This window comes from Streptomyces sp. NPDC002386 (assembly GCF_053593175.1).
This window is the reverse complement of sequence record NZ_JBSFBX010000001.1, coordinates 338,961-395,904: the sequence shown is the minus strand read 5'-3', so window position 1 is coordinate 395,904 and position 56,944 is coordinate 338,961. Positions and strand designations below refer to the sequence as shown.

Here is a 56,944-nt window from a genome sequence, read left to right as displayed (position 1 = left end):
GTCCGGGCCCGCCTGCGGCTCACCAGACTCCTCCACCAGGTCGCCGCAGAAGACGACCTCCGGGACGCCCGGCACCAGCACCGCCAGATCGTGGGCGGTGTGGCCCGGGCCCACGTTGGCCAGCAGCACCTGACGACCGTCGCCGAGGTCCAGCGTCCACTCGCCCGAGACCAGGCGCCGGGGCGGCGCCAGGGCGTCCACCGCCTCGTCGGCGTCCGGTATCGGCAGTCCGTTCCTGACCGCGTCCAGGCGCAGTTCCTCGCGCTCGTGCGCCAGCACCGCGTCCATGCCGACCGCCGCGTACACCTCGGCCCCCGCCAGGGCGGACGCCCCGAAGACGTGGTCGAAGTGGGGATGGGTGAGCGCGAGATGGGTCACACGGTGCCCGGTGAGCCGCTCCGCCCGCTTCCGCAGCCGCGCGCCCTCGGCGAGGCTCGATCCGGCGTCCACCATCAGCGCCGTGCCCGCCCCGAGCACCAGGCCCGCGGTGCAGTCCCAGCCGGGCAGCCGGCACCGCCCGACCCCGTCGGCCAACCGCTCCCATCCCAGCTCTTCCCAAGTCACGGTCATGACGCGACGCTAACGGTAGGACGGGGTACGGCGGGACCGACCTTGCCCAGTGAGTACCCCACGGCCGTACACTGGCCGGGTACCGCTGGCACTCGGACACGCAGAGTGCCAGGCGGACGACCGAGGGCCGAGCGGAAGACGTGCTGGAGGTGCGCGCGGATGCTGAGTGAACGCAGACTTCAGGTGCTGCGCGCCATCGTCCAGGACTACGTGGGCACCGAGGAGCCGGTCGGTTCCAAGGCGCTCACCGAGCGGCACAGTCTCGGCGTGTCCCCGGCGACCGTGCGCAACGACATGGCCGCCCTGGAGGACGAGGGATACATCGCCCAGCCGCACACCAGCGCCGGGCGCATCCCCACCGACAAGGGCTACCGGCTGTTCGTGGACAAGCTCGCGGGCGTCAAGCCGATGACGGGGCCCGAGCGCCGGGCGATCCAGAACTTCCTCGAGGGCGCCGTCGACCTCGACGACGTCGTCGCGCGCACGGTGCGGCTGCTCGCGCAGCTGACCCGGCAGGTCGCCGTCGTGCAGTACCCGTCCCTGACCCGGTCCACCGTGCGGCACGTGGAGCTGCTCTCGCTCGCCCCCGCGCGCGTGATGCTCGTGCTGATCACGGACACCGGCCGGGTCGAGCAGCGGATGGTGGACTGCCCGGCGCCGTTCGGGGAGACGGCCCTCGCCGACCTCAGGGCGAGGCTCAACAGCCGGGTCGCGGGCCGCCGGTTCACCGACGTGCCGCGCCTGGTCGAGGACCTCCCCGAGGCGTTCGACCACGAGGATCGCGGTACGGTCTCCACAGTGCTCTCCACTCTGCTGGAGACACTGGTCGAGGAGAACGAGGAGCGGCTGATGATCGGCGGCACGGCCAATCTCACCCGCTTCGGACATGACTTTCCCCTCACGATCCGCCCCGTCCTGGAGGCCCTCGAGGAGCAGGTCGTGCTCCTCAAGCTCCTCGGCGAGGCGAAGGACCCGGGCGTGATGGTGCGCATCGGGCACGAGAACGCACACGAGGGACTCAACTCCACGTCCGTCGTGTCGGTCGGCTACGGTTCGGGCGGCGAGGCGGTTGCCAAGCTCGGCGTGGTCGGACCGACCCGCATGGACTACCCGGGAACGATGGGAGCGGTACGCGCAGTGGCACGGTACGTCGGACAGATCCTGGCGGAGTCGTAAGTGGCCACGGACTACTACGCCGTTCTCGGCGTGCGCCGCGACGCGTCGCAGGATGAGATCAAGAAGGCGTTCCGTCGGCTCGCGCGCGAGCTGCACCCGGACGTCAACCCCGATCCGAAGACCCAGGAGCGGTTCAAGGAGATCAACGCCGCTTACGAGGTGCTGTCGGACCCGCAGAAGAAGCAGGTCTACGACCTCGGCGGCGACCCGCTCTCCCAGTCGGGCGGCGCGGGCGCGGGCGGCTTCGGGGCCGGTGGCTTCGGCAACTTCTCCGACATCATGGACGCGTTCTTCGGCACGGCGTCGCAGCGCGGGCCCCGCTCGCGCACGCGGCGCGGCCAGGACGCGATGATCCGGATCGACGTCGAGCTGGACGAGGCGGCCTTCGGCACGACCAAGGACATCCAGGTCGACACCGCGGTCGTCTGCAACACCTGCAGCGGCGAGGGCGCGGCTCCGGGCACGACCGCCCAGACGTGTGACATGTGCCGCGGCCGCGGTGAGGTGTCGCAGGTCACCCGGTCCTTCCTGGGCCAGGTCATGACCTCCCGCCCCTGCCCCCAGTGCCAGGGCTTCGGCACGGTCGTGCCGACCCCGTGCCCGGAGTGCGCGGGCGACGGCCGGGTGCGCTCCCGCCGCACCCTCACCGTGAAGATCCCGGCCGGTGTCGACAACGGCACCCGCATCCAGCTCGCCGGCGAGGGCGAGGTCGGCCCCGGCGGCGGTCCGGCCGGCGACCTCTACGTCGAGATCCACGAGCTGCCGCACTCGACGTTCCAGCGGCGCGGCGACGACCTGCACTGCACGGTCACCATCCCGATGACCGCGGCGGCTCTCGGCACCAAGGTCCCGCTGGAGACGCTGGACGGCCTGGAGGAGGTCGACATCCGGCCGGGCACGCAGTCCGGCCAGTCGATCCCGCTGCACACCCGGGGCGTCACGCATCTGCGCGGCGGCGGCCGGGGCGACCTGATCGTCCACGTCGAGGTCACCACCCCGACCAAGCTGGACCCCGAGCAGGAGCGGCTGCTGCGCGAGCTGTCGAAGCTGCGGGGCGAGGAGCGTCCGCAGGGGCAGTTCCAGCCGGGGCAGCAGGGGCTGTTCTCGCGGCTGAAGGACGCGTTCAACGGGCGCTGAGGGAGACGGGCCGAGCCCCTCGGCCCAGCCAGGGGGCCCGGCCCCCTGGCCCCCGGACCGGGCCCGCCCGCCGGCCCGGCCCACCGGGCCGGAAAATGGCATGTGCCAGGCGGGAACACCCGATTCGGCGCACCCCCCGGGACGTGACAACATGCGGTCATGTCCTCCGCACTGACCGATCTCTTCCCCCGGCCGATCGTGCAGGCTCCCATGGCGGGCGGCGTCTCCGTGCCGCAGCTCGCCGCGGCCGTGTCCGAGGCCGGCGGGCTCGGGTTCCTCGCCGCCGGGTACAAGACCGCCGACGGCATGTACCAGGAGATCAAGCAGCTGCGGGGACTCACGGGCCGGCCCTTCGGCGTGAACCTCTTCATGCCGCAGCCCGAACACCCCGGTGCGGGCACCGGCTCCACCGGAGCGGCCGGGGCCGCGCCCTTCGACGCCGGCGCCGTGGAGGTCTACACCCACCAGCTCGCGGGCGAGGCCGCCTGGTACGAGACCGAGCTGGGCGACCCGGACAGCGGCCGGGACGACGGCTACGACGCCAAGCTCGCCGTGCTGCTCGACGACCCGGTGCCGGTGGTCTCCTTCCACTTCGGGGTCCCGGCCCGTGAGGTCATCGACTCCCTGCACCGCGCCGGGACGTTCACCCTGGCCGCCGCCACCACCCCCGAGGAGGCGCGCGCGGTCGAGCGGGCCGGGGCCGACGCGGTGATCGCGCAGGGCACCGAGGCCGGCGGCCACCAGGGCACCCACCGGGACGTCCCCGAGAACGACGGCTCCGGCATCGGGCTGCTGTCGCTGCTCACGCAGGTCCGCGAGGCCGTGCGCATCCCGGTCGTCGCCGCCGGCGGCATCATGCGCGGCGCCCAGATCGCCGCCGTCCTCGCGGCGGGCGCGAGCGCCGCCCAGCTCGGCACGGCCTTCCTCGCCACCCCGGAGTCCGGGGCCCACGCCCTGCACAAACAGGCACTGACCAATCCGCTGTTCGCGCGCACCGAACTGACCCGCGCCTTCTCCGGCCGCCCGGCGCGCGGCCTGGTCAACCGCTTCCTGCGCGAGCACGGCCCCTACGCCCCCGCCGCCTACCCGGAGGTCCACCACGTGACGGCGCCGCTGCGCAAGGCCGCCGCCAAGGCCGGTGACGCGCAGGGCATGGCGCTGTGGGCGGGCCAGGGGCACCGGCTGGCCCGGGAACTGCCGGCCGCGCAGTTGGTGGAGGTGCTGACGGCCGAGCTCGCCGCGGCCCGGACGGAGCTGTCGGCCGGGGGTGACGCGCGATGACCGCGCCGGTGTTCGTCGTCGACTCGCTCGAGGGTGTGGGCCCGGGCTCGGTCATCGACGTGGAGGGACCCGAGGGCCGGCACGCCGTCTCGGTGCGGCGGCTGCAGCCCGGTGAGGAAGTCGTGATCACCGACGGCCGGGGCCGGGGAGCCTCCGGGGTCGTCGTCAGCACCTCGGGCAAGGACCACATGTCCGTCGAGGCCCGCGCGTTCCCGGCGGAGCCCGAACACAGCCCTCGCATCACCGTCGTCCAGGCCCTCCCGAAGGGCGACCGCGGTGAACTGGCCGTGGAGATGATGACCGAGACGGGCGTCGACGCGATCGTGCCCTGGCAGGCCGCGCGCTGCATCACCCAGTGGAAGGGCGACCGCGGGCAGAAGGCCCTCGCGAAGTGGCGCGCCACCGCCCGCGAGGCCGGCAAGCAGTCCCGCCGCCTCCGCTTCCCCGAGGTCGCGGACGCCGCGACGACCCGACAGGTCGCCGCCCTGCTCGCCGCGGCCGACTTCGCCGCCGTGCTCCACTCGGACTTCGAGCACGACAGCACCCCCCTCGCCACCGCCGAACTCCCCGGGCAGGGCGAGATCGTGCTGGTCGTGGGACCCGAAGGAGGCGTGGCCCGCGACGAGTTGGCGCTCTTCGAGGAGGCGGGCGCCAAGCCGTGCGTGCTGGGCCCCACGGTGTTGCGCACCTCCACCGCCGGCACCGCCGCGGCGGCCCTCCTGCTGGGCCGCACCGGCCGCTGGTCCTGAGCGCCGGGGGACAGTCATGGAACTCGCCCAAGTCCGGCTCCTCGTGAGCGACTTCGCGGCCTGCTACCGCTTCTACGCCGACGTCCTCGGCCTCAGGCCGCAGTCCGGGACCGGCGAGGGACCGTACGAGAAGTTCAGCCCGCACGCCGGCTCGGCCGGGATCGCGCTGCAGGACCGCGCGATGATGGCCGGGGTCCTGGCGGAGCTGGGCGGGACGGCCACCGGGCACCGCTCCCTGGTCGTGCTGCGCGTGGACGACCTCGACGCGTACTGCGCGCAGATCACCGACCGGGGCGCGACCGTGCTGCACGGGCCGGCCCCGATGACCGACCGCATGCGCGTGGCCCACCTCAAGGACCCGGAGGGCAACGTGGTGGAACTCCAGGAATGGCTCCTCCTGCGCGGTTGACGGCCGGGGCGCGCGGCGGCCGCCGCTGCCCGAACGGGTGAGTGGCCGTATGCGGCCTTCCGTCCGTGGAGCGGCGGTGGCACGCTGCCCTGCATGGGGGCATCGAGGCGGATTCGGCGCCGGCCGCGGATCGTGCGCGGTGCGGCCGTGGCGGGGCTCGTGGTGCTGGGCGCGGGCGCGGTGGTGGCGTGTCAGCCGGGGGACCTGAGTTCGGCCTCGGCCGCGTACACCACCGACAGCACCGCGACCGCCGAGCTGAAGCGGCGGCACGTGGACGTGAGCTGGCTCACCTGCACCGGCGACTACGGCGGCAAGGGCGGTGCCACGGCCCGCAGTTCGCCCTCGCCGACGCAGAGCACCGTCGTGTCCGTCGACTGCCAGGGGCAGACCAGGGACGGGCGGCGGATCACGGTCGAGGGGAAGGTGACCCGGGCCGTGGACGGGGCCTGTGTGCGCGGTGATCTGACGGCCAGGGTCGGCGGCAGGCAGGTGTTCCGGGTCAGCGGGCTCGGCGACTGCGACGCCACGCCCGGTCCGACGTACCGGCCGCCCACCCAGCGGGGCGGGCAGCCGACCGTCACCGTGACCGTGACGCGGACCATCTGGTGCACGAACGACCCGGGTTGCCGGCCCGTGGAGGGCAAGTGATCGGAACCGGGAGCGGGGGACACCGGTCGCTGCGTACAGTGACGGGGTGACTCAGGCGGCTTCGACGGCATCCTCCGGCTACCTCCGATTCCCGCACCCGCACGGCGACTTGGTGACCTTCGTCGCCGAGGACGACGTCTGGCTGGCCCCCCTCGACGGCGGGCGTGCCTGGCGGGTCAGCGCCGACAACGTGCCGGTGAACCACCCCCGCGTCTCACCCGACGGCACCGCCGTCGCCTGGACCTCCACCCGCGACGGCGCCCCCGAGGTGCACCTAGCCCCGGTGGCGGGCGGCCCCGCCAGGCGGCTGACGCACTGGGGAAGCGCGCGGACCCAGGTGCGCGGCTGGACGCCGGACGGCCGGGTGCTCGCGCTCAGCACCGAGGGCCAGGCGAGCCTGCGCCGGAGCTGGGCCCGGGCGGTCCCGCTCGACGGCGGACCGGCCACCACCCTGCCGTACGGTCCGGTCGGCGATGTCGCCCACGGCCCGCACACGGTGCTGCTGTCCGCGCCGATGGGGCGCGAGGCCGCCTGGTGGAAGCGGTACCGGGGCGGCACGGCGGGCAAGCTGTGGATCGACCGTGAGGGCGACGGCGAGTTCGTCCGGCTGCACGAGGAGCTGGACGGCAACATCGAGTACCCGCTGTGGGCCGGCGACCGGATCGCGTTCCTCTCCGACCACGAGGGCACCGGCGCGCTCTACTCCTCCCTCGCCGACGGCTCCGACCTGCGCCGGCACACCCCGCTGGAGGGCTTCTACGCCCGGCACGCCGCCACCGACGGCACCCGGGTCGTCTACTCCCGCGCCGGTGAACTCTGGCTGCTGGACGACCTGGACGGCGCCGAACCGCGCCCGCTGGACATCCGGCTCGGCGGACCGCGCGTGGACCTCCAGCCGTTCCCGGTGAACGCCTCCCACTGGTTCGGCACCGCCGCCCCCGACCACACCGCGCGCGGCAGCGCGGTCGCCGTGCGCGGCGCCGTCCACTGGGTCACCCACCGCTCCGGCCCCGCCCGGGCGCTCGCCGCCCAGCCGGGCGTGCGGACCCGGCTGCCGCGCACCTTCCGCTCGGAGGGCGAGGAGTGGGTGGTGTGGGTGACGGACGCCGAGGGCGAGGACGCCCTGGAGTTCGCGCCCGCCACCGGCGCCGCACTCGGTACGCCCCCGCGCCGGCTCGCGGCCGGACAGCTCGGCCGCGTCCTGGAACTGGCCATGGCACCCGACGGCAGCCGGGCCGCCGTCGCCGCGCACGACGGGCGGCTGCTGCTGGTCGAGCGGGAGACCGGTGAGGTGCGCGAGGTGACCCGCAGCGAGCACGGCGACGTCCACGGCCTCGCCTTCTCACCCGACTCCGGCTGGCTCGCCTGGGCCCACCCCGGGCCCCTGCCCCTCTCCCAGCTCCGCCTCGCCAACACCACCGACCTGTCGGTCACCGAGGCGACCCCGCTGCGGTTCCAGGACTACGCGCCCGCCTTCACCCTGGACGGCAAGCACCTCGCCTTCCTCTCCAGCCGCTCCTTCGACCCGGTCTACGACGAGCACGTCTTCGACCTGGCCTTCGTGGAGGGCGTCCGGCCGCACCTGATCACCCTGGCCGCGACCACCCCGTCGCCGTTCGGGCCGCAGCGGCACGGCCGGCCCTTCGGCACCCCCGACAAGGACGAGACGCCGGACAGCGAGGGCACCCCGGCGACCCGGATCGACCTCGACGGCCTCGCCGACCGCATCGTGCCCTTCCCGGTCGAGGCCGCCCGCTACTCCAACCTGCGCGCGGCCAGGGACGGGGTGCTCTGGCTGCGCCACCCGGTGCGCGGCGTCCTCGGCGCGGGCCGCGCCACGCCCGACGCCCCCGACCCCAAGACCCGCCTGGAGCGCTACGACCTCGCCCAGCAGCGCCTGGAACACCTCGCCGCCGACGCCGACCACTTCGAGGTCAGCGGCGACGGCAGGCGGGTGCTGCTGTGGAGCGACGGCCGGCTCAGGGTCGTACCCGCCGACCGGCACGCCTCCGACGACGAGGGCGGCGACTCGAACATCGTCGTCGACCTCACCCGGATCCGGCAGACCGTCGACCCGGTCGCCGAATGGCGGCAGATGTACGACGAGACGGGCCGCATCATGCGGGACAACTTCTGGCGGGCCGACATGGGCGGCGTCGACTGGGACGGCGTCCTCGACCGGTACCGGCCCGTCCTCGACCGCCTCGCCACCCACGACGACCTGGTGGACCTGCTCTGGGAGGTGCAGGGCGAGCTCGGCACCTCGCACGCCTACGTCACCCCGCGCGGCGGCTTCGGCGACGGCGCCCGGCAGGGGCTGCTCGGCGCCGACATCTCCCGCCATGAGGACGGCGGCTGGCGCGTCGACCGCATCCTGCCCTCGGAGACCTCCGACCCCGACGCCCGTTCCCCGCTGGCCGCGCCCGGCGTCGCCGTGCGCCCCGGGGACGCGATCGTCGCGGTCGCCGGGCAGCCGGTCGACCCGGTCACCGGCCCCGGCCCGCTGCTCACCGGCACGGCCGGCAAACCCGTCGAGCTGACCGTCTCCCCGGCCGGCGGCGGCGATCTGCGGCACGTGGTCGTGGTCCCGCTCGCGGACGAGGAGCCCCTGCGCTACCACGCCTGGGTCGCCGGACGCCGCGCCCACGTCCACGAGCGGTCCGGCGGCCGGCTCGGCTATCTGCACGTGCCCGACATGCAGGCGCCCGGCTGGGCCCAGATCCACCGCGACCTGCGCATCGAGGTGGCCCGCGAGGGGCTGGTCGTCGACGTCCGGGAGAACCGCGGCGGCCACACCTCCCAGCTCGTCGTGGAGAAGCTGGCCCGGCGCATCGTCGGCTGGGACCTGCCGCGCGGGATGCGGCCCGAGAGCTACCCGAGGGACGCCCCGCGCGGGCCCGTCGTCGCCGTCGCCAACGAGTTCTCCGGTTCCGACGGGGACATCGTCAACGCGGCGATCCGCGCCCTCGGCATCGGTCCGGTCGTCGGCACCCGCACCTGGGGCGGGGTCATCGGCATCGACAGCCGCTACCGCCTGGTCGACGGCACCCTGATCACCCAGCCGAAGTACGCGTTCTGGCTGGAGGGCCCCGGATGGGGCGTGGAGAACCACGGCGTCGACCCCGACGTCGAGGTCCTGCAGCGCCCGCAGGACCACGCGGCGGGCCGGGACGTCCAGCTGGACGAGGCGGTCCGGCTGGCCCTGGAGGCGCTGGAGGCGACTCCCGCCAAGACGCCGCCCGAACTGCCGTGACCGGATCGCGCGGCACCCCCGATACGATGCCCCGGTACTGATCACCGGCGTCAGGAGGCACACCCATGGCAGGGGAACCGCAGGACGACTGCCTGTTCTGCAAGATCGTCGCGGGCGCCATCCCGGCGACGGTCGTCCGTGAGACCGAGACCACCGTGGCCTTCCGGGACATAAACCCGCAGGCCCCCACCCACGTCCTGGTGATCCCCAAGGCCCACTACAAGAACGCGGCCGAACTCGCCGCCGGCGCCCCGCGGCTCGCGGCCGACGTGCTCGCCGAGACCCAGGCCGTCGCCGACGAGGAGAAGCTGGACAGCTACCGCGTCGTCTTCAACACCGGAAGCGGCGCCGGCCAGACCGTCTGGCACGCCCACGCGCACGTCCTCGGCGGCCGTGGCCTGGAATGGCCCCCGGGATAAGCGGTCATGTCCGTCCGTGAGTTCGTCGTCCTCGGCACCGCCAGCCAGGTCCCCACCCGGCACCGCAACCACAACGGCTACCTCCTGCGCTGGGACGGCGAGGGCATCCTGTTCGACCCCGGCGAGGGCACCCAGCGGCAGATGCTGCGTGCCGGGGTCGCCGCCCACGACCTGAACCGGATCTGCGTCACGCACTTCCACGGCGACCACTCCCTCGGGCTGGCCGGAGTGATCCAGCGGATCAACCTCGACCAGGTCCCGCACGAGGTGACCGCGCACTACCCGCGCTCCGGTCAGCGCTTCTTCGACCGGCTGCGGTACGCGACCGCCTACCGGGAGACGGTCCGCCTGACCGAGGCACCCGTCGCCGCCGACGGCGTCCTCGCCGCGACCCCGTCGTACACGCTCGAGGCCCGGAAGCTGTCCCACCCCGTCGAGTCCTACGGCTACCGGCTGACCGAGCCCGACGGGCGCCGGATGCTGCCGGGCCGGCTCGCCGCGCACGGCATCGGGGGCCCGGACGTCGGCCGCCTCCAGCGCGAGGGCAGGCTCGGGGACGTGACGCTGGAGGACGTCAGCGAGGTGCGGCGCGGGCAGCGGTTCGCGTTCGTCATGGACACCCGGCTGTGCGACGGGGTGCACGCGCTCGCCGAGGGCTGCGACCTGCTCGTCATCGAGTCCACGTTCCTCGACGAGGACGCCGGACTGGCGGCGGACCACGGCCATCTGACGGCGGGACAGGCGGCGGCCGTGGCGCGTGACGCCGGGGTGCGGCACCTCGTCCTCACCCACTTCAGCCAGCGCTACCCGGAGCCGGAGGAGTTCGAGCGGCAGGCGCGGGCCGCCGGGTTCGAGGGCGAGCTGACCGTGGCCTACGACCTGCTGCGGGTGCCGGTTCCGAAACGGAGATAAAACCCTCGTACGATGCTTTGATGCCCCTCCCCAAAGCAGAACTGCACCTGCACATCGAAGGCACCCTGGAGCCCGAGCTGGCGTTCGAGCTGGCCGCCCGCAATGGGGTCGCGCTGCCCTACGCCGACACCGAACAGCTCCGCGAGGCCTACCGGTTCGAGGACCTGCAGTCCTTCCTGAACCTGTACTACGAGCTGATGGCCGTCCTGCGTACCGAGCAGGACTTCGCGGACCTGGCCGACGCCTACCTCGCCCGCGCCGCCGCGCAGGGCGTCCGGCACGCGGAGATCTTCTTCGACCCGCAGGCCCACCTCGCCCGGGGACTGGACATGGGCACCGTCGTGGAGGGGCTGTGGCGGGCGCTCGGCCGCAGCGAGGAGAACCACGGCGTCTCCACCAGGCTGATCCTGTGCTTCCTGCGCGACGAGTCGGCCGAGTCGGCGCTGGAGACCCTCCAGGCGGCCCGGCCGTACCTGGACCGGATCACCGGTGTCGGCCTCGACTCCGCCGAGGTCGGCCACCCGCCGGCGAAGTTCCGGGAGGTGTACGAGGCCGCCGCCGCGCTCGGGCTGCGCCGCGTGGCGCACGCCGGTGAGGAGGGGCCGCCGGAGTACATCACCGAGGCCCTGGACGTCCTCGGCGTGGAGCGCGTCGACCACGGCCTGCGCTGCATGGAGGACCCGGCGCTGGTCGAGCGGCTGGTCCGGGACCGTGTCCCGCTGACCCTGTGCCCGCTGTCCAACGTCCGGCTGCGCACGGTGGACGTGCTCGCCGAGCACCCGCTGCCCGCGATGCTGGACGCCGGGCTGCGGTGCACGGTCAACTCCGACGACCCCGCCTACTTCGGCGGGTACGCCGGCGACAACTTCGACGCGGTGCGCTCGGAGCTGGGCCTCGGCGAGGAACGGCTCCGGGAACTGGCCCGCAACTCCTTCCTCGCCTCCTTCCTGGAGGACGACGAGGAGCGCCGGGCCCGCTACCTCGCCGAGGTGGAGGCGTACGAGTTCGGATAGGCGGCGGCGGTGTCGTACGCCCCCTGCGCGGCCGGGACCGGGGCCTCCACCTGGATCTCCACCACGGGCAGCGGCAGCCGGCCCGCGCGCAGGGCCACCAGCGTCATCGGCACCGCGATCGCCAGCAGGCCGGCGGCCAGGACCTGGCCCATGACCGGGAAGCCCGCCCCCGCCGCCAGCACGCTTCCGGTCAGCGGGCCCGCCGCCGTGCCCAGCGACGCCGCCGAACCGACCAGCACCGCCCAGCGGCCCCGCGGGTCCAGGGACGCGGCCAGGCCGATGACGTACGACAGCACGACCGGGTAGAGCAGGTTCCAGGAGATCTCGCCCGCCGCGAAGGCCGGCAGCCCGTCAGCCGAGGCGCTGAGCACGATGCAGCCCGCGATGAGCGCCGTACCCGCGCCGATCGGCACCGCCTGGCCGAGACGCGGTCCGAGCGCACCGGCGCCCACCACGCCGACCAGTCCGGCGCCGAGCGCGACGGCGAACACCGCGCCGACGGTGACCTCGGTCAGATGGGCCTGGCCGAGGCCGATGCGTCCGCTGACGCCCCACAGCGCGTTCTGCGCCAGTGACCAGCAGGGCATGGCCGCGGCGAGCAGCAGTCCGGCCCGCCGGTGCGGCAGTCTGGCGCCGGGACCGGCCGGACGGCGGGCCGGGGCCGTGGCGCCGGACAGCCGGCCGGTGAACGGCCACACCCCGAGCGCGGTCAGGGCGATCGCGGCGAGCGGCAGGCCGTGGCCGGGGCCGAGGTGGGGGATCGTCAGATAGAGCGCACCGGCGAGCGCGGAGACGCCGAGCAGGCCGAACGTGGTGGCCCGGTGCGGGTCCCTCCCCCAGTCCCTCGACTCCGCTCGAGCTGGGGGCGCCCCCAGAGCGGCGATGCCACTGGCGGCGACCGCCGTGACCGTGCCGGAGCCGAAACCGCCGAGGAGCGCGCCCACGACGACGGCCGGTACGGCATGGCTGAGCGCGGCCCCTCCGTAGCCGAGGAAGGCGAGCGCGAGGCCCAGACGGGCCAGGGTGCGGGCGCCGGCCCGCTCGACCCGGGAGGCCAGCAGGAAGCCGGCGGCCGCCGAACTCAGCAGCAGGGCACTGCCGATGGCACCGGCCTGGGTGGTGGTGAGCGGAAGCCCGGTGTCCAGCCGGCCGACGGTGGTCGGCAGCAGATACGGGGCGAGGTACCCGGCCGTGAAAAGGGCGACGAGGGGCCAGGGCATGGAGCGGGGGGCGGACACGGGCGTTCCCAGGGCAGGCGAAGGAGCGGCTCGAGAGCCGGGGGAGAGGGGAGGGCGACGGCCGTCGACGGACGGGAACGCGCGAGCAAGTTGTATCAAGCACGCGGTTCCAGAAGAAGTTCGGGTGGAGTGATCTGGATCACTCTTGCGTTTGACCCCGATGATCACGGGTAAAAGCACGCGCTCCCTCGACCCCTGCCCGCCGTTCGGGTGTCCGGCTGACGCGGCGCCATTGACGGCTCCCTGTTCGTGTATCTAGCCTCAGTTCTCATACATAGACGGCATTCACAACGGGAGATGGTCTGGTGGGCGGCGACCGAAGTCCGCGGGGCGTGGCGCGGCGACTCGCGGAGGGTATGGCGCGCGGTGTGCTGTCCTTCCCCCTGACCGCCTTCCACGACGACGGCACCCTCGACCCCGACGGCTCCCGCGCGCATGTCGCCGCCCGGCTCGCCGCCGGACCCGGAGCCGTCTTCCCGGCCTGCGGCACCGGGGAGTTCTTCTCCCTGGACGAGGAGGAGTACCGGCAGGTCGTCACCATCGCCGTCGAGGAGGCGGCGGGCCGGGTGCCCGTGGTCGCCGGGACCGGGTACGGCTGGGCGCAGGCCGCCCGGTTCGCGCGGATCGCCGAGGAGGCGGGCGCCGACGCCCTGCTGGTGCTGCCGCACTACCTCGTCGCCGCGCCGCAGGAGGGCCTCGTAGCCCAGCTCGAGCGGCTCGCCGACCGCACCCGGCTGCCGATCGTCGCCTACCAGCGCGGCCAGGTCGCCTACACCGTGGCGTCGTTGCGGCGCATCGCGCGCATCCCGAACGTCATCGGCCTCAAGGACGGCCACAGTGACCTCGACCGCCTCCAGCGCCTCACCCTCGCCGCCCCCGGGGACTTCCTGTTCTTCAACGGCGCCGCCACCGCCGAGATCCAGGCCCGCGCCTACGCCACCGTCGGCGTCCCCGCCTACTCCTCCGCCGTGCACGCCTTCGCCCCCGAGATCGCCGGCGCCTTCTTCACCGCGCTGCGGGACGGCGACCACGCCACGACCGGGAGACTGCTGCGCGACTTCTACGTCCCCCTCGTCGAACTCCGCGACCGCGTACCCGGATACGCGGTGTCCCTGGTGAAGGCGGCGGCCCGGCTGCGCGGGGAGCGCGTCGGCCCGGTCCGGGCCCCGCTCACCGACCCCTCGCCCGCCGACCTCGCCGACCTCAGGGCCCTGCTCGCCGCCGGACTCGACCTCGTAGGAGCCTGTCTGTGACCCGTGACCTGACCATCGCCGAGGTGCGCCTGACGCCGATCCTGGTCGCCGACCCGCCGCTGCTCAACACCCAGGGCGTGCACCAGCCGTACACCCCCCGGCTGATCGTGGAGGTCGTCACGGCCGACGGGATCACCGGCCTCGGCGAGACCTACGGCGACACCAAGTACCTGGAGCTGGCCCGCCCGCTGGCCGAGCGGCTGACCGGACACTCGGTCATGGATGTGAACAGCCTCTTCGCGCTGGACCTCGCCGTGGACGAGCGCCGGGTCCGGGGAGCCGTGGACGCCGGCGGACTCAGGGGCGTGCAGAGCGCCGACAAACTCCGGCTGTCCGTGCTGTCCGCCTTCGAGGTGGCCTGCCTCGACGCCCAGGGCAGGGCGCTCGGACTCCCCGTGCACGCCCTCCTCGGCGGCAGGCTGCGGGACACCGTCGAGTACAGCGCCTACCTCTTCTACAAGTGGGCCGGGCACCCCGAGGGCGTGCCCGGCGAGCCGGACGACTGGGGCGCCGCCCTCGACCCGGCCGGAGTCGTCGCCCAGGCACGCCTGTTCAAGGAGCGGTACGGATTCACCTCCTTCAAGCTCAAGGGTGGCGTCTTCCCGCCCGAGCAGGAGATCGCCGCCGTACGCGCCCTCGCCGAGGCCTTCCCCGGCCACCCGCTGCGCCTCGACCCCAACGGCGCCTGGTCGGTGGAGACCTCGCTGAAGGTCGCGGAGGAACTCGGCGACGTCCTGGAGTACCTGGAGGACCCCACCCTGGGCACCCACGCGATGGCCGAGGTGTCCGCCGCGCTGAGAGAGGCGGCGCGGAGCGCCCCGGACGAGGACGGTGGCGGGCGCCGGACGGCCGTGCCCCTCGCCACCAACATGTGCGTGACCACCGTCGGCGAGATCCGGGAGGCGTTCACCAGGGACGCCGTCCAGGTCGTGCTCTCCGACCACCACTACTGGGGAGGGCTGCGCAACACCCGGCAGCTCGCCGCGATCTGCGCCGCCTTCGGGGTCGGGGTGTCCATGCACTCCAACACCCACCTCGGCATCAGCCTCGCCGCCATGACCCACGTGGCGTCGACCGTGCCCGACCTCCACCACGCCTGCGACTCCCACTACCCCTGGCAGTCCGAGGACGTCCTCACCGAGCGGCCCGCCTTCACCGGCGGCCGGGTCGCGGTGTCCGACGCGCCCGGCCTCGGCGTCGAGCTGGACCGGGACGAACTGGCCCGGCTGCACCGGCGGTGGAAACGGGACGACGGCGCGCTGCGCGAGCGCGACGACGCGGCGGCGATGCGGCGGGCCGAGCCCGGGTGGCGGACCCCGGTGATGCCCCGCTGGTGACATCCCGGCGGTGACACCGCGACGGCGACGGCGCCGGTGCGAGCGGCCGTACCCCTGGCGGGAAGTGGTGCACACTGGCCAGATCCGCACCAGCTCAGGGAGCGCACCGTGACCCCGTCCCGCTCGATCGCCGGAGAGGAACCCGAACACCTCACGCAGGCGGCGCGCCGCCAGGCCCAGGTCGACCCGCTCGCCGCCCTCCGGGCACCCGGCGACCCGCCCTGGGACGTGTACCTCACGGGCACGGTCTTCCTCGACATCGTCTTCACCGGCCTGGACTCGGCACCCGTGCGCGGCACCGAGTCCTGGGCCCGGGGGATGGGCTCCAGCCCCGGCGGGGTCGCCAACATGGCCACCGCGCTCGCCAGGCTCGGCCTGCGGACCTCCCTCGCGGCGGCGTTCGGCGACGACCACTACGGCGAGTACTGCTGGGACGCCCTCGCCCGGGGCGAGGGCATCGACCTCGCGCCCTCCCGGACCGTGCCCGGCTGGCACTCGCCGGTCACCGTCTCCATGGCGTACGAGGGGGAGCGGACGATGGTCTCCCACGGCCACGAACCGCCCCCGGAGGAACCGGCGCCGGACTTCCCGCCCCGCGCGCGGGCCGCCGTCGCCTCCCTGGCTCCCGGCAAGCGCGCCCCCTGGATCGCGGAGGCGGCCCGCGCGGGCACCCGGATCTTCGCCGACGTCGGCTGGGACGAGACCGGGGCCTGGGACCTGGCCGGGCTTCCCGACCTCGGGCACTGCGAGGCGTTCCTGCCCAACGCGGCGGAGGCGATGCGGTACACCGGGGCCGACTGCCCGCGCGCGGCCGCGCACGCGCTGACCGAACACGTCCCGGTGGCCGTCGTCACCCTCGGCGCGGACGGGGCGTACGCCGTGGACCGGCGCACCGGGGAGACCGCGGAGGTCCCGGCGATCGCCGTGGAGGCGCTGGATCCCACCGGGGCCGGGGACGTCTTCGTGGCCGGTTTCGTCACGGCGACCCTGGCGGGCCGGCCGCTCGCCGACCGGCTCGCGCTCGCGGGCCTCACCGCGGCCCTCTCCGTGCAGGAGTTCGGCGGCTCGCTGTCGGCGCCGGGGTGGTCCGAGATCGGGGCGTGGTGGCGCCGCGTGCAGTCGGTACCGGGCCAGAGCCCCGAGGCGCTGCGCCGGTACGGCTTCCTCGACGGCCTCGTGCCCGAGCGGCTGGACCGCCCGTGGCCGCTGCGGCGGGCGGTGCCGACGCTCGGGTTCGGGCGTTCGGCCTGACGGGGCGGCAAGCCCCCGGCCGGGGTCCGCCTCCGGCGGAAAAACCCTACGGCGTTGTCGGTGGCCCGTCGTACTCTTGACAGTGCGAGGCCGCCCTCAGCTACGCGGCCGTGACGAGGAGGAATCGCAGGCCTTAAGCGCCGGCCCATGACTCAGACACCCCAAGCTCACATCCCCGCGCGGGAGCAGGCGCGAGCACAGCTCACCGTCCCCGCCCAGCACCCCATGGTGACCGTGCTGGGTTCCGGCGACTCCCTCCTGCGCGTGATCGAGAAGGCCTTCCCGGCAGCCGACATACATGTCCGGGGCAATGAGATCAGCGCGGTCGGCGAACCCGCGGACGTCGCTCTGATCTCGCGCGTGTTCGACGAGATGATGCTGGTGCTCCGCACCGGGCAGCCGATGACGGAGGACGCAGTGGAACGCTCGATCGCCATGCTCAAGGCGAGCGAGAACGGGACGAGCGACGGCCCGGAGACCCCGGCCGAGGTGCTGACGCAGAACATCCTGTCCTCGCGCGGCCGGACGATCCGGCCGAAGACGCTCAACCAGAAGCGGTACGTCGACGCGATCGACAAGCACACGATCGTCTTCGGCATCGGCCCCGCCGGTACCGGCAAGACCTACCTGGCCATGGCCAAGGCGGTCCAGGCCCTGCAGTCCAAGCAGGTCAACCGGATCATCCTGACCCGCCCGGCGGTGGAGGCGGGAGAGCGGCTCGGCTTCCTGCCCGGCACGCTCTACGAGAAGATCGACCCCTACCTGCGCCCGCTGTACGACGCGCTGCACGACATGCTCGACCCGGACTCGATCCCGCGCCTGATGGCCGCCGGGACCATCGAGGTCGCGCCGCTGGCGTACATGCGCGGCCGTACGCTCAACGACGCCTTCATCATCCTGGACGAGGCCCAGAACACCTCGCCCGAGCAGATGAAGATGTTCCTCACCCGGCTCGGCTTCGACTCGAAGATCGTGATCACCGGTGACGTCACCCAGGTCGACCTGCCGAACGGGACCAGGAGCGGTCTGCGGCAGGTGCAGGAGATCCTGGAGGGCGTCGAGGACGTCCACTTCTCCCGGCTGTCGTCGCAGGATGTCGTACGGCACAAGCTGGTGGGCCGTATCGTCGACGCGTACGAGATGTACGACAGCAAGCACGGCACCGAGAACGGCACCCACCAGGGCGGCCGTGGCAGAACCGGCGCCAAGGGTCCCAAGGGGAAGTAGACCAGCACGCCCATGTCGATCGACGTCAACAACGAGTCCGGCACCGAGGTCGACGAGCAGGCGATCCTCGACATCGCCCGCTACGCGCTCGCGCGGATGCGCATCCACCCGCTCTCCGAGCTCTCGGTGATCGTCGTGGACGCCGACGCCATGGAGCAGCTCCACATCCAGTGGATGGACCTGCCCGGGCCCACCGATGTCATGTCGTTCCCGATGGACGAGCTGCGGCCGCCGTCGAAGGACGACGACGAGCCGCCGCAGGGACTGCTCGGCGACATCGTGCTGTGCCCGGAGGTCGCCAAGAAGCAGGGCGACGAGGCGCCGACGCAGCACTCCATGGACGAGGAGCTCCAACTGCTCACCGTCCACGGAGTGCTGCACCTGCTCGGGTACGACCACGAGGAACCCGACGAGAAGGCCGAGATGTTCGGGCTCCAGGCCGCCATCGTCGACGGGTGGCGGTCCGAGCGCGGACTGACCGGGCCGTCCCCGGCGCCGACCGTCTCGTAGGCGGGTCGGTCCACGCATGAATCCGCAGATCGTGATGGGCGCGATCGCGCTCGTCGTCGTCGCCTGGCTGGCCGCCTGCGCCGAGGCGGGCATCGCGCGCGTCTCCAGCTTCCGGGCCGAGGAGGCCGTGAAGTCCGGCCGGCGCGGCAGCGCCCGGCTGGCCCAGGTCGCCGCCGACCCCACCCGCTACCTGAACGTCGCCCTGCTGGTCCGCGTCGCCTGCGAGATGGCGGCCGCGGCCCTGGTGACGTACGCCTGCCTGCAGGAGTTCGCCGCCACCTGGCAGGCCCTGCTGGTCGCCATCGGCGTCATGGTGCTGGTGTCGTACGTCGCCGTCGGCGTCTCGCCGCGCACCATCGGCCGCCAGCACCCGATCAACACGGCTACGGCGGCCGCGTACGTGCTGCTGCCGCTGGCCCGGATCATGGGCCCGATCCCGTCGCTGCTGATCCTCATCGGCAACGCGCTCACCCCCGGCAAGGGCTTCCGCCGCGGCCCCTTCGCCTCCGAGGCCGAGCTGCGCGCGATGGTGGACCTCGCCGAGAAGGAGTCGCTGATCGAGGACGAGGAGCGCCGTATGGTGCACTCGGTCTTCGAACTCGGCGACACCCTGGTGCGCGAGGTCATGGTGCCGCGCACCGACCTGGTGGTCATCGAGCGGTACAAGACCATCCGGCAGGCGCTCACCCTCGCCCTGCGCTCCGGTTTCTCCCGCATCCCGGTCACCGGGGAGAGCGAGGACGACATCGTCGGGATCGTGTACCTCAAGGACCTGGTCCGCAAGACGCACATCAGCCGCGACGCCGAGAACGACCTGGTGTCGACCGCCATGCGCCCGGCCGTCTTCGTCCCCGACACCAAGAACGCCGGCGACCTGCTGCGCGAGATGCAGAAGGAGCGCAACCACGTCGCCGTCGTCATCGACGAGTACGGCGGCACCGCCGGCATCGTCACCATCGAGGACATCCTCGAGGAGATCGTCGGCGAGATCACCGACGAGTACGACCGGGAACTCCCGCCCGTGGAGGATCTCGGCGACGACCGCCACCGGGTCACCGCGCGCCTGGACATCACCGACCTCGGCGAGCTGTACGGCCTGGAGGAGTACGACGACGAGGACGTGGAGACCGTCGGCGGGCTGCTCGCCAAGGCGCTCGGCCGGGTCCCCATCGCCGGCGCCTCCGCCGAGGTCGAACTGCCCGACGAACGCAGGCTGCGGCTGACCGCCGAGGCGGCGGCCGGACGCCGGAACAAGATCGTGACGGTGCTGGTGGAGCCGGCCGGCAAGGCCGCCGAGGAGGCGACCCCCGAGTGACCCCCAAGGAGCTGCGCGCCTTCTGCCTGTCCTTCAACGCGGTCGTGGAGGACTTCCCGTTCAACCCGGAGACCTCCGTGTTCAAGGTCCTCGGCAAGATGTTCGCCCTGACGAACCTGGGCGCGCGGCCCCTGACGGTGAACCTCAAGTGCGACCCGGAGGACGCGGTCCGGCTGCGCGCGGAGCACGAAGGGCTGATCGTGCCCGGCTGGCACATGAGCAAGCGCCACTGGAACACGGTGACCGTCGACGGCGGTCTGCCGGACCGCCAGGTCCGGGAACTGATCGAGGACTCCTACGACCTGGTCGTCGCGGGACTGCCGAGGGCGGAGCGGCTGCGCCTGGACCGGCCGTAATTCACTTGCCGCGGCCCGTCGACGGCATGCCAGAATCGTGCATGACTGTTCGATATCCGCGCCCCCTGCGCCCCGGTGACCGTATCGGCGTGACCTCTCCGTCCAGCGGAGTGGCGAAGGAGCACCGGGGCCGGCTCGACGTCGCGATCCGGGACCTCGAAGCGCGCGGTTACGAGGTCGTCGTCGGCCGGTGCATGGACGGCTCGACCCACATCAGCGCCCCGGCCGCCGAACGCGCCGCCGAACTGACCGGGATGCTGACCGACCCCGCCATCCGGGCCGTGGTGCCGCCGTGGGGCGGGGAGACCGCCATCGACCTGCTGCCGCTGCTCGACTTCGAGGCGATCGCGCGGGCCGAGCCGACCTGGGTCGTGGGCTGGTCGGACATCTCGACGATCATCACCCCGCTGACCCTGCTCACGGGGGTCGCCACCGTGCACGGCAACAACCTCATGGACACGCCCTACCGGACGCCCGAGGGCCTGCTGTCCTGGCTGGACGTCGTCACCGCCCCGCAGGGCCGGCCGCTCGCCCAGACCCCGCCCGGCCGCCACCGCGCCACCGGCTGGGACGACTACGGCGTCCACCCGGAGATCCGCGACCTCACCCTGGACACGGCCGGCACCTGGACCCGGCTCGACGGCACCGGTGACGTGGACGTCGAGGGCCGGCTGATCGGCGGCTGCATCGAGACCCTGGTCAACCTGGCGGGCACCCGGCTGCTGGACACGCGGTCCTTCGCGGCCGGCGACGACCTGCTCGTCTACGTCGAGGCCTGCGAGGACAACGCCTACAGCATCTGCCGCAATCTGCACGGCATGCGGCTCGCCGGGTTCTTCGACCGCGCCGCGGCCGTCCTCGTGGGCCGCACCAAGGCCCCGGACGGCCGCACCCTCACCCAGCACGAGGCGGTCCTCGACGCCCTCGGCCCGCTCGGGGTGCCGATCATCGCGGACGTCGAGTGCGGGCACGTCCCGCCCTATCTGGCGCTGGTGAACGGCGCGCGCGGCCGTGTGGTGCACACGGCCGCGCGGAGCGAGATCGTTCAGACCCTGGCCTGAGCCCGGCGCAGGCCCAGTCCCACGAGGACCGCGGCGGTCAGCACGATCGCCGCGTCCAGCGCCAGCACCGTGTGGACGCCGGACAGCAGGTCGTGCGAGGTGGTGGCCAGCACACCCAGCAGGGGGATGCCGACCGTGATGCCCACCTGCTGGGTGGAGGTCACCAGGCCGGTGGCCAGCCCCTGCTCCCCGTCCGGGACGCCGCAGGTGACGGTGAGGCCGTACGAGATGATCGCGCCCAGGTGGCACATGCTCGCCAGGGCGACCGCGGCCGCGGCCGGCCACACCGACCAGGCGTGGGCGTTCAGCGGCAGCAGCGCGGCGATCAGCACACCCTGCCCGGTCAGCGAGCCGACCAGCGTACGGCGGGCACCGAAGCGGCCGATGACCCGCGGTGCCAGCGTGCCGGCGACGGCCGACAGCACGCCCTGGAAGCCGAAGACCAGACCCGTCTCGAAGGCCGACAGACGCAGGGTCTCCTGGAAGTACAGGGTCAGGACGAAGATCACCGTCGACATCATCGAGAAGGTGACCAGGCCGCCCACGTTGCCCCACGCCACCGTGCGGCGGCGCAGCATGGGCAGGGAGACCAGCGGAGAGGCCGAGCGGGACTCCACGGCCGTGAACAGGGCCAGCAGGAGCAGGCCGGCGATCAGCGCGGCGACGACCTCGGCGCGGCCGAAGCCGTGGCCGGCGGCCGTGGACAGGGCGTAGATCAGCGACAGCAGGCCGGCGGTGACGGTGACCGCGCCGGGCACGTCGAGCCGCGGGCGGTCGGGGGTGCGGGACTCCGGCAGCAGACCCGGCGCCGGCGGCAGCACGATCAGCGCGAACACGGTGAGCAGGGCCATGGTGGAGCGCCAGCCGAGGGCGTCGGTCAGGACGCCGCCCGCCACCATGCCGATCGTGAAGCCCAGCGACAGCAGGGTGCCGGAGATACCGAGGGCGCGGTCGCGCGCCGGGCCCTCCGGGAAGGTGGTGGTGAGCAGGGACATGCCGGTCGGCACGATCGCGGCCGCGCCGAGGCCCTGCAGCGCGCGCCCGGTGAGGAAGGACACCGGGCCCCAGGCCAGGGTCGCCAGCAGTGAGGCCGCGCCGAACAGGGCGAGGCCGGCGAGGAACAGCTTCCGGCGGCCGTACAGGTCGCCGACCCGGCCGAACAGCAGCAGGAAGCCGCCGGAGGGGAGCGCGAACGCGGTGACCGCCCACTGCAGGGCGGAGCGGCTCATGCCGAGGTCGGTGCCCAGCTCGGGCAGGGCCACGTTCAGGACGGAGAAGTCCAGCGCGACCATGAACTGGGCCGCGCACAGGACGAAGAGGACCAGCTTGTCCCGCGTCGACAGCCGGGGGGTGCCGAGCGGTCCGCCCGCGGGGGCGGGAGCCTGGGTGGTGGTCTGAGAGGTGGTGTCGAACGCCATGGACCGAGCTTCGGGCGAACGGAACAGGCGTGGGGAGTCGGAACTTATGGTGGTGGTGGCACCACCAGACACGACGGGGGAGGAGCGGGACGTGGCCGCTGCGGAGGCGACGCGCAGTCAACGGCGGGACGAGCTGCGGGAGTTCCTGATGAGCCGGCGGGCCCGGGTCAGCCCGGAGGAGGCCGGACTGCCGGCCGGCGGGGGCCGGCGCCGGACACCGGGCCTGCGCCGGGAGGAGGTCGCCGTGCTGGCCGGGGTGGGCGCGTCCTGGTACCAGTGGCTCGAGCAGGGGCGGGACATCTCCGTCTCGCCGCAGGTCCTCGACGCCGTCGCCCGGGTGCTCCGGCTCAGCGACGCCGAACGCCGGCATCTGTACCTGCTGGCCGGGATGAACCCGCCGGCCCCCCAAGTGGCGCCGGAGAAGCGGGACATGTGCGAGGGGCTGCGGCGGCTGATCGACACCTGGATGCCCTACCCGGCGCACATCATGGACACGTACTACAACTGCGTGATGTACAACGACGCGGCGGCGCTGGTCCTCGGCATGCGGCCGGACATCACCCAGAACTGCCTCGTCGACTTCTTCGTGGATCCGCTGTACCGGTCGCGCAGCAACAGCTGGGAGCGGAACGCGCGGACGGTCGTGGCCCAGTTCCGGGCCGCGTGCGCGGCCCGGCCGGACGACGAGGGGTTCCGGGCGGTGCTCGCCGAGGCGTCGGCGCGCAGCCCGGAGTTCGTGGCGCTGTGGGCCGAACGGGACATCGAGGACCAGGGACAGGTGCGCAAGGAGCTGGTCCACCCGCTGGTCGGGCCGCTGGTCGTGGAGTCCACGGTGATGAAGGTGCCGGCCCGGCCCGATCTGATGATCGTGCTGCACGCTCCGCTGGACGAGGAGAACACCGCTGCCAAGCTGGAGTGGCTGGCGTCTCCCGAGGGGCGGCGGGACGCCATGCACCCCGTGGCGGGGTGAGCCCGCGATGGCTTCGTATGCTCTGGGCATGACCGACAGCAACGCGCTTGACCCCGAGGACCGCAAGATCGTCACGCTGGCCCGCTCCGTGCGCGCCCGCAACGGTGTGCCCGAGGGGGCGGCCGTACGGGACGAGACCGGACGCACCTACGCCGCCGGGTCGGTGGGGCTCCCCTCGCTGCGGCTGAGCGCCCTGCGGACCGCCGTCGCCATGGCGGTGGCCTCCGGCGCGCGGTCGCTGGAGGCGGCGGCCGTGGTGAGCGAGGCCGAGGAGGTCACGCGGGAGGACCTGGCCGCCGTGGCGGACCTCGGCGGGGCCGGGACGCCGGTGCTGCTGGCCGGACCCGACGGAGAGGTACGGCTGACCGCCCCGGCGGCCACCGCCTAGTCGCCCGCGGCGCTGCCCGTCAGAGGGCGTCGGGGCCGCGCTCGCCGGTCCGCACGCGCACGACGGTCTCCACGGGCAGCGCCCAGACCTTGCCGTCACCGATCTTGCCCGTCTGCGCGGCCCCGACGATCGCGTCGATCACCTCGTCGGCGACCGCGTCCTCCACCACGACCTCGATGCGCACCTTCGGCACCAGGTCGACCCGGTACTCGGCGCCCCGGTAGACCTCGGTGTGTCCGCGCTGCCGGCCGTACCCGCTCGCCTCGCTGACGGTCAGGCCGTGTACGCCCCGTTCCTGCAGGGCGGTCTTGACCTCGTCCAGCCGGTAGGGCTTGACGATCGCGGTGATGAGCTTCATGCCTGGCTCTCGACCTTCCGGGTGGGGGCCTGCGGGGCGGCGACGAGGGAGTGGGTGACCGGGGCGCCGTGGCCCAGGACCCCGTGATCGTAAGCCGTCTCGGCGTGCACCGTAAGGTCCAGACCGGTGTGCTCCTGCTCCTCGCTCGCCCGGAAGCCCAGCGCCCGGTCGATCAGCTTGCCGAGGCCGTACGTCACCCCGAAGGCGTACGCCCCGACGGCCGCAACGGCCAGCAGCTGCCTGCCCAGCGGGAGCAGCCCGCCGCCGTAGAACAGGCCCTCGGCGCCGCCGGTCATCGCCTTCTCGGCGAACAGGCCGATCAGCAGGGTGCCGATGACGCCGCCGACGAGGTGGACGCCGACCACGTCCAGCGAGTCGTCGTAGTTCAGCCGGAACTTCCAGCTCACCGCGTAGGAGCAGACGACACCGGCGGCCAGGCCCACCACCAGCGCGCCCAGCAGCGAGACCGTGCCGCAGGACGGGGTGATGGCGACCAGGCCGGCCACCGCGCCGGAGGCCGCGCCCAGGGTGGTCGGGTGGCCGTCGCGCCGCTGCTCGACGAAGAGCCAGCCGAGCAGTCCGGTGCAGCCCGCCGCGAGCGTGTTGAGGAAGGCCGCCGCGGCGAGGCCGTTCGCGCCGAGCGCGGAGCCCGCGTTGAAGCCGAACCAGCCGAACCAGAGCAGACCGGCGCCGAGGACCACCATGGGCAGGTTGTGCGGACGCATGGCGTCCTTCTTGAACCCGAGCCGGGGCCCGAGCACCAGGCACAGGGCGAGCCCGGAGGCACCGGAGGTGATCTCCACGGGCATGCCGCCGGCGAAGTCGAGCGCCCCGAGCCGGTCCACGATCCAGCCGCCGGGACCCCACACCCAGTGGGTCACCGGAACGTATACGGCGAGCGCCCAGACCGGGACGAACACCAGCCAGGCGGAGAACTTCGTGCGGTCCGCGACCGCGCCGCTGACCAGCGCCGCGGTGATGATCGCGAAGGTGAGCTGGAAGGTGGCGAAGAGCAGGGTGGGGACGGTGCCGTGCACGCTGCCCGGGCCTATCCCGCTCATCCCTGAGTGCCCCAGGCCGCCGATCAGCCCGCCGAAGACGTCGTCCCCGAAGGCGAGCGAGTAGCCGGCCGCCAGCCAGACCACCGTCACCAGGGCGATCGACACGAAGCTCATCATCAGCATGTTCAGCACGCTCTTCGTGCGCACCATGCCGCCGTAGAAGAGGGCCAGACCCGGGGTCATCAGCAGGACGAGGGCGGTGGCGGCGAGGAGCCAGGCGGTGTCGCCGGTGTCGACGTGGGCTGCGGCGAGGGTCACGGGCGTCTCCAACGGTGTGGGGGCTCGTCAGAGGGTCACCGGTCGGCATTTCCGGTTGCGTACAGGTGTGTTTCGGTGACGTTTCGTTGCGTGGGGGTTTCGTCGAGCTCACATCAAGAGACGGAGACGGCCGGTGGTACGGCGCGGTCCCGTGGATCAGGGACAATGAACGCCATGAGCGTTCGTACCCAGTCATCCGAGCCGTCGGGCGAGACCGCCCACCGCGCCGGCTTCGCCTGCTTCGTGGGCCGCCCCAACGCGGGCAAGTCCACCCTCACGAACGCTCTGGTCGGGCAGAAGGTGGCGATCACCGCCGACCAGCCGCAGACCACGCGGCACACGGTCCGCGGCATCGTGCACCGCCCCGACGCACAGCTGATCCTGGTGGACACCCCGGGGCTGCACAAGCCGCGCACCCTGCTCGGCGAGCGGCTCAACGACGTCGTGCGGACGACGTGGGCCGAGGTCGACGTGATCGGCTTCTGCCTGCCGGCCAACGAGAAGATCGGTCCCGGCGACCGCTTCATCGCCAAGGAGCTGGCCGGGATCCGCAAGACCCCGAAGGTCGCCATCGTCACCAAGACCGACCTGGTCGACTCCAAGACCCTGGCCGAGCAGCTCATCGCGATCGACCAGCTCGGCAAGGACCTCGGCATCGAGTGGGCGGAGATCGTCCCGGTGTCGGCGGTCGGCGCCAAGCAGGTGGACCTCCTGGCCGATCTGCTGATCCCGCTGCTGCCCGAGGGCCCGGCCCTCTACCCCGAGGGCGACCTGACGGACGAGCCCGAGCAGGTCATGATCGCCGAGCTGATCCGCGAGGCCGCCCTAGAGGGCGTGCGCGACGAGCTGCCGCACTCCATCGCGGTGGTCGTCGAGGAGATGCTCCCGCGCGAGGACCGCCCCGCCGACCGGCCGCTGCTGGACATCCACGCCAACCTCTACATCGAGCGCCCGAGCCAGAAGGGCATCGTCATCGGCCCCAAGGGCAAGCGGCTGAAGGACGTCGGCATCAAGTCCCGCAGGCAGATCGAGGCGCTGCTGGGCACGCCGGTCTTCCTGGACCTGCACGTCAAGGTGGCGAAGGACTGGCAGCGGGACCCCAAGCAGCTGCGCCGGCTGGGCTTCTGAGCGACTCCCCGGACGGGCTCACGGGCTCGACGGGGCCATGTCCTGCAGCCCCACCACCTGGAGCAGCCGCAGCCTCTCGTACGACTCCGTGCCGGGGCGGGCCGTGTGGATGATGAGCTGCTGACGGCCCTCGTGGCTCAGCAGGACCTCGCAGTCCAGTTCCAGCAGGCCCACCACCGGGTGCACGAAGCGCTTCGAGGACGGGCGGCGCAGGGACACCTCGTGCGCCTCCCACAGCCGGGCGAACTCCGTACTGGCGGCACGCAGTTCGGCCGCCAGGGCGGCCGGTTCCGGGTCGTCGGGGCGGGCCGCGGCCACCGCGCGGAGGCTGGCCACGTGGTCGAAGGCGTGCGCCGGACGGTCCTCCGGCGGGAAGAGGTCGCGGGCCGCCGGGTCCAGGAAGAACCGCCGGGTCAGGTTCCGCTCGCGCGGCGGACGGGCGAGCGCGTCCCCGACCAGCGCCTTGGCCAGGGCGTTCTGCGCCAGCACCGTGCCGCAGTCCGTCACCACCTGGGCGGGTGAGTCGTACAGCCGGTCCAGGACCAGCAGCAGACCCTGGCGGACATGCGCGGAGGCCGTGCCCCGCCGCGGGGGCTCCTCGCCCACCAGGTGGAAGAGGTGGTCCCGTTCGTCGTCGGTCAGACGCAGGGCGCGCGCCAGGGCCGTCAGCATCTGGCGGGACGGGCGGGGGCCGCGGCGCTGTTCCAGCCGGGTGTAGTAGTCGACGGACATCCCGGCCAGCTGGGCCACCTCCTCCCGGCGCAGTCCCGGGGTACGGCGGCGGGCGCCGGCCGCGAGGCCCACGTCGGACGGTTCCAGACGGGCCCGGCCGCGGCGCAGGAAGTCGGCGAGTTCGGCTCGGTTCACCCTCCCAAGGCTGCGGCACTCGGCCGGCGTTATCCAGGGACCGCCGGTCCCCCGATCGGGAGGTCTCTCCCGGCGCCGCCGGACGCGGCCGAGGCTGGGAGCACCGAACGAGAGGAACCCAGCCATGCTGACCCTGATCACCGGCGCCACCGGACAGGTGGGACGCGGACTCGTCCCCCGCCTGCTCGCCCGGTCCCGGCCCGACGAGCGGATCCGTGTGCTCGTGCGCGACGAGACCCGCGCCGCCCGTCTCGCCGACCGCGGCGCCGAAGTCGTCGTCGGCGACCTCCGCGACACCGACGTGCTCGGCAAGGCCCTCGCCGGGGCCGACGCCGTCGTCAACGTAGCCGCCTCGTTCCGCGGCGTGCCGGACGAGGAGGTGTGGGCGGTCAACCGGGACGCGGCGGTGGAGCTCGGCCGGGCGGCGGTCGCCTCCGGGGTACGGCGCTTCGTGCAGACCGGCACGATCCTGTCGTACGGCACCGGGCGCGGCCGGCCGCTCGTCGAGGACGATCCGACGGTGCCCGGCGGCCCGCTGTGGATGACGTACCCGGAGTCCAAGCTGGAGGCCGAGCGCGGACTGCTGGCACTGGACGGGCTGGACGTGCGGGTGGGCCGGCTCGCCTTCGTCTACGGCGAGGGCGACCCGCACCTGCCCGGCATCACCCGCTGGACCACGAGCCAGCCGGCCACCAAACGGCACCATCTCGTGCACGTGGCCGACGTCGCCCAGGGGCTGACCCGCCTGCTCGACGCCCCCGGTGCGGGCGGCCGCATCTACAACATCGCCGACGACGCCCCCGTCACGGTCCTGGAGATCCACCAGCTCCTCGGCGTCGAGCCGCCCGCGGACGGCCCCGACCCCGACCCCTGGTACGGGCTCGCCTCCACCGACCGCATCCGCCGCGAGCTGGGCTACCGTCCCCGCTTCCCGACCCTGTGGAGCGCCCGGGACGCCGGCGCCCTGTGACGCTCACTCCACGCCCCTGATCCGCACCACCAGCGCCGCCCCCGCCAGACCGATCACGGCCGACACCAGGTACAGCACCCGGTAGCCGCCCAGATGGGTCACGATCGGCGCGGCGAGGGCGGGCGCCGCGACCTGCGGCAGCGCGTTGGCCACGTTGATCACACCGAGGTCCTTGCCGCGGTCCAGCGCCGTCGGCAGCACGTCCGTCATCAGCGCGAAGTCGACCGAGGTGAACACCCCGAAGCCGACCCCGAGCACCGCCGCCGCGACGATCGCGCCGGGCCAGGTCTGCCAGGCGGCGAGGGCCGCCGTCGCCACCGCCATCAGCACACCCGACCAGATCACGAACGGCTTGCGGCGCCCCGCGCGGTCCGACCACACACCGCCCACGACGACCGTGGCGAGCAGGGTCGCACCGTTCACAGCCGTCAGGACCAGCACTCCCTCGTCGGGATCGCCGTAGTGGAGGCGGTCCCGCAGGTAGTACAGGAGGTACAGCAGGACCAGCGCGTTGCTGAGGTTGATCAGGAAACGGGTCAGCCAGGCCCAGCCCAGGTCGGGATGGCGGCGCGGGCTCAGCCAGAAGCCCGCCAGGAAGGCCCGCGGGGACCAGGCCGGCCGGTCCGCCCCGGCCAGCCGCAGATCCTCGTACCGCAGGACGTACGGCAGCACGCCCACCACCGTGAACACCGCGCACGCCGCGTACCCCGCCGCGACGCCGCCCGCCACCGTGGCCAGACCCGTGCCCCCGACCACGCCCAGGATCTGGGCCGCGCCCAGCCAGCCGCCCACCGCGCCGCGCCGGCCGCGCGGCACCCGGTCCGGAACGGCCGCCGTCACCGCCGCGAAGGCCGCGTTCAGGGTGAGCTGCGCCAGGCACCAGCCCAGTGCCATCGTCCACACCCCGCCCGCGCCCGCGAGCAGCAGCAGCGAGAGCGCGCCGCCCGCGGCACCGGCCACGATCCACGGGGTACGGCGGCCCCGGCGGGCGGTGGTGCGGTCGGACAGGGCGCCGAAGAGCGGGTTGGCGAACAGCGAGACGACCGCGCCCGCGCCGGTCACCCAGGCCAGGATCGACTCCTTCGGCATCCCGGCGCCGGGCGCGAGGTCCTTCGCCTGGGAGGCCAGCAGGATCTGCAACGGCCCGAACCAGCCCACCCAGATCGCCCCGTTGGCCAGCGCCAGCGCCGCCGTCCAGCCCGGGCGGACCGGCTCGACGGGCTCGGCCAGGGCGGCCGGGGCGGTGGTCATCCCTGTGCCCGCAGCACGTCCCGGAACCAGTGGTAGGAGGCCTTGGGGGTGCGCACCAGCGTCTCGTAGTCCACGTGCACCAGCCCGAAGCGGCGCGCGTACCCCTCCGCCCACTCGAAGTTGTCCATCAGCGACCAGACGAAGTAGCCGCGCACGTCGACGCCCGCCTCGAGCGCCGTGTGCAGGGCGCGGATGTGGGCGTCCAGGTAGGCGATCCGGTCCTGGTCGTCGACGCCCTCGTAGGAGCAGCCGTTCTCGGTGATGACCACCGGCGGGAGCCGGTCGCCGTACCGGTCGCGGAAGCCGGTCAGCAGCTCCGTCAGCCCCTCGGGAACCACGGGCCAGCCGAAGTCCGTCTCCGGGCGGCCCTCGATCCGCCGCACGGAGAAGGGCAGTTCGGCCGGCATGTCGATACCGCCGAACTCGGTCGCGGTGCCCTGCGGGGCGCCGACCCTGGACGGGGCGTAGTAGTTCACGCCGTACCAGTCGACCGGCGTGGAGATGATCTTCAGATCGGACTCCACGTCTCCCGGCATCAGCTCGCCGACGCCCTCCGGGTACGCGCCCAGCAGGACCGGCTCGGCGAACAGCCGGTTGAGCAGCAGGTCGTAGAACCCCGCCGCCTCCTGGTCGGCCGGATCCGCGGAGGCGGGCCAGGTCGGGCCGTGGGAGTTGGCGATGCCGATGTCCGGCGCCCCGGCCGCGCGCAGGGCCCGCACCGCGAGGCCGTGGGCGAGGAGCTGGTGGTGGGCGACCGGGAGCGCGTCGAACAGCAGCTTCCGGCCGGGGGCGTGCACGCCGAGGGCGTGGCCCAGCAGGGTGTGCTCGGCCGGTTCGTTGAGCGTGATCCACTTGGTGACCCGGTCGCCGAGCCGCCCGGTGACCCGCGACACGTACTCGGCGAACCGGGCGGCCGTGTCCCGCTCCAGCCAGTCCAGCCCGGCGGGCAGGTCCCAGTGGAAGAGGGTGGGCACGGGCCGCACGCCCGCCGCGCACAGCTCGTCCACCAGTCGGTCGTAGAAGTCGAGGCCGCCGGGGGAGTTCACCCGGGGCCACGACACGGAGAAGCGGTACGCGTCCACGCCGAGGCCGGCCAGCAGCGCCACGTCCTCCCGGTAGCGGTGGAAGTGGTCGCAGGCCACCGCCGCCGTCGAGCCGTCCTTCACCCGCCCGGGCCCGGCCGTGAACTCGTCCCACACGGAGGGGGCCCGCTCGTCGGCGGCGCCCTCGATCTGATGGGCCGAGGTCGAAACGCCCCACAGGAAGCCGGCCGGGAAGCGGGGAATCGCCTTGCCTGCGTCAGTCGCCATGGCCCGGATCATCCGTACCGTCGGTAACGGAAGTCAACGCCCCGGCGTGAACCGGCGCGCGCGACCCCGCTAGGCCCCCTCCTTCAGCACCCTCCCGATCAACTCCCTCTGTTCCTCGGTCAGTCGGGGATCGGCCGCGTAGACCGTGCGGCCGTCGACCGTGATCTCGTAGGCGAAGCCGTCCGGCACCCCCTCCGGTGGCGTGGGCCTGCCGGAGGCCAGGACCCGTTCGGCCAGGGACCGCCACTCCCGCTCGTCGGGCCGGGCCGAGGTGTCCACCTCGGCCCGGCGCTCGATGCCCGCGAAACCGCCCGTACGCCGTACCTGAATTCGCATGGGAGCCTGTCTAGTACGGAACTACAGCGTCCGCACCCCGACCTGCTCCCAGGCCTTCTGCACGGCCTCGAGCTCGTCGCCCGAGCCGTACCGCTCGCGGGCCGCCTTGACCGTCAGCGTGGCGAAGTCCGTGAACAGGGCCTGCTGCTTCAGCTCGCCGCCGGTCAGCACGTCGTACCAGAGCTGCCCGGCCTTCTCCCACGAGTGGCCGCCCATGGCCGTGGCGACCAGGTAGAACGCGTGGTTGGGGATACCGGAGTTGATGTGCACGCCGCCGTTGTCGCGGCCGGTGCGCACGTAGTGCTCCATGGTCGCCGGCTGCGGGTCCTTGCCGAGGTTCGGGTCGTCGTACGCCGTGCCCGGGGCCTTCATCGAGCGCAGGGCGGTGCCGTGCACGCCCGGGGCGAGCAGGCCCGCGCCGATCAGCCAGTCGGCCTCGGCGGCGGTCTGGCCGAGGCTGTACTGCTTGATCAGCGAGCCGAAGACGTCGGACAGCGACTCGTTGAGCGCGCCGGGCTGGCCGAAGTAGGTGAGGTTGGCGGTGTGCTGGGTGACGCCGTGGGTCAGCTCGTGGCCGATGACGTCGACCGGGATGGTGAAGTCCAGGAAGATCTCGTCGTCCCCGTCGCCGAACACCATCTGCTCGCCGTTCCAGAAGGCGTTGTCGTAGTCGGTGCCGAAGTGCACGCTGGCGTCCAGCGGCAGGCCCTCGCCGTCGATGGAGTCGCGGCCGTAGGCCTTCAGGTACAGGTCGAAGGTGGCGCCGAGACCCGCGTAGGCGCGGTTGACCGAGGCGTCCGTGCCGGGCTCCGAGCCCTCCTCGCGGACCTTGGTGCCGGGCAGGTCCTGCCGGTGCCGGGCGTCGTAGACGGTGCGGTGCGGCCGGTCGGCGGCCCCGCCGGCGGGCGGGGCGACGGCGGGCGCTCCGAGCACCGTGGTCAGGCGGCGCTTGGTGCGCTGGAAGGCGTCGTGCTCCAGGGACCGGCGGGCGGGACCGGAGACCGCGGAGTTCTCGGCCTGCGCGAGCCGGTCGAGGACGTGCGGCGGGACGATCGTGCAGAAGACGGGCTCGAAGCCCCCGTTGGTGGTCATACTCGGCACCATCGCACTGCGTGACAGGGCTGTCACTACTCGCAACCATGATTGGTGAAATACCCGGACATCCCTCGTCGCGCTGCGTCACGGGGTGGTAAGAGAAGGTAGTCGCCGAGTGGGATTGCGCACTCTATGTCCGAATGGTCCCGACGGTCCCGCATACTGGGACAGGCCCGCGCACCCGGTGCCGCTCGGCTAGGCTGCGGAGCACTATGCGTTTCGGGCTGCTTCTCCTTAGCTGCCGCGGCGAGGGCCTGTAGACAAGGCCGACCCCCTCCCCGCGGTGCTATGGCGTTGCGTCGTCGGCCGTCCACTCGGACATCCGGACACCCTGAGGAGCCCACGCATCATGGCCAACCGCCAGCAGCCCAGTTCCATGCCGATCCACAAGTACGGCCGCTACGAGCAGGTCGGCATCCCGGACCGCACCTGGCCGGAGAAGCGCGTCACCGCCGCCCCCCGCTGGCTCTCCACCGACCTGCGCGACGGCAACCAGGCCCTGATCGACCCGATGTCGCCCGAACGCAAGCGCCGCATGTTCGACCAGCTGGTGGCGATGGGCTACAAGGAGATCGAGGTCGGCTTCCCGGCCTCCGGCCAGACCGACTTCGACTTTGTACGCTCGATCATCGAGGAAGAGGGCGCGATCCCCGAGGACGTGACGATCTCCGTCCTGACCCAGGCCCGCGAGGACCTGATCGAGCGGACCGTGGAGTCCCTGAAGGGCGCCAGGCGGGCCACCGTCCACCTGTACAACGCGACCGCCCCGGTGTTCCGCCGGGTCGTCTTCCGCGGCTCCAAGGACGACATCAAGCAGATCGCCGTCGACGGCACCCGCCTGGTGATGGAGTACGCCGAGAAACTGCTGGGCCCGGAGACGGAGTTCGGCTACCAGTACTCCCCGGAGATCTTCACCGACACCGAGCTGGACTTCGCGCTGGAGGTCTGCGAGGCGGTGATGGACGTCTACCAGCCGGGCCCGGGCCGCGAGATCATCCTCAACCTGCCCGCCACGGTGGAGCGTTCGACCCCGTCCACGCACGCCGACCGGTTCGAGTGGATGCACCGCAACCTGTCCCGGCGCGAGTACGTCTGCCTGTCCGTCCACCCGCACAACGACCGCGGCACCGCCGTCGCCGCCGCCGAACTGGCGCTGATGGCCGGCGCCGACCGCGTCGAGGGCTGCCTGTTCGGCCAGGGCGAGCGCACCGGCAACGTCGACCTGGTCACCCTGGGCATGAACCTGTTCTCGCAGGGCGTCGACCCGCAGATCGACTTCTCCGACATCGACGAGATCCGTCGCACGTGGGAGTACTGCAACCAGATGGAGGTCCACCCGCGCCACCCGTACGTGGGCGACCTGGTCTACACGTCCTTCTCCGGCTCCCACCAGGACGCCATCAAGAAGGGCTTCGACGCCATGGAGGCCGACGCGAAGGCCAGGGGCGTCACCGTCGACGACATCGAGTGGGCGGTGCCGTACCTGCCCATCGACCCCAAGGACGTCGGCCGCTCCTACGAGGCGGTCATCCGCGTCAACTCGCAGTCCGGCAAGGGCGGTATCTCCTACGTCCTGAAGAACGACCACAAGCTGGACCTGCCGCGCCGCATGCAGATCGAGTTCTCCCGGCTCATCCAGGCCAAGACGGACGCCGACGGCGGCGAGATCACGCCGAAGGACATCTGGGCGACCTTCCGGGACGAGTACCTGCCGAACCCGGAGAACCCGTGGGGCCGCATCCAGGTCCGCACGGGCCAGTCGACCACGGACACGGACGGCGTGGACACGCTGACCGTGGAGGCGACCGTCGACGGCGAGGACACCGTCCTGACCGGCTCCGGCAACGGCCCGATCTCCGCCTTCTTCGACGCCCTGCAGTCCATCGGCATCGACGTACGCCTGCTGGACTACCAGGAGCACACGATGAGCGAGGGCGCCTCCGCGCAGGCCGCGTCCTACATCGAGTGCGCGATCGACGACAAGGTTCTGTGGGGCATCGGCATCGACGCGAACACGACGCGTGCGTCGCTGAAGGCCGTCGTCTCCGCGGTGAACCGCGCGGCCCGCTGACCCCTCTGACCGGGCTTTTCGGGGCCCCGGCCGCTTCCCACGGCGGCCGGGGCCCCGTCGCATATCGGCCATCGAAGCGGGCAGGTCACGAAAAGGTCTCGTACGGGGTACTGACTCAGCCTCCGGGATGTGGCTAACATCACGCAAGCGCTGCGATGTTGCCGCGCGGTTACGGAGGTGCGACGTGCTGCCAGTACGGGGACGAGACGGCCGTGCCGCCAGGGCCGCGCGCATCCTGGGCACCCGGACCGCCTGGACCCCCGTGGGGGACGGCGAGTTCTACTGCCCGGGCTGCGGTGGCGACCGCAACTACCAGCGGCTCTCCGGCCGCCGGCGCCTCACCCTCCTCGGCGTGCCCCTGCTGCCGCGCGGCGCCACCGGGCCGGTCGTGGAGTGCGCCGCCTGCGGCCACCACTACGGCACCGATGTCCTCGACCACCCCACCACCCGCCGGTTCACCGCGATGCTCCGGGACGCGGTGCACACCGTCGCGCTCGCCGTCCTCGCCGCGGGCGGCACCTCCTCCCGCACGGCCCTGGAGACGGCCGCCGGCACCGTCCGCGCCGCCGGCTTCCAGGACTGCACCGAGGACCAGCTGACCGCCCTGGTCGAGGCGCTCGCCGCCGACACCGGCCGGGTCCTCGGCGGGCCGTGCGGCGCGAGCCTCGCCATAGAACTGCACGAGGCCCTGGACCCGCTCGCCCCGCACCTCGCCCCGGCCGGCCGCGAGTCCCTCTTCCTCGACGCCGCCCGCATCGCCCTGGCCGACGGCCCCTACACACCCGCCGAACGCGACGCCCTCACCACGGTCGGCGCCGCCCTCACCATCTGCGCCGACGACGTCGGCAGGCTGCTGGCGGCGGCGCGGACGCCGTCCTGACACTCCTGGGGCAAGCCCGGGAGCGGCGTCCGGTGACTGCGGGGACCATGGAGCCGTGACCCCGCTGAGCCGCGCCCTGCTCGTCGCCACCGCCGTCCTCGCCCCGCTCACCGCCGTCCACCCCGCCCGGTCCGCGCCCGGCTGCGCCTCCTCCGTGCCGTACACGGCCGGGCAGGGCGGCTACGACACCTACCGCGTCCCCGCCGCCGTCGTCACCGGGCGCGGAACCGTGCTGGCCTTCGCCGAGGGCCGGCACGACGGAGCCGGGGACAGCGGCGACATCGACGTCGTGCTGCGCCGCTCCACCGACGGCGGCTGCACCTGGGGACCGCTGACGGTGGTGGCCGCCGGGCGGGGCGACACCCGGGGCAACCCGGCGCCCGTGGTCGACCCGCGCACCGGCACGGTCGTGCTCGTCACCACGTACAACAGCGGGGCGGTGACCGAGGCGCAGATCATGCGCGGCGAGGTCACCTCCGCACAGAGCCGCCGGGTGTTCGTGCAGCGGAGCCGCGACGACGGGCGCCACTTCACGCCGCCGCGGGACATCACGACCGCGGTGAAGCCTCCGCGCTGGCGCTGGTACGCGACCGGCCCCGGCCACGCCCTGGCCGTGACCCGCGGCCCCCACGCCGGCCGGCTCCTCGTCCCCGCCGACCACTCCGCCGCGCCGCCGCCCGGCTCCCCCGACACCGGCCAGGAGCCCCGGTACTACGGCGCCCACGCCCTCTACAGCGACGACGGCGGGCGCACCTGGCGGCTGGGCTTCGTGGACGACTCCTACGACGGCGTGACCAACGCCAACGAGACCAGCGCCGCCCAACTCCCGGACGGTCGGTTGTACTTCTCCTCGCGCGATCAGAACGGCAGCACCCCCGGCAACCGGCTCGGCGCCTGGTCGAGCGACGCGGGAGTGACCCTGGACGGCCCCTACGCCGCCCAGAGCACCCTGAACGACGTCCCGGTGGTCCAGGGCAGCGTCCTGCAACTACCAGGCAATCACGGGCCGTTGCTGTTCTCCGCACCCTCCGTTCCCACGGCCCGCCGCTCGATGGCCCTGTGGCGCAGCATCGACGGCGGACGGACCTTCACCAGGGCACTCACCCTGTCCGACCGGCCCGCCGCCTACTCCGACCTCGTCCGGATCGACGCGGACACGGTCGGGCTGCTGTACGAGACGGGCACGAAGGGGCCGTACGAGACGATCGAGTTCCGGCGGCTGCCGCCAGGGACGGCGCGCTGATCGGCGTTACCCGCACCAGGGGCATGGCGGCGGCCGGTGTGCGGGAAGAGCCGTGGCAACAGGGGTAGTTGACCATCCTTTGCTCGTTGTTGATCCGGCGGGCGTTGCACGCATCGACTCGAACATGTGAGCATTGAAGATCGTTCACTGAATGAAATCGGTCGAACGTTTCAAGACAACGCCGACGAGGGGGAAGGCGCTGTGGGCGGCGCTGAGTCGACAGGATCCGCGGGCGTGACGGGGGTAGCGGGTCAGACCGAGGTGCATCCCCCCAGGTCGGCGCTCTCGGACATCGCGGAGCAGACGATCCTGCCTGCGGATGGCGCAGGGCCCTCGCCTGCTGAAGTCCACCCGCAGTCGCAGCCGGACGCATTCGCCGCCGCAAACCCGTCCGGTCCGCAAGGCGTGCCGCTCACCGAGGACCAGGCCGCGCGGTTCAGGACTCACCGGCGCCGGTTCGGTGCTCGGCTCGGGGAGTTCCGGCGTCGCCGGGTGCTTGTCCCGTACGGGGAGAACGGTGCGGCTCTGACGGTGGAGGCGCAGGGGGCGCGTTGGCTGCTGGCGTTCACCGATGAGGGGGCGTTGGCGCGGTATGCGCTGGCGCGCGGGGAGCGTGATCGTGCGTGGCGGTATCGGGCGGTGTGGGGTGCCGCGGTGCTGGACGCGGGGGTGCCGGCGGTGGCCGGGGCGGGGCTGCCGTGCGGGGTGTTGGTGGACGCGGGTGACGGTGAGCGGGGGCTGGTGTTGCCGCCGGTCGTGGGGATCGTGCCGGATGCGGTGGCCGTGGACGGGCCGGACGGTGGTGACGCGGTCGGCGACGGCACGGACGGTACGACCGGATCCGGCGCGCCCGCAGCGCCGGGCATGGACTCGGATGCCGGGTCCGGACGACTGACGGGGGAGGAACGGGCATGACGACGCCGAGTGGGGGCGGGCAGCCGAATCTGCAGGTGCAGGGTCTGGCGCTGATCGCGGAGGGCATCAACAAGTCCCTGACGGAGCTTGATTCGCTGGGGGCGATGAAGGGCTGGGCGGGCGCGGGCCGTGGTTTCGCCGGTCTGGAGATGGACGGCATGGAGGTCGGCGACGACCGTCTGGGCGCGATGCTGCACACCTTCTGCGAGCGCTGGCAGTGGGGCGTGCGGGATCTGATGCAAGAGGGCAACGCGCTGGCGGAGGCGATGGGGCTGGCGGCCGGTACGTTCCATCAGACGGACGAGTACGTGAAGGGCTCACTGAAGGTGGCCTACAACTCCGTCGCCGGCGATCCCTTCGCCTCCAACGAGCAGGTGGAGAAGGAGAGTCTGGACCAGATCGGTCATGCCGCGATGTCGACGGGCTACGGCGACAAGGATCGCGAGAACCTGATGCACTCCGTCAAGGAGACGGGCAAGGGCATGCTCTGGGATGTCGGGACGGCCGAGATGCCGGGCGACCCGGTCACCTCCTCCCTCGTGGACGCGGCCGGGGGCGACGACTCGGGCAGGGATGCCGCCTTGGAGAAGCTGCTGGGACCGCGGCCGCAGGGCGGGGACGGCAGCTGATGTCCATCACGGGGAAGTTCAACAGTCTCACCGGGTCGCTGAAGTCCGGCTACGACCACGTCAAGCGGGCGACGGGCCGTGTCGTCGACGAAGGCGCCCATGGTGTGGGGGACGCGCTCGACTGGGCCGGCGCGCACGGCGCGGCCGACAAGGTCGACGACTGGGGCGACGACACGGCCTCCAAGCTGGGCGCGCACGTCGACGAGCAGCAGCTCGGCGAGTCCGAGGATCCGAAGGAGCTCGTCCACGGCGACCCGGCCAGGCTGCGCGAGACGGCCGGGCATCTACGGACCTTCGCGACGTCCTTCGGGGCCGTCGCGACGGGCATGCGGAAGCTGGACTCCTCGGAGTTCAAGGGGGAGGCGGCCGACGCCTTCCGGAGGAAGTTCGCCACGCACCAGGTCAAGTGGGGGCAGGCCGCCGAGGCGTGCGGGCAGGCTGCCGAGGCGCTGGAGAACTTCGCGCACACGGTGGAATGGGCGCAGGCCCAGGCACGCGAGGCGGTGGCGAAGTACCGGGAGGGCAAGTCCGCCTCGGACGAGCACCGGCAGAAGGTGCAGACGTACAACGCCGCCGTCGAGCTGGACCTGAAAGACCCGGGTCCGAAGCCGTCGGAGCAGGACCCGGGGGACGAGGCCAAGCACGCCGCCGAGCGGATCCTGTCCGACGCCCGCAGCCAGCGCACCCAGCTCGCCGCGGAGGCCGCCGACCGTCTTCAGGCCGCCCTGCGGCACGCTCCGCACGAGCCGTCGGCCCTGAACCAGCTCAAGCTCGACGGCGCCGATGTCCTGGACGCCGCCAAGACGGAGGACATGCGGTTCTTCGGCGGTTTCATGCGTGGACTCGGTGACCTGAACAACCTGGCCCGCAACGCCAACCCGCTCGACCCGTACGCCATCACACACCCCTACGAAGCGCTCCAGGCCAAGGTCGAACTCCTCGGCGGGGCGGTCCACTTCGTCACCCACCCCACCCAGACCGGAAACCAGCTCTGGAACTCCTTCCTCGACGACCCCGGCGGCGTAGGAGGCGAACTCCTCCCGCAGTTCCTCATCCCGGAGGCGGGAGCCGAGTCGGCGGCTGTCGACGGCGTCCGGGTGGCCGAGGACGGAGTGAAGGGGGCTGAGGAAGCCACGGCCGCGGAACGCGGGGCCGCGGAGGGCACGGGCGGGAAGTCGCCACGGGAGACGGTGGACGAGGACCCTCCGGCTCCCTCCCACGACAAGAACAGCACGGAGAGCGGCGGCACCGATCCGATCAATCTCGCGACCGGCAAGATGTATCTGCCGCAGACGGACGTCACCCTGCCCGGCGTGCTGCCTCTGGTGCTGGAGCGGCGTGTGGAGTCCGGCTACCACCTGGGTCGCTGGTTCGGCCCGTCGTGGTCCTCAACACTGGATCAGCGTCTGGAGATCGACGCGGAGGGAGTCGTCTTCGTCACCGAGGACGGCCTGCTGCTGGCGTACCCGCATCCCGCGCCCGGCCTCCCCACACTCGCCAGCCACGGACCCCGCCGGCCGCTTGACCGGGTGGAAGGCGGATACACGGTCACGGATCCGCGGACCCGTCGCACCTGGCATTTTGCCGACCGGGGCGAGAGCCTGGCGGTGCTGGAGCAGATCGACGACCGCAACGGCAACTGGATCACCTTCGAGTACGACGCGGAGGGCACTCCGCTGGCCGTGGTCTCCAGCTCCGGCCAGGGCGTCCGCATCACCACGGAATCCGGTCGTGTCACGGCGCTCCACCTCGCCACGACCGGCGAGGAGCTGAAGCGCTACGGCTACACGGACGGCGATCTGACGGAGGTCGTCAACTCCTCCGGGCTGCCGCTCCGGTTCACGTACGACGAAGCGGGCCGGATCACCTCGTGGACGGACACGAACGACCGCAGCTACACGTACGAGTACGACGAACGTGACCGCTGCGTCGCCGAGGGCGGCTCCGCGGGCCACATGAGTCTGACCCTGTCCTACGGGGACCCGGATGCGGAAACCGGCCTGCGGACCACGACCGCGACGACCGGCGAAGGCCACACTCGCCGATACCTCGTGAACGACGCGTGGCAGGTGGTCGCGCAGATCGACGCCCTCGGTGCGACCACCCGCTTCCACCGCGACCGCTACAACCGCCTCCTGTCCCAGACGGACCCCCTGGGCCACACGACGGCCTTCCGCTACGACGAGGACGGCAACCTCACATCGGCTGTCCGCCCGGACGGCCGTGAGGCGACAGCGGAGTACAACTCACTCGGCCTGCCGGTGAAGGTGGTCCACCCCGACGGTTCGGTGGTCCGTCAGTCGTATGACGAGCGCGGCAACCGGACGTCGGTGACGGATCCGGCGGGCCGGACGACCCGCTTCACGTACACCGAGGCCGGCCATCTGACCTCGGTGACCGACCCGCTCGGCCATACAACGACACTCGTGTGTGATCGCGCGGGCCTGCCGGTCGAGGTCACGGACGCGCTGGGTGCGACGACCCGCTACGAACGGGACGCCCTCGGCCGCCCGACCGCGATCACGGACCCCACGGGTGCCACGACGCGCCTGGAATGGTCGATCGAGGGCCACCTGACCGGCCGCACGGCCCCGGACGGCACGACGGAGACGTGGACGTACGACGGCGAGGGCAACTGCACCAGCCACACCGACCCGATGGGCGGCGTCTCCCGCTTCGAGTACACCCACTTCGACCTGCTGACGGCGCGCACGGGCCCGGACGGGGTGCGCTACGAGTTCGACCACGACGCGGAGCTGCGCCTGACGCGGGTCACGAACCCGCAGGGCTTGACCTGGACGTACGAGTACGACGCGGCGGGCCACCTGGTCACGGAGACCGACTTCGACGACCGCACGCTGACGTACACCTACGACCCCGCAGGCCGTCTCACCGCACGCAGGAACGCTCTCGGCGAGACGCTGGCCTTCGAACGCAACGAACTCGGCCAAGTCCTCCGCAAGGACGCGGCCGGGCACGTCACGACCTACGCCTACGACTTCACGGACCAACTCGCCCAGGCAACCGGCCCGGACGGCACCACGCTCACGCTGCTGCGCGACCGCTACGGCCGCCTGCACTCCGAGACGGTCGACGGCCGCACCCTGACGTACACGTACGACGCTCTCGGTCGCCGCGCCGGCCGGACGACGCCGACCGGCGCCACGACGACCTGGTCCTACGACGCCGCGGGCCGCCGCACCGGCATGGTGGCCGCCTCCGGCCACACCATCGACTTCACCTACGACGAGGCAGGCCGCGAACTCTCCCGCCACATCGGCGACACGATCACCCTCGACCACACCTTCGACCCCCTGGGCCGCCTGACCACCCAGTCCGTGACCGGCGCCGGCGACCGCACGGTGCAGCACCGGACGTACTCCTACCGGGCCGACGGCAACCTGATCGGCATCGACGACCACCTGTCCGGCTCCCGCCGCTTCGACCTCGACTCGGCCGGCCGGGTGACGGCGGTGCACGCGGCCGGCTGGACGGAGCGGTACGCCTACGACGAAGCGGGCAACCAGACCCAGGCCGACTGGCCGACCGGCCACCCCGGCAGCGAAGCGATAGGCCCGCGCGCCTACGCGGGCACCCGCATCACCCGTGCCGGCAACGTCCGCTACGAACACGACGCACTGGGCCGCATCACCCTCCGCCAGAAGACCCGCCTGTCCCGCAAACCGGACACCTGGCGCTACGAATGGGACCCCGAGGACCGCCTGACAGCGGTGACCACCCCGGACGGCACCCGCTGGCGCTACACCTACGACCCCCTGGGCCGCCGCACAGCCAAACTCCGCCTGGCCGACGACGGCGAAACGGTCCTGGAACGGGTGGACTTCACCTGGGACGACACCACCCTCTGCGAACAGACCACCACCTCCGCAGACCTCCCCCACCCGGTCACCCTCACCTGGGACCACCAAGGCCTGCGCCCCCTGGCCCAGACCGAACGCATCACGACGTCCGACACCACCCAGGACGAAATCGACTCACGCTTCTTCGCCATCGTCACCGACCTGGTCGGCACTCCCAGCGAACTCATAGACGAGACCGGCAACATCGCCTGGCGCACCCGAAGCACCCTATGGGGCACCACGGCGTGGGCAGCCAACAGCACGGCATACACACCTCTACGCTTCCCAGGCCAGTACTTCGACCCGGAAACCGGCCTCCACTACAACTACTTCCGCCACTACGACCCAGAGACCGCCCGCTACCTCACGGCCGACCCGCTAGGGCTCGACCCAGCGCCCAACCCGGACTCCTACGTCCACAATCCCCACACATGGACCGACCCTCTCGGACTTTCTCCTTACCCTAAAGACGCATGGGCAGAGAAGGCGGACTTCTCCAGTCAGAAGGTGATGAGTAAGAAGTTTCATGCGCACGCTGGAGATTTTCTTGATGCCCCAGGAAATCTAAACAAGGCCAACCTCCAGAACTTTGAGGATGCGATGCGGGAGCACATGACGGCAAGTGAAACGAAAATCTACCGCTTCAATTACCGTAATCAAGGTGCTGCCGTCGGATTCATTGACCCGGCAACCCAGAAGATGGTGATGCTGCATGCTGATGGTAGATTCTGGTCGGCCTGGAGGCTAGGGGATAAACAGTTTCAAGGGATTATCGATAAGGGATTCTTGTGGTGACTTATGCAGAGGGTGACCGCCCCTCACATCTCTCCGCCTTGCTAGGCCCTGATGGAGCCTTTGCCGCATCCTGGCTGGATGGAAAGTCGGTGGCGCCGGTACCCGCCTCTTCGCAGATGGATGCTTCTCTGGCCCGTAGAACCGCTGCTGGCTGCCGGGCGATTGGCGCTATGCACATCCTCTACGCCCCTCTCGCGGAGCGAAGTAACGCGCTCGCCTCACCGGTCTCAAGACTTGCGATCGACTCGGACCATGGAGGCGTCCGGCCGCCCTCCGTCGTTTTCGCGGGCGATTTGCGCGGGGCCGTTCTTTTCCCGGAATCGGGATACGTGCTCATCGGGGGTGTCTCAGCCTTTGTGGCAGCCGCCGTTGGCGAGGGGGTGGACGCGGCGCGTTCACGTTTCTTGCGGTATGCGCGAACCCTGTCGAATCGAAATCCTCATCTGATGGCTGTGGCAGAAGCCTATCCGGCGCTACATCGGGTATGGTCTCACTCTTCCGAGGTCGAGTCGGGCAGTGCGACGGCGCGACAAATCGAGTTGCTTGAGGACTTTATGAGCGGGTCCTGCAGTGCGTCGGAATTCGCGCTAGGCTGGTGGGAGGCTCGCCGAGTCTCCCAGGTGAGCGGGGAGCGACTTCGGGGCCCTCTTGAGGAACTCTTCGATCGCGTATTCATGCTTCTTGAGGACTATGCGGTCGATCCGGAACTCAGGGAGCCTGGCGATTTGTCCGATGCAGAACTATTGGTAGCTGTCCGCAATGCCCATCGTGATTTCCAATGCTCCATGTAACGCCACGAGGATTCGCGTCGACTGCCTGGGTTCCCTGAAATCGTCTCGGCAGCATGGCGGACAGCTGGGCCGGACCCCGTGCAGTGTCTCGACAGCACACCCCACCCTGTCCTACAACAGCCCCGCCCCCGCCAGCAGCTTCCCCACGCGCGCCACCTCGTCCCCCGACAACGGCACCTGGGGCTCGGCCGTCGCCGCGCAGGTGATGACTCCGCGTAGGTGCAGGGCCGCCTTGAAGGCGCCCAGGGCCGCGGAGCTGCCGCCCATGCGGGCCGGGTCGCCCACCCCGACGATGCCGAACAGCGCGCACAGCCGCTCCTGTTCGGCTCGGGCGCCCTCCCAGTCGCCCGCCCGGCACAGGCGGTACAGCCGGACGTAGCCGTGCGGGTCGACGTTGGCCAGCCCCGGCACCGCCCCGTCGGCGCCCAGCGCCAGCGCTGAGTCGGCGATCAGTTCGGAGCCGGTCAGCACGCTGAAGCCGGCGTGGGCGCGGGCGCCGGTGACGACCTCCCGGAACGCCGCCAGGTCCCCGCTGGAGTCCTTGAGCCCGGCCAGCACTGCATCGGCGGCCAGGCCCAGCACCAGCTCGGCGGGAAGCTTGGTGTGCACGGCGACGGGGATGTCGTAGGCGATCACCGGGACCGGGCTCGCCGCGGCGATCCGGCGGTAGTGGTGGACGATCTCGGCGGGGTGGGTGCGGGCGTAGAAGGGGGCGGTGACGACGACGGCCTCCGCCCCCGCCGCGCAGACCGCCCGGACGTGGTCCAGGACGCGCGGGGTGGTCATGTCGATGGCCCCGGCGAGCACGGGCAGTTGTCCGCCCGCGTGGCCGACGACGGCCTCCACCACCTGACGGCGCTGCCGGTCCGTCAGGAACGCCGCCTCCGAGGTCGATCCGAGCACGAACAGCCCGTGCACCCCGCCCGCGACCAGATGGTCCACCAGCCGCAGCAGCGACGGCACGTCCACCTCGCGCTCCGGCGTCAGGGGCGTGCAGACGGGCGGGACGACACCGGTGAGCGGGGCGGGGAAGGTCATTCACGGCTCCTGGCGGGCTGGGTCGCGGATCGGCTGGTCCTCCTCCACAGGATGGTGGCAGCGGTAGCGGTGTCCGGGGCGCGACGCGGCCGAGAAATCCGGCATCTCGCGGGCGCACAGCTCGTCGGCCTTCCAGCAGCGGGTGCGGAACGGGCAGCCGCTCGGCGGCCGGGTCGCCGACGGCACCGGGCCGGTCAGCGGGATCGGATCGACGGGGTCCAGCAGGCCCGGCGTGGCGGAGAACAGGGCGCGTGTGTACGGGTGCCGGGCGGCGCCGGTGACCCGGCCGGCCGGGGTCTCCTCCACGATCCGGCCGAGGTACATGGTGATCACCCGGTCGCTCATCCGCCGTACCGTCTGGATGTCGTGCGAGACGAACACCAGGGCCAGTCCGAGACGTTCGCGCAGGTCCAGCAGCAGGTTGAGGATCTGCGCGCGGACCGACACGTCCAGCGCGCTGGTCGGCTCGTCGGCCACGACGAGGGCGGGGTCGAGGGCGAGCGCCCGGGCGATGGCGACCCGCTGGCGCTGGCCGCCCGACAGCTGCCCGGGCAGGGCGTCGGCGAGCGCCAGGGGGAGGCCCACCAGGCTCATCAGCTCCGCGACGCGCTCCTCGCGCTCCGCCCTGGTGCCGCGCGCGTGGACGTCCAGCGGGTCGCGCAGCACCCGGCGTACCGTCAGCCGGCGGTTCAGGGCCGTCGAGGGGTCCTGGAAGATCATGCCGGTGCCCGCGCCCGCCGTGGCCCGGCGTTCGGCGGGCGGCATCGCCCACAGGTCGCGGCCCCTGAACGACACCGACCCGGAGACCGGCCGCTCGATGCCCACCAGCACCTTCGCCAGAGTCGACTTCCCGCACCCGGACTCGCCGACCACACCGACCGTCTCACCGGGCGCGACGGTGAGATCGGCGCCGGTCAGCGCGTACACCCGGTCGCGGGCGAACAGGCCTCCGGTGCGGGCCCGGTGAACGACATGAGCGTCCCGCACCTCCACGACAGCGCTCACCGCACGGCCTCCTCGTTCTCCGCCGACGTCAGCGTCACGGCCGGGTGGTGGCAGGCGGCCGTGTGCGTGGGGGTGCCGGTGAGGGCCGGCACCGTGGTGTGGCACGTGCCGGTCGCCCGGGGGCAGCGGTCGGCGAAGCGGCAGCCGTCCGGGAAGCCGGACGGTGCCGGTACGGCGCCCTTGATCTGCGTCAGCCGCGTCGTGGCCGACTCCAGCGAGAGCACGCTGCCGAGCAGACCGCGCGTGTAGTGGTGGGCCGGTGCCGCCACCAGGTCGGCGGTCACGCCGGTCTCCACGATCCGTCCGCCGTACATCACCGCCACCCGGTCGGTGACATCGGCGACCAGCGCCAGGTCGTGGGAGACCAGGACCAGCGCGAAGCCCAGCTCCGCACGCAGCCGCAGCAGCAGTTCCATGACCTGGGCCTGCACGGTGACGTCCAGCGCGGTCGTCGGCTCGTCGGCGACGATCAGGGCGGGGTCGCGGGAGAGGGCCATGGCGATCAGGACGCGCTGGCGCTGGCCGCCGGAGAGTTCGTGCGGATAACTGCGCAGGGTCCGGGCGGGTTCCAGGCCGACCAGCGACAGCAGTTCCGCCGGGGCGCGGCGGCCACCGCGCCGGACGAGCTGCCCGAGCTGGGCGCGGACGGTCATCGCCGGGTTCAGCGAGGACAGGGCGTCCTGGTAGACCATCGCCATCTCGTGGCCGAGCAGCCGGCGCCGTACCCGGGCCGGCTCGGCGAGCAGGTCGCGCTGCCGGAAGCGGACCTGGCCGCGCACCCGGGCCTCCCGGGGCTGCAGTCCCATCACGGTGAGCGCGGTCAGCGACTTGCCGCAGCCCGACTCGCCCACCAGGCCCAGCACTTCGCCGGCGTGGACCTCGAAGCCGACCCCGTCCACGATGTCCACGCCCCCGTGCCGGCCGGGGAAGCCGACGGCCAGGTTCTCCACCGCGAGCACCGGCGGGCCGCCGGACGCGGGCCGGGGCCGGGCCCGGGAGCGCAGTCGCCGCGCCGCCTCGGCCAGGCCGGGCAGCGGCAGCACCTCGCCGGTGCCGGGCTCCGGCACCTCCAGACGGTCCACGGGCGCCGCCACCTCCCGGGCCGCCGGGGCCGCCCAGGCGTCGGAGACGCCCTCGGAGAGGATGTTCAGCGACAGCACGGTCAGCAGGATCAGCAGACCGGGGAAGACGGTCGCCCACCAGCCGCCGGTCAGCACCATGTTCTTGCCGTCGGCGATGACACTGCCCCAGGACGGGTCCGGGGGCCGCACCCCGGCGCCGACGAAGGACAGCGACGCCTCGAAGACGATGGCCTCGGCGACCTGGACCGTGCAGAACACCAGCACCGGAGCGGCACAGTTGACGGCCACGTGGCGCAGCACGATGTGCGGGGTGCGGGCGCCGAGCACGCGTTCGGCGGTGACGTAGTCCTCGCCGTACTGGTCGAGCACGTTGGCCCGCACCACCCGCGCCACCGGCGGCGTGAACAGGAACGCGATGGCGCAGATCAGCACACCGATCCCGCCGCCGAACACGGCGACCAGCACGGCGGCGAGCGCGATCCCGGGGAACGCCATCACCACGTCCAGGCAGCGCATCAGCGTCTCGTCGACGGACTTGCGGGAGGTCGCCGCCACCGCGCCGATCAGCGCCCCGGCGGCCAGCGCGAGCGCGGTCGCGCCCAGCCCGATGGCCAGGGACCAGCGGGCGCCGTACATCAGCCGGCTGAGGACGTCCCGGCCGAGGCTGTCCTGGCCCATCCAGTGCGCGGCGGACGGGTGGCCGGTGCCGCCGGCCGGGTCGAGCTGGTCCAGCGGGTCGTCCGGGGCGAGCACCGGGGCGAGCGCGGCGAGCAGGACGACCAGGGTCAGGAAGCAGACGGCCGCCTTGGACGGCGGTGGCAGCCGGCGCCATCCGCGCAGCCGGAGACCGGGCCGGGAGAGCCGTTCGGCGAGGAGTGCGCGCGTGACCATCAGGCCGCCCTCAGACGCGGGTTGACGAGCAGATAGAGGATGTCGATGACGAGGTTGACGACGACGAACCCGGTGGCCGTGGTCAGCACGGCCCCCTGGACGACGGCCGGGTCGCCGTTGCGCACGGCGTCGATCATCAGCTTGCCCATGCCGGGCAGCGAGAAGATCGTCTCGATGACGACCGCGCCGCCGAGGAGGTAGCCGATGCGCAGCCCCAGCACGGTGAGCGGGTTGACGAGGGCGTTGCGCAGCACGTTCCTCCCGACGACCACCCGGGGCGGCAGCCCGCTGCCGATCGCGGTGCGCACGTAGTCCTTGTCCAGTTCCTCCACCACCGAGGTCCGCACGATCCGGGTGAGCTGGGCGGCCACCGGCAGGGAGAGCGCGAAGGCGGGCAGGGCCATGGTCCGCAGCCAGCCGGTGGCCGAGTCGGCCGGGTTGACGTAGCCGCCGGTCGGGAACCAGCCCCGGTCCACCGCCAGGTACTGGATCATCAGCAGCGCCAGCCAGAAGCCGGGCGCGGCGACCCCGACCAGCGAGACGACCCGGATGACCTGGTCCGGCAGCCGGTCCCGGTACACGGCCGCCGTGACACCGGCCGCCAGCGCCAGCACCACCGCGATGCCGAGGCCGAGGAAGGTGAGCTGGAGGGTGAGCGGCAGCGCTGTGGTCACCTGTTCGGCGACCGGGGCACGGGTCAGCGCGCTGGTGCCGAGGTCGCCGTGGAGCAGGTCGCCGACGAAGTGGACGTACCGCACCGGGAGCGGGTCCAGCAGGCCGTTGCGCTCGCGGAAGTCGTGCAGCTGCCGCGGGGTCGGGTTGGCGCCCTGGAAGAACGCGGAGGCCGGGTCGGCGTCGGAGAACCGCATCACCAGGAACACGAACAGCACGATCCCGAGCAGCAGCGGTACGAGCAGGGCGACGCGGCGGAGCAGGATCCGGACGACGGCCGTCATGCCGTCAGACCCACCGGGCCCGCAGGAGGTTGATCCCGGGGTAGGGCTGCGGCCTTATCCCGGTGAGGCGGCGCGGGTCCCAGGCGGTCATCAGCTCGTTGTGGACGACCGGGTAGAGCACGGCCTGCTCGGCGACGACGTCGATGTAGTCCTGGATCATCGCCTTCTTCCGCGCCGGGTCCGGCTCCCGGGTCGCCCGGTCCATGTCCCGGAAGAGCCGCCTGGCGACGGGGTGGCCGGCCCACCGGGTGTACCGCATCCACAGGTTCCCGGGGCCGTAGTTGTAGTGCATGATCAGATCGGCGTCGAGCCCGAACTGGTTGGGGTTCGAGGCCGCGGCCACCACCTGGTAGTCCCGCTGCTGGTCCATCTTGGTGAAGACGGCGGTGGTCTCCTGCGGGGCGAGGGTCGTCCGCACGCCGACGGCGTCCCAGGACGCCTTGATCGTCGGCAGGCAGTCCACGATCCAGCTCACGTTGACCGCGAGGATCTCGATCTCCAGGTTCTCCGCCCCGGCGGCCTTCAGCAGCGCCCTGGCCTTCGCGGGATCGTGCCCGTAGACGGTCTTCGCCCGCCGGTAGCCGGGGTTGCCCTCGTCGAGGAACGACGTCGAGGGCCTGCCGTGCCCCTTCAGCGCGACCCGCACCATCTTCTCGGTGTCGATGGCGTAGTGCAGCGCCTGCCGCACGCGTACGTCGTCGAAGGGCTTGTGCCGGGTGTTGAACATCAGGAACAGGTTGTTCATCCCGGACCCGCCCGCGACCTCCAGCCCGCCCTGTTCCAGGCGGGGGATGTTGGCGTAGGGGATGTTGTCCGCGATCTGCGCGCCAGCGCCGGTCCCGGAGATCTTCGCCACGCGGGGCGCCGCGTCGACGATCGTCAGCCAGTTCATCCGTCGGAACGCCGGCCTGCGGGGGCCGTTGTAGGCGTCGTACGCCTCGAAGACGGTGTTCGACTTCGGGTGGTGCGCGGTCTGCCGGTAGGGGCCGGAGCCCACCGCGAGCCCCCTGACCGCGTCGTCCCAGGCGCCGGGCCGGGAGAACACGTGCTTCGGCATGACCTTGGCGAGGGTGAGCCGGGCGAGCCCGTCCGGGAAGGGGAACTTCAGCACCAGCTCGACGGTCCGGGCGTCCACCTTCCGCGCCTCCTTCAGCCAGCTCGCGAAGAAGCCCTTGGCCAGGCTCTGGGTGTGCGGGTCGAGGATCCGGTCGTAGACGAAGACGACGTCGTCGGCGGTGACGGGCCTGCCGTCGTGGAAGGTCGCCCCGGCGCGCAGGGTGAACCGCCAGGTCGTGGCGCCCGGGTCGGCCGGTACCGCGGTGGCGAGCGCCGGGTACGGCACCCGGGAGATCGGGTCGGTGTCGAGCAGCCCCTCGTAGACGTGGTTGTTCGCGGCCATGCAGAACGCGGACGCCGTCTGCGTCGGATCCCAGCTCCCGTCGTTGCCGTACCCGATCACCGCGGTCAGGGTGCGGTCCTTGCCGGTGCCCCCGTTGCCGGTGTCGTTCGTCGACTCCGGTCCGGAGCAGCCCGCCAGTGCCGGCGGCAGGGCGGCGGCCGCGCCGAGCGCCCCGGCGCGCGCCAGGAACGACCGGCGGCGCGGGGCCGGAACATCGGGGGTCACGTCGTCGCGCACGGTTCCTCCAGCGGGGTCGGGAGGTCGGGGCAAGGCGGTGAGGGAGGAGATAGGACGTTCTACGTCCGATTCGTCAGCGCGACCATAGGAGGGCCCACAGGGGTGGTCAAGGGATCGCACACGAATGGCCCAGCCGTCGGCCCGGCCGCCACAGGTCGCGCCAATGGCGTCCAACGGGCGGCGGCGGGTGCCGAGTTGACGCGGCAGGGCGGGCGGCGCCGCGGGCGGACTCCGGCCGAGTGTAGAGACGCTGGGCCACCAGGGGCATGCGAAGAGTGAAATTGCCGGTGGCAGGGGAGCCACCGGAGGTGGACGCGATGAATCTCCCCGTCGGCTCCTGTGCCGTCGACACCCGTACCGGCCGCCTCGGCGTCGTCATGGGGCACGAGGGGCCGTACGTACAGCTCCGGCCCTTCGGCGGCGGCCGGGAGTGGGACTGCGAACCGCGGGCCGTGCGGGAGGCCACCCACGCCGAACGGCTGCAGGCCCGCACGGCGTACGCCGGCGCCCGCGCGGCCGGGCACGGCAGGCCCGTGGCCTGAAGAACCGCCCGCGGGCCCGGCGGCCCGGACGGGCGGGCAGAATGGAGCCCATGAGTCTGTTCCGCGACGACGGCATCGTCCTGCGGACCCAGAAGCTCGGCGAAGCGGATCGCATCATCACGCTGCTCACCCGCGGGCACGGCCGGGTACGGGCCGTGGCCAGGGGTGTGCGTCGGACGAAGTCGAAGTTCGGGGCCCGGCTGGAGCCGTTCTCCCATGTCGACGTGCAGTTCTTCGCACGGGGCGGCGAGCTGGTCGGACGCGGGCTGCCGCTGTGCACGCAGAGCGAGACCATCGCCCCCTACGGCGGCGGGATCGTGACCGACTACGCCCGGTACACCGCGGGCACCGCCATGCTGGAGACCGCCGAGCGGTTCACCGACCACGAGGGCGAGCCGGCCGTCCAGCAGTACCTGCTGCTCGTCGGCGGGCTGCGCACCCTCGCCCGCGGCGAGCACGCCCCGCACCTCGTCCTCGACGCGTTCCTGCTCCGCTCGCTCGCCGTCAACGGCTACGCCCCCAGCTTCGGCGACTGCGCGAAGTGCGGGATGCCCGGCCCGAACCGGTTCTTCTCGGTCGCTTCCGGCGGCTCGGTCTGCGTCGACTGCCGGGTACCGGGCAGTGTCGTGCCCTCCCCGCAGACCCTGGTGCTGCTGGCCGCGCTGCTTACGGGAGACTGGGAGACGGCGGACGCGTGCGAGGCACGGTACGTCCGGGAGGGCAGCGGGCTGGTGTCCGCCTATCTGCACTGGCATCTGGAGCGCGGGCTGCGCTCGCTCCGGTATGTCGAGAAGTAAGCGCGCGTAGAGCTAGAGGGAGTCGAGGAGCACATGGTCGTACGCGGGATCCTGGGAAGCCGGCGCCGCGAGTACAGGGCGCCCGAGCCGCACCCGTCCGGTGCCCGCGCGCCGAAGCTCCCGGGCGAGCTGGTTCCGAACCACGTGGCGATCGTCATGGACGGCAACGGCCGCTGGGCGAAGGACCGGGGGCTGCCCCGCACCGAGGGGCACAAGGTCGGCGCAGAGCGGGTGCTGGACGTGCTGCAGGGCTCGATCGAGATCGGCGTCCGCAACATCTCCCTGTACGCCTTCTCCACCGAGAACTGGAAGCGCTCGCCCGACGAGGTCCGCTTCCTGATGAACTTCAACCGCGACTTCATCCGCCGGACCCGTGACCAGCTCGACGCGCTGGGCATCCGGGTGCGCTGGGTGGGCCGCATGCCCAGGCTGTGGAAGTCGGTGGCCAAGGAGCTCCAGATCGCCCAGGAGCAGACCAAGGGCAACGACCTGCTCACCCTGTACTTCTGCATGAACTACGGCGGCCGGGCCGAGATCGCCGACGCGGCGCAGCGGCTCGCCGAGGACGTGAAGGCGGGCCGGCTCGACCCGTCCAAGGTCAGCGAGAAGACCATCCAGAAGTACCTGTACTACCCGGACATGCCGGACGTCGACCTCTTCCTGCGCCCCAGCGGCGAGCAGCGCACCTCCAACTACCTGATCTGGCAGAGCGCCTACGCGGAGATGGTCTTCCAGGACGTGCTGTGGCCCGACTTCGACCGCCGCGACCTGTGGCGGGCCTGCATCGAGTTCGCCTCCCGGGACCGCCGCTTCGGTGGCGCGATCCCCAACGAGGAGCTCGCCGCGATGGAAGGCCGCACCGAGGAGGACTGATCTCCGCCGGTACGATCCCGCCCCGTGGCCGCGGCCCCGGGGCGGGCAGCCGCACGGCCGAGGCCGACGCCGTCCCGCCGGCTCTCACCGCCCGGACGGCGCGCGCACCGTCGTGCCATCCGGCGAGCGGCTGCACGGCTCCCAGGCGCCGACGCGGAGCCGGCGACCCGGGTCCGGCGCGCTCGCCGGGTCAGCAGCCGGAGGGCGTCGCGCAGTCCGCGCACGTGCCGAAGATCTCCACCGTGTGGGCCACGTTCACATAGCCGTGCTCCGCCGCGATGGCCTCCGCCCACTTCTCCACCGCCGGGCCCTCCACCTCGACCGCCTTGCCGCAGGTGCGGCAGACCAGGTGGTGGTGGTGTTCGCCGGAGGAGCAGCGGCGGTAGACGGACTCGCCCTCGGAGGTCCGCAGGACGTCGACCTCGCCGGCCTCGGCGAGGGACTGCAGGGTTCGGTAGACGGTGGTGAGCCCGACCGAGTCGCCCTTGTGCTTGAGCATGTCGTGCAGGTCCTGCGCGCTGCGGAACTCGTCGACCTCGTCCAGGGCCGCCGCCACAGCGGCTCGCTGCCGGGTGGCGCGGCCCTTCACGGGCGGTCCAGCGGTCGTCACCGGTTGCCTCCTCGTCTCGCGTCTGCCCGGGCCATTGTGCCAGCCCGGGCGGCACGCGGTCAGACGCCGACGCCGTCCCCGGCCGCCCGTCCGGCCGGAATCGAGCACTCCGCGGGATCCCCGGCCGGCCGTGCCGCGGCCGCCGCGCGGGCGCGCCGCCGGGCCAGCGGGGCCGCGGCCGCGGTGAGCGCGACGAACGCGGCGATGGTCAGCAGCACGATCGTCGCGCCGGGCGGCACGTCCTGGTAGAACGACGTGATCGTGCCGCTGATCGTCACGGTGATGCCGAGGGCGACGGCGATCGCGAAGGTCGCGGCGAAGCTGCGGGTGAGCTGCTGGGCGGCGGCGACCGGCACCACCATGAGCGCGGAGACCAGGATCAGCCCGACCACCCGCATGGCGACCGTCACCGTGACCGCCGCGGTGACCGCGGTGATCAAATTCAGTGCGCGCACCGGGAGACCGGTGACCCGCGCGAACTCCTCGTCCTGGCTGACCGCGAACAACTGGCGGCGCAGCCCCACGGTGACCAGGACCACGAACGCGGCCAGCACCATGATCGCGGTGACGTCGGACGGGGAGACGGTGGACAGGGAACCGAACAGGTACGACGTCAGGTTCGCGTTGGACCCGCCGGGCGCGATGTTGACGAACATCACGCCACCCGCCATGCCGCCGTAGAAGAGCATGGCGAGCGCGATGTCGCCGCGCGTCCTGCCGTACCAGCGGATCAGCTCCATCAGGACCGAGCCGAGCACCGAGACGGCCGTGGCCATCCACACCGGGGAGGCGTTCAGCAGGAAGCCGAGGCCGACGCCGGTCATCGCCACGTGCCCGATGCCGTCGCCCATCAGGGGCTGGCGGCGCTGGACGAGGTAGATGCCGATCGCGGGCGCGGTGACGCCGACCAGGACGGCCGCGAGGAGCGCCCGCTGCATGAAGGCGTAGTTAAGGAATTCCATCAGCTCAGCAGTCCCGTGCGGATCGGTTCGGTGCCCGCGGGCGCGTGCGGGTGTACGTGGTCGTGGCCGGGCAGAGCGTGCTGCCCCAGCGCCTTCGGCGGCGGGCCGTCGTGCAGCACACAGCCGTCGCGCAGGACGACCGCCCGGTCGATCAGGGGCTCCAGCGGGCCCAGTTCGTGCAGTACGAGCAGGACCGTGACGCCCCGGGCGACCTGCTCGCGCAGGGTCGCGGCCAGCACCTCCTGGCTGGCCAGGTCGACGCCCGCCATCGGCTCGTCCATGATCAGCAGCTCGGGCTCGGCGACCAGGGCGCGGGCGATCAGCACCCGCTGGTGCTGGCCGCCGGAGAGGGCGTTCACCGGGTCCCCGGCGCGGTCCGCCATGCCGACCAGCTCCAGGGCGCGGCGCACGGCCTCCCGGTCGGTCCTGCGGAAGAGGCCGAAGCGGGTGCGGGACAGCCGGCCCGAGGAGACGATCTCGCTGACCGTCGCCGGCACCCCGCCGGCGGCCGTGGTGCGCTGCGGTACGTAGCCGACGCGCGCCCAGTCGCGGAAGGCACGGCGGGGGGTGCCGAACAGTTCGATCGTGCCGCCGGCGGCCGGCACCTGGCCGATGATCGTGCGGATCGCCGTGGACTTGCCGGAGCCGTTGGCGCCGAGCAGCGCGACCACCTCGCCGCGGCCCACGGTGATGTCGACGCCGCGCAGCACGGGGCGCGCGCCGAGTTCGGCGGTCACCTTGCGCATCGCTATGACGGGTTCGTCCATGATCTGCCCCTCCTTGCCGGTCACTTGGCGCCCAGGGCTCGCTGGAGCGCCTTGAGGTTGGCTTCCTGGACCGAGAAGTAGTCCGTGCCGCGGGACTTGGACGTGATGCCCTCGAGCGGGTCCAGGACGTCGGTCCGCAGGCCGGCGTCGTCCGCCACCGTCTTCGCGGTCCGGCCGCTGACGAGCGTCTCGTAGAAGACGGTGGTGACGCCGTCGGCCCCGGCCATCTGCTGCAGGTCCCTGATGCGTGCGGCGCTGGGCTCCGACTCGGGGTCCAGGCCGTTGATGGCCTCCTCGGTGAGCCCGTAGCGCTCGGCGAGGTAGCCGAAGGCGGCGTGCGTGGTGACGAAGACCTTGGTGTCCGTGTGCGCCAGGCCGTCCTCGAACCGGGTGTTCAGGGCGTCCAGCTTCCGCACCAGGGCCGCGGTGTTCTTCCGGTAGTCGGCCGCGTGGCCGGGATCGGCCTTCTCGAAGGCCCGGCCGACGCCCTCGGCGACCTGGGCGTAGCGCACCGGGTCGAGCCAGATGTGCGGGTCCTTGCCACCGGACTCCTCGCCCTCGTGCGTGTCGTGCTCGGCCGCGTGGCCGCCGACCTCGTTGCCGTGCTGTTCCAGGGTGGTCAGCGAGGCCGCGTCGATCTTGGCCCGGACCGGCGACTGGGCCACCGCGTCGTCGACGTTCGGCTGCAGGCCCTTCAGGTACAGCACGGCGTCGGACTGCTCGAGCCGGCCGATCTGCCGGGGGCTGATCTCCAGGTCGTGCGGCTCCTGCCCGGGGGAGGTGAGCGTGGTGACGTCGACGTGGCCGCCGCCGATCCGCTCGGCCAGGAAGGCCATCGGGTAGAACGACGCGACGACCTGGAACCTGCCCGGGTCGCCCGCGGCGGCGCTGCCGGTGGAGCAGCCGGTGAGGGTCGCCAGGCCCAGCGCGGTGGCGACCGCGAGCGCGGGTCCGGCCGTGCCTGTTCGGGAGGACGCGCGGCGTCGACGTTCGTTCATGACAGTCATTTTCAACAAACATGGAAACCGTTGTCAACAACGCCCGGGTGAGACCCTGGACAGGGGGCCGATTTGGTTGTGGGGGAGCCTGCGCCGGTAACCTGAATCATTCGCTGGAAGCATCTCGCTTCAACGCCCGTCGTCGTAATGAAGAGAGCACCGTGGCCGCCGACAAGATCGACACCATCGTCAGCCTGAGCAAGCGCCGTGGCTTCGTTTTCCCCTGCAGTGAGATCTACGGCGGACAGCGTGCCGCCTGGGACTACGGACCGCTGGGTGTCGAGCTCAAGGAGAACATCAAGCGTCAGTGGTGGCGCTACATGGTGACGTCGCGCGAGGACGTGGTCGGTATCGACTCGTCCGTCATCCTGGCCTCCGAGGTCTGGGTCGCCTCCGGTCACGTCGCCACGTTCACGGACCCGCTGACCGAGTGCACCTCGTGCCACAAGCGGTTCCGCGCCGACCACCTCGAGGAGGCGTACGAGGAGAAGAAGGGCCACGCCCCGGCGAACGGCCTGGCCGACATCAACTGCCCGAACTGCGGCAACAAGGGCCAGTTCACCGAGCCCAAGCAGTTCTCGGGTCTGCTGTCGACGCACCTCGGCCCGACCCAGGACTCCGGCTCCGTCGCCTACCTGCGCCCCGAGACCGCCCAGGGCATCTTCACCAACTTCGCCCAGGTGCAGACCACCTCGCGCCGCAAGCCGCCGTTCGGCATCGCGCAGATGGGCAAGTCCTTCCGCAACGAGATCACGCCCGGCAACTTCATCTTCCGGACCCGCGAGTTCGAGCAGATGGAGATGGAGTTCTTCGTCAAGCCGGGCGAGGACGAGAAGTGGCAGGAGTACTGGATGGAGCAGCGCTGGAACTGGTACACCGGTCTCGGCCTGCGCACCGAGAACATGCGGTGGTACGAGCACCCGAAGGAGAAGCTCTCCCACTACTCCAAGCGCACCGCCGACATCGAGTACCGCTTCCAGTTCGGCGGCAGCGAGTGGGGCGAGCTCGAGGGTGTCGCCAACCGCACCGACTACGACCTCGGCGCGCACTCCAAGGCCTCCGGCCAGGACCTCTCCTA

51 protein-coding genes (2 of these 51 only partly in view) are annotated in these 56,944 nt (G+C 72.3%); 32 read left to right on the top strand and 19 right to left on the bottom strand.

Features of this window, described 5'->3' with window-relative positions:
• On the bottom strand, positions 1-570 hold the 5' portion of the coding sequence (locus ACWCPN_RS01785; RefSeq protein WP_451201784.1) for an MBL fold metallo-hydrolase. Its footprint begins 153 nt before the window's first position; only the first 570 of its 723 coding nucleotides appear in the window; its start codon is at positions 568-570; its stop codon lies off the left edge, out of view.
• 159 nt (positions 571-729) lie between these two features.
• Between ACWCPN_RS01785 and hrcA the strand changes: the two genes are divergently transcribed.
• The 10 genes from hrcA (at position 730) to ACWCPN_RS01735 (ending at position 11,567) form a co-directional block, all read left to right on the top strand.
• Complete coding sequence (gene hrcA, locus ACWCPN_RS01780; protein ID WP_451201783.1) at positions 730-1,746, top strand: heat-inducible transcriptional repressor HrcA; 1,017 nt, start codon at positions 730-732, stop codon at positions 1,744-1,746.
• Complete coding sequence (gene dnaJ, locus ACWCPN_RS01775; RefSeq protein ID WP_451201782.1) at positions 1,747-2,883, top strand: molecular chaperone DnaJ; 1,137 nt, start codon at positions 1,747-1,749, stop codon at positions 2,881-2,883.
• A gap of 159 nt (positions 2,884-3,042) precedes the next feature.
• On the top strand, positions 3,043-4,164 hold the full coding sequence (locus ACWCPN_RS01770; RefSeq protein ID WP_451201780.1) for a nitronate monooxygenase: 1,122 nt from the start codon (positions 3,043-3,045) through the stop codon (positions 4,162-4,164).
• Complete coding sequence (locus tag ACWCPN_RS01765) at positions 4,161-4,913, top strand: 16S rRNA (uracil(1498)-N(3))-methyltransferase (RefSeq protein ID WP_451201778.1); 753 nt, start codon at positions 4,161-4,163, stop codon at positions 4,911-4,913. The genes ACWCPN_RS01770 and ACWCPN_RS01765 overlap by 4 nt, the downstream gene beginning before the upstream one ends.
• A 16-nt stretch (positions 4,914-4,929) precedes the next feature.
• Positions 4,930-5,322 (top strand): VOC family protein, encoded by a 393-nt coding sequence (locus ACWCPN_RS01760; protein WP_451201776.1) that lies wholly within the window; start codon positions 4,930-4,932, stop codon positions 5,320-5,322.
• A gap of 93 nt (positions 5,323-5,415) precedes the next feature.
• Positions 5,416-5,970 carry a hypothetical protein gene (locus ACWCPN_RS01755; protein WP_451201775.1) on the top strand — a complete coding sequence of 185 codons (555 nt, stop codon included), beginning with the start codon at positions 5,416-5,418 and terminating at the stop codon, positions 5,968-5,970.
• A 46-nt stretch (positions 5,971-6,016) separates the two neighbouring features.
• Positions 6,017-9,223, top strand: coding sequence for a S41 family peptidase (locus ACWCPN_RS01750; protein WP_451201774.1), 3,207 nt, complete (start codon positions 6,017-6,019; stop codon positions 9,221-9,223).
• Positions 9,224-9,288: 65 nt separating this feature from the next.
• On the top strand, positions 9,289-9,642 hold the full coding sequence (locus ACWCPN_RS01745) for a histidine triad nucleotide-binding protein (RefSeq protein WP_451201773.1): 354 nt from the start codon (positions 9,289-9,291) through the stop codon (positions 9,640-9,642).
• A gap of 6 nt (positions 9,643-9,648) precedes the next feature.
• Positions 9,649-10,554 carry a ribonuclease Z gene (locus ACWCPN_RS01740; protein WP_451201772.1) on the top strand — a complete coding sequence of 302 codons (906 nt, stop codon included), beginning with the start codon at positions 9,649-9,651 and terminating at the stop codon, positions 10,552-10,554.
• Between the two features lie 20 nt (positions 10,555-10,574).
• The gene (locus ACWCPN_RS01735; protein WP_451201770.1) at positions 10,575-11,567 is read left to right on the top strand and encodes an adenosine deaminase; all 993 of its coding nucleotides are present in this window, start codon (positions 10,575-10,577) and stop codon (positions 11,565-11,567) included.
• Here the strand turns inward: ACWCPN_RS01735 and ACWCPN_RS01730 are convergent.
• A complete protein-coding gene (locus ACWCPN_RS01730; RefSeq protein ID WP_451201769.1) occupies positions 11,531-12,805 on the bottom strand; it encodes an MFS transporter in 1,275 nt (424 codons plus the stop codon). The two genes, ACWCPN_RS01735 and ACWCPN_RS01730, sit on opposite strands and share 37 nt — an antisense overlap.
• Before the next feature lie 356 nt (positions 12,806-13,161).
• Between ACWCPN_RS01730 and ACWCPN_RS01725 the strand changes: the two genes are divergently transcribed.
• The 8 genes from ACWCPN_RS01725 (at position 13,162) to ACWCPN_RS01690 (ending at position 21,115) form a co-directional block, all read left to right on the top strand.
• Positions 13,162-14,058 carry a 5-dehydro-4-deoxyglucarate dehydratase gene (locus ACWCPN_RS01725; protein ID WP_451201767.1) on the top strand — a complete coding sequence of 299 codons (897 nt, stop codon included), beginning with the start codon at positions 13,162-13,164 and terminating at the stop codon, positions 14,056-14,058.
• A complete protein-coding gene (locus ACWCPN_RS01720) occupies positions 14,055-15,395 on the top strand; it encodes a glucarate dehydratase family protein (protein ID WP_451201765.1) in 1,341 nt (446 codons plus the stop codon). Before ACWCPN_RS01725 ends, ACWCPN_RS01720 begins: the two co-directional genes overlap by 4 nt.
• A gap of 108 nt (positions 15,396-15,503) precedes the next feature.
• Positions 15,504-16,646: a carbohydrate kinase family protein gene (locus tag ACWCPN_RS01715; protein WP_451201763.1), complete on the top strand. Its 1,143-nt coding sequence runs from the start codon at positions 15,504-15,506 to the stop codon at positions 16,644-16,646.
• A gap of 147 nt (positions 16,647-16,793) precedes the next feature.
• Entirely contained in the window at positions 16,794-17,873 is a 1,080-nt protein-coding gene (locus ACWCPN_RS01710) for a PhoH family protein (protein WP_365123634.1), read from the top strand.
• 12 nt (positions 17,874-17,885) lie between these two features.
• Entirely contained in the window at positions 17,886-18,383 is a 498-nt protein-coding gene (gene ybeY, locus ACWCPN_RS01705) for an rRNA maturation RNase YbeY (RefSeq protein ID WP_365123631.1), read from the top strand.
• A 16-nt stretch (positions 18,384-18,399) separates the two neighbouring features.
• On the top strand, positions 18,400-19,698 hold the full coding sequence (locus ACWCPN_RS01700) for a hemolysin family protein (RefSeq protein ID WP_451201761.1): 1,299 nt from the start codon (positions 18,400-18,402) through the stop codon (positions 19,696-19,698).
• Complete coding sequence (locus ACWCPN_RS01695) at positions 19,695-20,054, top strand: MmcQ/YjbR family DNA-binding protein (protein WP_451201759.1); 360 nt, start codon at positions 19,695-19,697, stop codon at positions 20,052-20,054. The genes ACWCPN_RS01700 and ACWCPN_RS01695 overlap by 4 nt, the downstream gene beginning before the upstream one ends.
• A gap of 41 nt (positions 20,055-20,095) precedes the next feature.
• Positions 20,096-21,115 (top strand): S66 family peptidase, encoded by a 1,020-nt coding sequence (locus tag ACWCPN_RS01690; RefSeq protein WP_451201758.1) that lies wholly within the window; start codon positions 20,096-20,098, stop codon positions 21,113-21,115.
• On the opposite strand, the gene ACWCPN_RS01685 is transcribed toward ACWCPN_RS01690, so the two are convergent.
• The gene (locus ACWCPN_RS01685) at positions 21,100-22,533 is read right to left on the bottom strand and encodes an MFS transporter (RefSeq protein WP_451201757.1); all 1,434 of its coding nucleotides are present in this window, start codon (positions 22,531-22,533) and stop codon (positions 21,100-21,102) included. The two genes, ACWCPN_RS01690 and ACWCPN_RS01685, sit on opposite strands and share 16 nt — an antisense overlap.
• A 148-nt stretch (positions 22,534-22,681) precedes the next feature.
• Between ACWCPN_RS01685 and ACWCPN_RS01680 the strand changes: the two genes are divergently transcribed.
• Together ACWCPN_RS01680 and ACWCPN_RS01675 are read left to right on the top strand one after the other, a co-directional pair.
• Entirely contained in the window at positions 22,682-23,503 is an 822-nt protein-coding gene (locus ACWCPN_RS01680; RefSeq protein WP_451202271.1) for a helix-turn-helix transcriptional regulator, read from the top strand.
• A 28-nt stretch (positions 23,504-23,531) separates the two neighbouring features.
• A complete protein-coding gene (locus ACWCPN_RS01675; RefSeq protein ID WP_365123616.1) occupies positions 23,532-23,891 on the top strand; it encodes a cytidine deaminase in 360 nt (119 codons plus the stop codon).
• Positions 23,892-23,910: 19 nt separating this feature from the next.
• Here the strand turns inward: ACWCPN_RS01675 and ACWCPN_RS01670 are convergent, their stop codons facing one another.
• Both ACWCPN_RS01670 and ACWCPN_RS01665 read right to left on the bottom strand, forming a co-directional pair.
• Positions 23,911-24,249, bottom strand: a complete 339-nt coding sequence (locus ACWCPN_RS01670; RefSeq protein WP_451201756.1) for a P-II family nitrogen regulator — start codon at positions 24,247-24,249, stop codon at positions 23,911-23,913.
• Positions 24,246-25,568 carry an ammonium transporter gene (locus ACWCPN_RS01665; protein WP_199210471.1) on the bottom strand — a complete coding sequence of 441 codons (1,323 nt, stop codon included), beginning with the start codon at positions 25,566-25,568 and terminating at the stop codon, positions 24,246-24,248. Before ACWCPN_RS01665 ends, ACWCPN_RS01670 begins: the two co-directional genes overlap by 4 nt.
• Positions 25,569-25,742: 174 nt before the next feature.
• Between ACWCPN_RS01665 and era the strand changes: the two genes are divergently transcribed.
• Positions 25,743-26,696 (top strand): GTPase Era, encoded by a 954-nt coding sequence (gene era / locus ACWCPN_RS01660; RefSeq protein ID WP_451201754.1) that lies wholly within the window; start codon positions 25,743-25,745, stop codon positions 26,694-26,696.
• Between the two features lie 18 nt (positions 26,697-26,714).
• Here the strand turns inward: era and ACWCPN_RS01655 are convergent, their stop codons facing one another.
• Positions 26,715-27,563 (bottom strand): helix-turn-helix transcriptional regulator, encoded by an 849-nt coding sequence (locus ACWCPN_RS01655; RefSeq protein ID WP_451201752.1) that lies wholly within the window; start codon positions 27,561-27,563, stop codon positions 26,715-26,717.
• Between the two features lie 124 nt (positions 27,564-27,687).
• On the opposite strand from ACWCPN_RS01655, the gene ACWCPN_RS01650 reads away from it, so the two are divergent.
• Positions 27,688-28,533 (top strand): NAD-dependent epimerase/dehydratase family protein, encoded by an 846-nt coding sequence (locus ACWCPN_RS01650; RefSeq protein ID WP_451201751.1) that lies wholly within the window; start codon positions 27,688-27,690, stop codon positions 28,531-28,533.
• 3 nt (positions 28,534-28,536) lie between these two features.
• Here ACWCPN_RS01650 and ACWCPN_RS01645 read toward each other — a convergent pair whose 3' ends face one another.
• The 4 genes from ACWCPN_RS01645 to ACWCPN_RS01630 form a co-directional block, all read right to left on the bottom strand.
• Positions 28,537-29,784 carry an MFS transporter gene (locus ACWCPN_RS01645; RefSeq protein WP_451201749.1) on the bottom strand — a complete coding sequence of 416 codons (1,248 nt, stop codon included), beginning with the start codon at positions 29,782-29,784 and terminating at the stop codon, positions 28,537-28,539.
• Positions 29,781-31,094: a GH1 family beta-glucosidase gene (locus ACWCPN_RS01640; protein ID WP_451201748.1), complete on the bottom strand. Its 1,314-nt coding sequence runs from the start codon at positions 31,092-31,094 to the stop codon at positions 29,781-29,783. Before ACWCPN_RS01640 ends, ACWCPN_RS01645 begins: the two co-directional genes overlap by 4 nt.
• Positions 31,095-31,163: 69 nt before the next feature.
• Positions 31,164-31,430: a protealysin inhibitor emfourin gene (locus tag ACWCPN_RS01635; RefSeq protein WP_451201746.1), complete on the bottom strand. Its 267-nt coding sequence runs from the start codon at positions 31,428-31,430 to the stop codon at positions 31,164-31,166.
• Between the two features lie 21 nt (positions 31,431-31,451).
• The gene (locus ACWCPN_RS01630; protein WP_451201745.1) at positions 31,452-32,522 is read right to left on the bottom strand and encodes a M4 family metallopeptidase; all 1,071 of its coding nucleotides are present in this window, start codon (positions 32,520-32,522) and stop codon (positions 31,452-31,454) included.
• A gap of 352 nt (positions 32,523-32,874) precedes the next feature.
• On the opposite strand from ACWCPN_RS01630, the gene leuA reads away from it, so the two are divergent.
• The 6 genes from leuA (at position 32,875) to ACWCPN_RS01600 (ending at position 42,918) form a co-directional block, all read left to right on the top strand.
• Positions 32,875-34,596 (top strand): 2-isopropylmalate synthase, encoded by a 1,722-nt coding sequence (gene leuA / locus ACWCPN_RS01625; RefSeq protein ID WP_451201744.1) that lies wholly within the window; start codon positions 32,875-32,877, stop codon positions 34,594-34,596.
• Between the two features lie 184 nt (positions 34,597-34,780).
• Positions 34,781-35,476 carry a TerB family tellurite resistance protein gene (locus tag ACWCPN_RS01620; protein ID WP_451201742.1) on the top strand — a complete coding sequence of 232 codons (696 nt, stop codon included), beginning with the start codon at positions 34,781-34,783 and terminating at the stop codon, positions 35,474-35,476.
• Positions 35,477-35,531: 55 nt separating this feature from the next.
• On the top strand, positions 35,532-36,719 hold the full coding sequence (locus tag ACWCPN_RS01615) for a sialidase family protein (RefSeq protein ID WP_451201740.1): 1,188 nt from the start codon (positions 35,532-35,534) through the stop codon (positions 36,717-36,719).
• Between the two features lie 126 nt (positions 36,720-36,845).
• Positions 36,846-37,634, top strand: coding sequence for a hypothetical protein (locus ACWCPN_RS01610; protein ID WP_451201739.1), 789 nt, complete (start codon positions 36,846-36,848; stop codon positions 37,632-37,634).
• Positions 37,631-38,263: a hypothetical protein gene (locus ACWCPN_RS01605; RefSeq protein WP_451201737.1), complete on the top strand. Its 633-nt coding sequence runs from the start codon at positions 37,631-37,633 to the stop codon at positions 38,261-38,263. Before ACWCPN_RS01610 ends, ACWCPN_RS01605 begins: the two co-directional genes overlap by 4 nt.
• Entirely contained in the window at positions 38,263-42,918 is a 4,656-nt protein-coding gene (locus tag ACWCPN_RS01600) for a putative T7SS-secreted protein (protein WP_451201736.1), read from the top strand. Before ACWCPN_RS01605 ends, ACWCPN_RS01600 begins: the two co-directional genes overlap by 1 nt.
• Positions 42,919-43,820: 902 nt before the next feature.
• Here ACWCPN_RS01600 and ACWCPN_RS01595 read toward each other — a convergent pair.
• Genes ACWCPN_RS01595 through ACWCPN_RS01575 form a run of 5 tightly spaced genes read right to left on the bottom strand, consistent with a single transcriptional unit; the run spans position 43,821 to position 50,317 of the window.
• On the bottom strand, positions 43,821-44,747 hold the full coding sequence (locus ACWCPN_RS01595) for a dihydrodipicolinate synthase family protein (protein ID WP_451201735.1): 927 nt from the start codon (positions 44,745-44,747) through the stop codon (positions 43,821-43,823).
• Positions 44,748-45,752: an oligopeptide/dipeptide ABC transporter ATP-binding protein gene (locus ACWCPN_RS01590; RefSeq protein WP_451201734.1), complete on the bottom strand. Its 1,005-nt coding sequence runs from the start codon at positions 45,750-45,752 to the stop codon at positions 44,748-44,750. It lies immediately after the preceding gene.
• The gene (locus ACWCPN_RS01585) at positions 45,749-47,725 is read right to left on the bottom strand and encodes a dipeptide/oligopeptide/nickel ABC transporter permease/ATP-binding protein (RefSeq protein WP_451201733.1); all 1,977 of its coding nucleotides are present in this window, start codon (positions 47,723-47,725) and stop codon (positions 45,749-45,751) included. The genes ACWCPN_RS01590 and ACWCPN_RS01585 overlap by 4 nt, the downstream gene beginning before the upstream one ends.
• Positions 47,725-48,681, bottom strand: a complete 957-nt coding sequence (locus ACWCPN_RS01580) for an ABC transporter permease (protein ID WP_451201732.1) — start codon at positions 48,679-48,681, stop codon at positions 47,725-47,727. Before ACWCPN_RS01580 ends, ACWCPN_RS01585 begins: the two co-directional genes overlap by 1 nt.
• Positions 48,682-48,685: 4 nt before the next feature.
• Positions 48,686-50,317: an ABC transporter substrate-binding protein gene (locus ACWCPN_RS01575; protein ID WP_451201731.1), complete on the bottom strand. Its 1,632-nt coding sequence runs from the start codon at positions 50,315-50,317 to the stop codon at positions 48,686-48,688.
• A 317-nt stretch (positions 50,318-50,634) separates the two neighbouring features.
• Here ACWCPN_RS01575 and ACWCPN_RS01570 point away from each other — a divergent pair, with 317 nt between their 5' ends.
• From ACWCPN_RS01570 to ACWCPN_RS01560, 3 genes are read left to right on the top strand one after another with little or no spacing between them, the layout of a single operon-like run.
• The gene (locus ACWCPN_RS01570; RefSeq protein ID WP_451201730.1) at positions 50,635-50,859 is read left to right on the top strand and encodes a hypothetical protein; all 225 of its coding nucleotides are present in this window, start codon (positions 50,635-50,637) and stop codon (positions 50,857-50,859) included.
• A 50-nt stretch (positions 50,860-50,909) separates the two neighbouring features.
• A complete protein-coding gene (recO, locus tag ACWCPN_RS01565) occupies positions 50,910-51,656 on the top strand; it encodes a DNA repair protein RecO (protein WP_199210456.1) in 747 nt (248 codons plus the stop codon).
• Positions 51,657-51,689: 33 nt separating this feature from the next.
• Entirely contained in the window at positions 51,690-52,529 is an 840-nt protein-coding gene (locus tag ACWCPN_RS01560; protein ID WP_451201728.1) for an isoprenyl transferase, read from the top strand.
• Positions 52,530-52,719: 190 nt separating this feature from the next.
• Here the strand turns inward: ACWCPN_RS01560 and ACWCPN_RS01555 are convergent, their stop codons facing one another.
• Genes ACWCPN_RS01555 through ACWCPN_RS01540 form a run of 4 tightly spaced genes read right to left on the bottom strand, consistent with a single transcriptional unit; the run spans position 52,720 to position 55,866 of the window.
• On the bottom strand, positions 52,720-53,139 hold the full coding sequence (locus ACWCPN_RS01555) for a Fur family transcriptional regulator (protein WP_451201726.1): 420 nt from the start codon (positions 53,137-53,139) through the stop codon (positions 52,720-52,722).
• 59 nt (positions 53,140-53,198) lie between these two features.
• Positions 53,199-54,101 (bottom strand): metal ABC transporter permease, encoded by a 903-nt coding sequence (locus ACWCPN_RS01550; RefSeq protein WP_451201724.1) that lies wholly within the window; start codon positions 54,099-54,101, stop codon positions 53,199-53,201.
• Positions 54,101-54,868 carry a metal ABC transporter ATP-binding protein gene (locus ACWCPN_RS01545; protein ID WP_451201723.1) on the bottom strand — a complete coding sequence of 256 codons (768 nt, stop codon included), beginning with the start codon at positions 54,866-54,868 and terminating at the stop codon, positions 54,101-54,103. The genes ACWCPN_RS01550 and ACWCPN_RS01545 overlap by 1 nt, the downstream gene beginning before the upstream one ends.
• A gap of 20 nt (positions 54,869-54,888) precedes the next feature.
• Positions 54,889-55,866: a metal ABC transporter substrate-binding protein gene (locus tag ACWCPN_RS01540; RefSeq protein WP_451201721.1), complete on the bottom strand. Its 978-nt coding sequence runs from the start codon at positions 55,864-55,866 to the stop codon at positions 54,889-54,891.
• A 161-nt stretch (positions 55,867-56,027) separates the two neighbouring features.
• Between ACWCPN_RS01540 and ACWCPN_RS01535 the strand changes: the two genes are divergently transcribed.
• A protein-coding gene (locus ACWCPN_RS01535; RefSeq protein WP_199210452.1) for a glycine--tRNA ligase crosses the window boundary here: on the top strand, positions 56,028-56,944 show its 5' portion. Its footprint extends 466 nt past the window's final position; the window shows 917 of its 1,383 coding nt (coding positions 1-917); the start codon lies at positions 56,028-56,030; its stop codon lies off the right edge, out of view.

Excerpts from the sequence above, each read along its gene's own strand:
- hrcA (WP_451201783.1), top strand. The coding sequence starts at position 730 with ATGCTGAGTGAACGCAGACTTCAGGTGCTGCGCGCCATCGTCCAGGAC.
- ACWCPN_RS01770 (WP_451201780.1), top strand. The coding sequence starts at position 3,043 with ATGTCCTCCGCACTGACCGATCTCTTCCCCCGGCCGATCGTGCAGGCT.
- ACWCPN_RS01765 (WP_451201778.1), top strand. The coding sequence starts at position 4,161 with ATGACCGCGCCGGTGTTCGTCGTCGACTCGCTCGAGGGTGTGGGCCCG.
- ACWCPN_RS01760 (WP_451201776.1), top strand. The coding sequence starts at position 4,930 with ATGGAACTCGCCCAAGTCCGGCTCCTCGTGAGCGACTTCGCGGCCTGC.
- ACWCPN_RS01755 (WP_451201775.1), top strand. The coding sequence starts at position 5,416 with ATGGGGGCATCGAGGCGGATTCGGCGCCGGCCGCGGATCGTGCGCGGT.
- ACWCPN_RS01745 (WP_451201773.1), top strand. The coding sequence starts at position 9,289 with ATGGCAGGGGAACCGCAGGACGACTGCCTGTTCTGCAAGATCGTCGCG.
- ACWCPN_RS01740 (WP_451201772.1), top strand. The coding sequence starts at position 9,649 with ATGTCCGTCCGTGAGTTCGTCGTCCTCGGCACCGCCAGCCAGGTCCCC.
- ACWCPN_RS01735 (WP_451201770.1), top strand. The coding sequence starts at position 10,575 with ATGCCCCTCCCCAAAGCAGAACTGCACCTGCACATCGAAGGCACCCTG.
- ACWCPN_RS01725 (WP_451201767.1), top strand. The coding sequence starts at position 13,162 with ATGGCGCGCGGTGTGCTGTCCTTCCCCCTGACCGCCTTCCACGACGAC.
- ACWCPN_RS01710 (WP_365123634.1), top strand. The coding sequence starts at position 16,794 with ATGACTCAGACACCCCAAGCTCACATCCCCGCGCGGGAGCAGGCGCGA.
- ybeY (WP_365123631.1), top strand. The coding sequence starts at position 17,886 with ATGTCGATCGACGTCAACAACGAGTCCGGCACCGAGGTCGACGAGCAG.
- ACWCPN_RS01700 (WP_451201761.1), top strand. The coding sequence starts at position 18,400 with ATGAATCCGCAGATCGTGATGGGCGCGATCGCGCTCGTCGTCGTCGCC.
- ACWCPN_RS01690 (WP_451201758.1), top strand. The coding sequence starts at position 20,096 with ATGACTGTTCGATATCCGCGCCCCCTGCGCCCCGGTGACCGTATCGGC.
- ACWCPN_RS01685 (WP_451201757.1), bottom strand. The coding sequence starts at position 22,533 with ATGGCGTTCGACACCACCTCTCAGACCACCACCCAGGCTCCCGCCCCC.
- ACWCPN_RS01680 (WP_451202271.1), top strand. The coding sequence starts at position 22,682 with ATGAGCCGGCGGGCCCGGGTCAGCCCGGAGGAGGCCGGACTGCCGGCC.
- ACWCPN_RS01675 (WP_365123616.1), top strand. The coding sequence starts at position 23,532 with ATGACCGACAGCAACGCGCTTGACCCCGAGGACCGCAAGATCGTCACG.
- ACWCPN_RS01670 (WP_451201756.1), bottom strand. The coding sequence starts at position 24,249 with ATGAAGCTCATCACCGCGATCGTCAAGCCCTACCGGCTGGACGAGGTC.
- era (WP_451201754.1), top strand. The coding sequence starts at position 25,743 with ATGAGCGTTCGTACCCAGTCATCCGAGCCGTCGGGCGAGACCGCCCAC.
- ACWCPN_RS01650 (WP_451201751.1), top strand. The coding sequence starts at position 27,688 with ATGCTGACCCTGATCACCGGCGCCACCGGACAGGTGGGACGCGGACTC.
- ACWCPN_RS01645 (WP_451201749.1), bottom strand. The coding sequence starts at position 29,784 with ATGACCACCGCCCCGGCCGCCCTGGCCGAGCCCGTCGAGCCGGTCCGC.
- ACWCPN_RS01640 (WP_451201748.1), bottom strand. The coding sequence starts at position 31,094 with ATGGCGACTGACGCAGGCAAGGCGATTCCCCGCTTCCCGGCCGGCTTC.
- ACWCPN_RS01635 (WP_451201746.1), bottom strand. The coding sequence starts at position 31,430 with ATGCGAATTCAGGTACGGCGTACGGGCGGTTTCGCGGGCATCGAGCGC.
- ACWCPN_RS01630 (WP_451201745.1), bottom strand. The coding sequence starts at position 32,522 with ATGACCACCAACGGGGGCTTCGAGCCCGTCTTCTGCACGATCGTCCCG.
- leuA (WP_451201744.1), top strand. The coding sequence starts at position 32,875 with ATGGCCAACCGCCAGCAGCCCAGTTCCATGCCGATCCACAAGTACGGC.
- ACWCPN_RS01605 (WP_451201737.1), top strand. The coding sequence starts at position 37,631 with ATGACGACGCCGAGTGGGGGCGGGCAGCCGAATCTGCAGGTGCAGGGT.
- ACWCPN_RS01600 (WP_451201736.1), top strand. The coding sequence starts at position 38,263 with ATGTCCATCACGGGGAAGTTCAACAGTCTCACCGGGTCGCTGAAGTCC.
- ACWCPN_RS01595 (WP_451201735.1), bottom strand. The coding sequence starts at position 44,747 with ATGACCTTCCCCGCCCCGCTCACCGGTGTCGTCCCGCCCGTCTGCACG.
- ACWCPN_RS01585 (WP_451201733.1), bottom strand. The coding sequence starts at position 47,725 with ATGGTCACGCGCGCACTCCTCGCCGAACGGCTCTCCCGGCCCGGTCTC.
- ACWCPN_RS01580 (WP_451201732.1), bottom strand. The coding sequence starts at position 48,681 with ATGACGGCCGTCGTCCGGATCCTGCTCCGCCGCGTCGCCCTGCTCGTA.
- ACWCPN_RS01570 (WP_451201730.1), top strand. The coding sequence starts at position 50,635 with ATGAATCTCCCCGTCGGCTCCTGTGCCGTCGACACCCGTACCGGCCGC.
- recO (WP_199210456.1), top strand. The coding sequence starts at position 50,910 with ATGAGTCTGTTCCGCGACGACGGCATCGTCCTGCGGACCCAGAAGCTC.
- ACWCPN_RS01560 (WP_451201728.1), top strand. The coding sequence starts at position 51,690 with ATGGTCGTACGCGGGATCCTGGGAAGCCGGCGCCGCGAGTACAGGGCG.
- ACWCPN_RS01550 (WP_451201724.1), bottom strand. The coding sequence starts at position 54,101 with ATGGAATTCCTTAACTACGCCTTCATGCAGCGGGCGCTCCTCGCGGCC.
- ACWCPN_RS01545 (WP_451201723.1), bottom strand. The coding sequence starts at position 54,868 with ATGGACGAACCCGTCATAGCGATGCGCAAGGTGACCGCCGAACTCGGC.
- ACWCPN_RS01540 (WP_451201721.1), bottom strand. The coding sequence starts at position 55,866 with ATGAACGAACGTCGACGCCGCGCGTCCTCCCGAACAGGCACGGCCGGA.